35 protein-coding genes and 9 pseudogenes (1 of these 44 cut by a window edge) are annotated in these 57,671 nt (G+C 58.7%); 19 read left to right on the top strand and 25 right to left on the bottom strand.

All coding sequences use genetic code 11. The annotated features are described in order from the left end of the window. Positions 1–24: 24 nt before the first annotated feature. A complete protein-coding gene (locus ML401_RS35720; RefSeq protein WP_285813172.1) occupies positions 25–1,434 on the bottom strand; it encodes a DUF2130 domain-containing protein in 1,410 nt (469 codons plus the stop codon). Positions 1,435–2,406: 972 nt separating this feature from the next. Continuing rightward, positions 2,407–2,772 (bottom strand): hypothetical protein, encoded by a 366-nt coding sequence (locus tag ML401_RS35715; protein ID WP_285813171.1) that lies wholly within the window; start codon positions 2,770–2,772, stop codon positions 2,407–2,409. A 1,153-nt stretch (positions 2,773–3,925) separates the two neighbouring features. On the opposite strand from ML401_RS35715, the gene ML401_RS35710 reads away from it, so the two are divergent. The 3 genes from ML401_RS35710 to ML401_RS35700 all read left to right on the top strand — a co-directional run bounded on the left by ML401_RS35710 (position 3,926) and on the right by ML401_RS35700 (position 6,836). Further along, on the top strand, positions 3,926–4,162 hold the full coding sequence (locus tag ML401_RS35710; RefSeq protein ID WP_285813170.1) for a hypothetical protein: 237 nt from the start codon (positions 3,926–3,928) through the stop codon (positions 4,160–4,162). Between the two features lie 573 nt (positions 4,163–4,735). After that, positions 4,736–5,068: an ATP-binding protein gene (locus ML401_RS35705; protein ID WP_285813169.1), complete on the top strand. Its 333-nt coding sequence runs from the start codon at positions 4,736–4,738 to the stop codon at positions 5,066–5,068. A 4-nt stretch (positions 5,069–5,072) separates the two neighbouring features. Then, positions 5,073–6,836 (top strand): trehalose-6-phosphate synthase, encoded by a 1,764-nt coding sequence (locus tag ML401_RS35700; protein WP_285813168.1) that lies wholly within the window; start codon positions 5,073–5,075, stop codon positions 6,834–6,836. A 308-nt stretch (positions 6,837–7,144) separates the two neighbouring features. On the opposite strand, the gene ML401_RS35695 is transcribed toward ML401_RS35700, so the two are convergent. The 5 genes from ML401_RS35695 to sctV all read right to left on the bottom strand — a co-directional run bounded on the left by ML401_RS35695 (position 7,145) and on the right by sctV (position 12,096). Further along, a complete protein-coding gene (locus ML401_RS35695) occupies positions 7,145–8,092 on the bottom strand; it encodes a LysR substrate-binding domain-containing protein (protein WP_285813167.1) in 948 nt (315 codons plus the stop codon). A 137-nt stretch (positions 8,093–8,229) separates the two neighbouring features. Beyond that, positions 8,230–8,448 (bottom strand): EscF/YscF/HrpA family type III secretion system needle major subunit, encoded by a 219-nt coding sequence (locus tag ML401_RS35690; RefSeq protein ID WP_285813166.1) that lies wholly within the window; start codon positions 8,446–8,448, stop codon positions 8,230–8,232. Between the two features lies 1 nt (position 8,449). Continuing rightward, positions 8,450–8,689 (bottom strand): EscE/YscE/SsaE family type III secretion system needle protein co-chaperone, encoded by a 240-nt coding sequence (locus ML401_RS35685; RefSeq protein ID WP_376717438.1) that lies wholly within the window; start codon positions 8,687–8,689, stop codon positions 8,450–8,452. Continuing rightward, positions 8,682–10,010 carry an FHA domain-containing protein gene (locus ML401_RS35680; RefSeq protein WP_285813165.1) on the bottom strand — a complete coding sequence of 443 codons (1,329 nt, stop codon included), beginning with the start codon at positions 10,008–10,010 and terminating at the stop codon, positions 8,682–8,684. Before ML401_RS35680 ends, ML401_RS35685 begins: the two co-directional genes overlap by 8 nt. Beyond that, positions 9,997–12,096, bottom strand: a complete 2,100-nt coding sequence (sctV, locus tag ML401_RS35675; protein ID WP_285813164.1) for a type III secretion system export apparatus subunit SctV — start codon at positions 12,094–12,096, stop codon at positions 9,997–9,999. The genes ML401_RS35680 and sctV overlap by 14 nt, the downstream gene beginning before the upstream one ends. Positions 12,097–13,481: 1,385 nt before the next feature. Between sctV and ML401_RS35670 the strand changes: the two genes are divergently transcribed. The 3 genes and pseudogenes from ML401_RS35670 to ML401_RS35660 form a co-directional block, all read left to right on the top strand. Continuing rightward, complete coding sequence (locus tag ML401_RS35670; RefSeq protein WP_376717437.1) at positions 13,482–14,825, top strand: Ulp1 family isopeptidase; 1,344 nt, start codon at positions 13,482–13,484, stop codon at positions 14,823–14,825. 771 nt (positions 14,826–15,596) lie between these two features. Next, entirely contained in the window at positions 15,597–16,565 is a 969-nt protein-coding gene (locus tag ML401_RS35665) for a LysR family transcriptional regulator (protein ID WP_285813163.1), read from the top strand. A 574-nt stretch (positions 16,566–17,139) separates the two neighbouring features. Next, positions 17,140–17,792, top strand: a pseudogene (locus tag ML401_RS35660) (transposase); the annotation flags it as partial. Positions 17,793–17,932: 140 nt separating this feature from the next. Here the strand turns inward: ML401_RS35660 and ML401_RS35655 are convergent. The 5 genes from ML401_RS35655 to ML401_RS35635 form a co-directional block, all read right to left on the bottom strand. After that, complete coding sequence (locus tag ML401_RS35655; RefSeq protein ID WP_285813368.1) at positions 17,933–19,441, bottom strand: ISNCY family transposase; 1,509 nt, start codon at positions 19,439–19,441, stop codon at positions 17,933–17,935. 245 nt (positions 19,442–19,686) lie between these two features. Continuing rightward, positions 19,687–20,220: a hypothetical protein gene (locus ML401_RS35650; RefSeq protein ID WP_285813162.1), complete on the bottom strand. Its 534-nt coding sequence runs from the start codon at positions 20,218–20,220 to the stop codon at positions 19,687–19,689. Positions 20,221–20,976: 756 nt separating this feature from the next. Next, entirely contained in the window at positions 20,977–22,755 is a 1,779-nt protein-coding gene (locus ML401_RS35645; RefSeq protein ID WP_285813161.1) for a secretin N-terminal domain-containing protein, read from the bottom strand. Between the two features lie 682 nt (positions 22,756–23,437). Beyond that, positions 23,438–24,553, bottom strand: coding sequence for a hypothetical protein (locus ML401_RS35640; RefSeq protein WP_285813160.1), 1,116 nt, complete (start codon positions 24,551–24,553; stop codon positions 23,438–23,440). A 28-nt stretch (positions 24,554–24,581) separates the two neighbouring features. Beyond that, positions 24,582–25,634, bottom strand: coding sequence for a hypothetical protein (locus ML401_RS35635; protein ID WP_285813159.1), 1,053 nt, complete (start codon positions 25,632–25,634; stop codon positions 24,582–24,584). A 1,077-nt stretch (positions 25,635–26,711) separates the two neighbouring features. Between ML401_RS35635 and ML401_RS35630 the strand changes: the two genes are divergently transcribed. The 6 genes from ML401_RS35630 (at position 26,712) to ML401_RS35605 (ending at position 31,496) form a co-directional block, all read left to right on the top strand. Further along, positions 26,712–27,155: a hypothetical protein gene (locus ML401_RS35630; protein ID WP_285813158.1), complete on the top strand. Its 444-nt coding sequence runs from the start codon at positions 26,712–26,714 to the stop codon at positions 27,153–27,155. 1 nt (position 27,156) lies between these two features. Then, entirely contained in the window at positions 27,157–27,567 is a 411-nt protein-coding gene (locus ML401_RS35625) for a hypothetical protein (protein ID WP_285813157.1), read from the top strand. Then, complete coding sequence (sctJ, locus tag ML401_RS35620) at positions 27,564–28,325, top strand: type III secretion system inner membrane ring lipoprotein SctJ (protein WP_285813156.1); 762 nt, start codon at positions 27,564–27,566, stop codon at positions 28,323–28,325. The genes ML401_RS35625 and sctJ overlap by 4 nt, the downstream gene beginning before the upstream one ends. Before the next feature lie 707 nt (positions 28,326–29,032). Then, positions 29,033–29,659: a FliH/SctL family protein gene (locus ML401_RS35615; RefSeq protein WP_376717436.1), complete on the top strand. Its 627-nt coding sequence runs from the start codon at positions 29,033–29,035 to the stop codon at positions 29,657–29,659. Between the two features lie 62 nt (positions 29,660–29,721). Then, positions 29,722–31,011 (top strand): FliI/YscN family ATPase, encoded by a 1,290-nt coding sequence (locus ML401_RS35610; RefSeq protein WP_285813367.1) that lies wholly within the window; start codon positions 29,722–29,724, stop codon positions 31,009–31,011. Next, entirely contained in the window at positions 30,999–31,496 is a 498-nt protein-coding gene (locus ML401_RS35605) for a YscO family type III secretion system apparatus protein (protein WP_376717435.1), read from the top strand. Before ML401_RS35610 ends, ML401_RS35605 begins: the two co-directional genes overlap by 13 nt. Positions 31,497–32,072: 576 nt before the next feature. On the opposite strand, the gene ML401_RS35600 is transcribed toward ML401_RS35605, so the two are convergent. From ML401_RS35600 to ML401_RS35575, 6 genes and pseudogenes are all read right to left on the bottom strand, one after another. Continuing rightward, positions 32,073–33,137, bottom strand: a complete 1,065-nt coding sequence (locus ML401_RS35600) for an EscU/YscU/HrcU family type III secretion system export apparatus switch protein (protein WP_285813154.1) — start codon at positions 33,135–33,137, stop codon at positions 32,073–32,075. 6 nt (positions 33,138–33,143) lie between these two features. Further along, positions 33,144–33,929, bottom strand: a complete 786-nt coding sequence (sctT, locus tag ML401_RS35595) for a type III secretion system export apparatus subunit SctT (RefSeq protein WP_285813153.1) — start codon at positions 33,927–33,929, stop codon at positions 33,144–33,146. Positions 33,930–34,003: 74 nt separating this feature from the next. Then, positions 34,004–34,264, bottom strand: a complete 261-nt coding sequence (locus ML401_RS35590) for an EscS/YscS/HrcS family type III secretion system export apparatus protein (RefSeq protein WP_285813152.1) — start codon at positions 34,262–34,264, stop codon at positions 34,004–34,006. Further along, positions 34,261–34,923 carry a type III secretion system export apparatus subunit SctR gene (gene sctR, locus ML401_RS35585; RefSeq protein WP_285813151.1) on the bottom strand — a complete coding sequence of 221 codons (663 nt, stop codon included), beginning with the start codon at positions 34,921–34,923 and terminating at the stop codon, positions 34,261–34,263. The genes ML401_RS35590 and sctR overlap by 4 nt, the downstream gene beginning before the upstream one ends. Further along, positions 34,920–35,900, bottom strand: a complete 981-nt coding sequence (locus tag ML401_RS35580) for a FliM/FliN family flagellar motor switch protein (RefSeq protein ID WP_285813150.1) — start codon at positions 35,898–35,900, stop codon at positions 34,920–34,922. The genes sctR and ML401_RS35580 overlap by 4 nt, the downstream gene beginning before the upstream one ends. A gap of 1,055 nt (positions 35,901–36,955) precedes the next feature. After that, positions 36,956–37,151 (bottom strand): annotated as a pseudogene (locus ML401_RS35575) (DUF2130 domain-containing protein); the annotation flags it as partial. Between the two features lie 39 nt (positions 37,152–37,190). Here ML401_RS35575 and ML401_RS35570 point away from each other — a divergent pair. The 4 genes and pseudogenes from ML401_RS35570 to ML401_RS35555 all read left to right on the top strand — a co-directional run. Beyond that, positions 37,191–37,487 (top strand): hypothetical protein, encoded by a 297-nt coding sequence (locus ML401_RS35570; protein WP_285813149.1) that lies wholly within the window; start codon positions 37,191–37,193, stop codon positions 37,485–37,487. A gap of 103 nt (positions 37,488–37,590) precedes the next feature. Next, positions 37,591–38,681: pseudogene (locus tag ML401_RS35565) on the top strand (ISNCY family transposase). A 438-nt stretch (positions 38,682–39,119) separates the two neighbouring features. Beyond that, a complete protein-coding gene (locus ML401_RS35560) occupies positions 39,120–41,309 on the top strand; it encodes a hypothetical protein (protein ID WP_285813148.1) in 2,190 nt (729 codons plus the stop codon). Between the two features lie 172 nt (positions 41,310–41,481). Next, positions 41,482–41,771 (top strand): annotated as a pseudogene (locus tag ML401_RS35555) (IS30 family transposase); the annotation flags it as partial. Positions 41,772–42,047: 276 nt separating this feature from the next. Here the strand turns inward: ML401_RS35555 and ML401_RS35550 are convergent. After that, positions 42,048–42,698 (bottom strand): annotated as a pseudogene (locus ML401_RS35550) (ISNCY family transposase); the annotation flags it as partial. 142 nt (positions 42,699–42,840) lie between these two features. Next, a pseudogene (locus tag ML401_RS35545) lies at positions 42,841–44,352 on the bottom strand (ISNCY family transposase). A gap of 556 nt (positions 44,353–44,908) precedes the next feature. Here ML401_RS35545 and ML401_RS35540 point away from each other — a divergent pair. After that, positions 44,909–45,238, top strand: a pseudogene (locus tag ML401_RS35540) (hypothetical protein); the annotation flags it as partial. Positions 45,239–45,825: 587 nt separating this feature from the next. Continuing rightward, a pseudogene (locus ML401_RS35535) lies at positions 45,826–46,092 on the top strand (transposase); the annotation flags it as partial. Positions 46,093–46,520: 428 nt separating this feature from the next. Here the strand turns inward: ML401_RS35535 and ML401_RS35530 are convergent. The 5 genes and pseudogenes from ML401_RS35530 to ML401_RS35510 form a co-directional block, all read right to left on the bottom strand. Next, the gene (locus tag ML401_RS35530) at positions 46,521–46,724 is read right to left on the bottom strand and encodes a hypothetical protein (protein WP_285813147.1); all 204 of its coding nucleotides are present in this window, start codon (positions 46,722–46,724) and stop codon (positions 46,521–46,523) included. 297 nt (positions 46,725–47,021) lie between these two features. Then, positions 47,022–47,351: pseudogene (locus ML401_RS35525) on the bottom strand (XRE family transcriptional regulator). A 547-nt stretch (positions 47,352–47,898) separates the two neighbouring features. Then, positions 47,899–48,303 carry a hypothetical protein gene (locus ML401_RS35520; protein WP_285813146.1) on the bottom strand — a complete coding sequence of 135 codons (405 nt, stop codon included), beginning with the start codon at positions 48,301–48,303 and terminating at the stop codon, positions 47,899–47,901. 346 nt (positions 48,304–48,649) lie between these two features. Next, positions 48,650–48,952 (bottom strand): dienelactone hydrolase family protein, encoded by a 303-nt coding sequence (locus ML401_RS35515; protein ID WP_376717434.1) that lies wholly within the window; start codon positions 48,950–48,952, stop codon positions 48,650–48,652. 812 nt (positions 48,953–49,764) lie between these two features. After that, positions 49,765–49,971 (bottom strand): cold-shock protein, encoded by a 207-nt coding sequence (locus tag ML401_RS35510; RefSeq protein WP_285813366.1) that lies wholly within the window; start codon positions 49,969–49,971, stop codon positions 49,765–49,767. Between the two features lie 1,351 nt (positions 49,972–51,322). On the opposite strand from ML401_RS35510, the gene ML401_RS35505 reads away from it, so the two are divergent. Further along, positions 51,323–57,671, top strand: partial view of a shikimate kinase gene (locus ML401_RS35505; protein ID WP_285813145.1) — the 5' portion only. The gene runs 983 nt beyond the window's last position; the window shows 6,349 of its 7,332 coding nt (coding positions 1–6,349); its start codon is at positions 51,323–51,325; the stop codon falls past the right edge of the window.

The following is a 57,671-nucleotide window of genomic DNA, read 5'->3' as shown; positions in this document are numbered from 1 at the left end:
CGCAAACTCAATACTTCGACCGCCTCACTCCGCGGCTTCGGCAGGCGCGCTCTTAAGCTCCGCAAATTTCGCAGCCATTGTCGGATTGCCCCGAGTTAGCTTCTTGATCGTCACGTCCTGTGCCTTGTCATTGGCAAGACGCAGGTTGCGATCCGCACCGATCAAGGCATCCTTCGTCCTCTGCAGATGATCGATCGACTTGTCGATCTCGGCGAGAGCCGTCTGGAAGTGCCGGGAAGCAAGATCATAGTTCTTTGAGAATGCGGTCTTGAACGATTCGAGCTGGTTCTCAAACTGGGTTATGTCGACATTCTGCGCTTTCACGAGCGCGAGCTCGGTCTTGTACTTCAGCGAATTGATTGCCGCGTTCCTTAGGAGCGTAATCATCGGCAGGAAGAACTGCGGCCGGATGACATACATTTTCGGGTAGCGGTGGAAGACGTCGACGATGCCGGCATTGTAAAGCTCATTATCCGGTTCAAGCAATGAGACCAAGATAGCGTACTCGCAGCCCTTCTCGATGCGATCCCGGTCAAGTTCTTTGAGGAAGTCTTCGTTTTTGCTTTTCGTGGCGGTCTTTTCGCTCTCGTTCTTCATCTCGAACATGATCGAGATGATTTCAGTGCCGGCCTCGTCCGAGTCGCGGAAAATGTAATCGCCCTTGCTGCCGGTCCGCGCGTCGCTGTCCTTCTCGAAATAAGCGCGCGGAAAGGCCATCGACCGGAACCGGTTAAACTCGGTCTCGCAGTGCTGCTCAAGGGTCTCGCCGACCATCTTGGTCGAAAGGCGGGCTTTCATGTCCCTGAGACGCTCGATGGCGTCATCGCGATCTTTGATCTGGGTTTCGTACTTATCCTTGAGCGACTGCTCGGAGAGCTGCTTTTCGAGCTGTACTCGACTGATGCCGTTTTTCAGCTCATCACGCTCTTTTTCGAGGGCACCTACCGCTTCAGTCACGGCGAGCTTCTTCTCAAGCTCGACTGCCTGAAGCTTCGCCTTCAGATCCTGGATCTCCTTCTCCTTGGCAGTAGCAATCTTGTGCTGCTCGCTCGCCAGGAGCGCGTCAGCAAGCTCCGAGGCTGCCTTCTTTTCGCGCTCGGACTCAGCAAGCGCGTTCGCGAGCCTGTCCCGCTCCTTTTCGACGGCGCTGAGCGCTTCAGCAACCGCGAGCTTCTGGGCAACGCCGCTCCCTTCAAGCTTGGACTTCATCTCCTGGATTTCAGCGTCCTTAGCAGCCGTGGTCTTCTGCAGATCGCTGCTTACCTGGGCCTTGGCCAATTCAACGGCGCTCCGCTTGTCGCGCTCGGCCAGCTCCAGCCGTTCGTGGAGCTGCTGAGCGAAATCCGCGTCACGGACTTGCTTCAGGATATCCGCGTAACCGGATTCATCGACCTTGAAGGCCTTGTCACAGTGGGGACAGATGATCTCGTGCATGGTTCCTGGCTGGATCGTGGCGGCTGCTGTTATCATTGAGAAGAGACGGGCCGGCAGAATCGAACATATGAGAACAAAGTTAGAACGAGCGAACTTGGAGCGTCAAGTCAAGCGCAGCGGGTTTTGGGCACTTTGCTTGGGCAATCCCCCACTTTCATGAACGCCATACGTCGACCCCAACACGACATTCGCTTTGATGACCCCCCAGTGCTCATGTCAATCAGAGCGTCCATTCCGAATCCCTTCCGGCAGGGTGATGAATGGATTGATCCCGACTGTGTTCACGTTGCTGCTTTGCGCCGCGATAAGCACACCTCCTCGGCGAGCGCATCCAGATCGACCTTCGCCTGGCGGCGCGAGCATCCACGATAGGATAGCCGACAAGGAGTGCTCCGGGATTCGTTGGTCATGTAGTTGGCGAGGTCTCGACGAAGGGGGATCTAGGCCATTGTAGTGCCTACTGTTTCATCCAACCTGCACCCTGAGGTCCATGCCACGCCGCGCATAAGGGCGTGGCATGGACCTCTAATCCTGCTCCTCCTCGGAGACTTAACGATCCGACTGGTTAGAGCCTGGTCGGGCCACGAACGCCACAGGCCTGTGCAGATCTCATAGCCCCATGGCTCCATTAGCTCGAAATCGGCCGAGCCAAAGCCTGGGCTCCAGGCAAGTGAGCTCGCCACCACGAATCGTGTAAGCCATGGTTCCGTTCAGAGAACTAAAAGCCCCGAATTTTCAACCAGCTTCGGATAGATGCGCACACGACGACGGCCGTGGTCCGTTTCAACCAGCTCGCCCCTGTAAGGCACGCCGTGAATGTTGAAGTAGGTTCGGTGCTCGGCGTCTGGCATGAGATCCTGGCCCTCTAGTGCGCGGGCCAGGAAAGGCGGAAGCCATCGTTCGTGATGCTGCCATCCTCCGGGGCTGAGATACCCAAGATCCACTTCGTGACGACGGTGTGGCCCGGCTTCACTAACCTGCCGAGGACTGTGAACTGATTGGATGGCCCAACTTCGTCCATTTGCCTGGCGCGAGCTTGATGGATGAGACGAACGTCCCTGTTCCTCTCGGTCCCAACGTGGCCGCGTAGCGCTCACTGTTGATCGCAAACTGGCTTGGCCCGAACTGATTCGGCAGCAGATTGATGTTGCCTAGCACGTCGATCAAAACGTCTGAGGCTGCTTGAGACCCGTGCTGCCAGCCCTCGCCAACAATGGCTCCGATATCGCGGAGTTCCTGAGAAGCCGGTGGTCCGGCGAACGCAGGCGCGGGTGCAGAGTGCGCGTGGTCGCGCAATTCGTAGGGGGTCGACGGATTCAAACCAAACAGAGGCTCCAAGCCGCTGTCGATGCTTGACGACGGACGCCCCACGGATGATGCTGACGCTGGTTCTTGCATCTGCTGGCTAACCCAATCCCAGTAGCTGCCTGCGACCCTCCACGGCGGCAAACCTCCTGGGCTCGGGAGGGCTGGACTAGCATGGAGCTCGAACGGGAGATCCGGCTGCACGGTCGAGTGCGGCGCTGGCAGCGGCGGTGCGGGCCCGTGGATCTACTCGCTGAGCCAATCCAAATCCCCCGCGCTCGGGGTGGCTGGCGTTGCCGGCAATTCCTGCGACGGCTCTCGCTGCTGCCTACCCTGTGGGGCGGCTGGCAGCTCGTTGCCCGGAAAAGGCAATCCCAGCGCTCTGTTTGCCTCGAGGACTTGCTGGTCCTCAGTGTTGATTCTGCTCTCACGGGTTTGCTGCTGGAACCCCGCTACATCTTGGGCCAGCCTATCGGTGAAGAAGCGACCAGAGATCGGCTCCCTTCCGTGTTTTTGCAGCCACACTCAGCCTATAAAGGCGGTGAGCCTGACGACCGATGGCCTGCGACGCAATCCTGCCGGCTTCCGCTGCCCACATCTTGATGAGAGTTGCGTCCACGGGGAAAGGATTCAGCTCCGGCACGACGCCCCTCCCGGCCTGGACATCTCGAAGCTTTTTCAGCGCCCTTCATGTGGCCGGCGCGCATTTTTGTCGGTGCATACTTCGCCGCATCGTCGTCAAGCTCATCCTCGGGGGTCAACCCGATTTTGGCTCCATCTCGACCGAGCTGATATAGCCAATGGCCGAGTGTCCGCGGTGTTCGTTGTACAAGAACGTTTGAGAACGCCCACAGGACCGTTCTTCGCGAGGTTCTTTATCGGCATCATCCATGGTTTGGGCGCCGAGTTTGCGTTCATGGAGCCGTCGACAAGGCTGATGATGTTGTTTTTCGCTGCACCTTGGACGGATCGCAAGGAGATCGTTGGCTGGAAGTGCCAGCATGGATGTTCGACCGGACGGCATGCCCTGACGCCGAACTTTTGACAGCTCAGCCGTTTGTCAGCATCGATGCGCTTGCGGCGCTTTCTGCGCTTCTCGATCTCGCGTTGAAGGATCGAACGCCATCAGCTGCCCTGCTTTCTGGCGCATCCAGAGGCTCCCACGGTCAGAATCGGGGAGCGACTCATGTCACGCCAGACGGCAATGCCAGGGAGCGGACACCGACGCAATCAACAACCGCGGCCGCAGCAGATGGATCTGTTCGGGAGAGGCCTGTCGAGCGGCGCCATCGGTGCGCCCACATGGTCGAAGCTTCCGGCGGAAGCGCAGGCGGCCCTTACGAGTCTGATGACGCAGTTGATCCTCGACCATGCTGCGACGACAGCGACGCCGCGCGCGAAGGAAGTCGGTCATGATCTCTGACAAGGTCAGGCCTCATCATCTTGAGCGCAAGGCGATACGTGCGTCTGCGCGGCGAGCGCGTGGCATCGGATCTGCGCGGCACGCTGCCGCATCGCCCGACTACAATTTCCGAGCATATGCCGAGCTCGCATCGCCGCTATCGTGACTGGACCCATGAGCGTATTCGTTCCGAAGCCGCCAAAGTCGGCCCGGACGCCGACACCCTGATCGACGTCATCTTGCGGTCGCGCCCGCATCCGGAACAGGCTTCCGCTCCGCCATCGGCATTCTCGGGCTGGTCAAGCGCTATGGCCATGAGCGCGTCGACGCCGCCTGCGCCCGTGCTCTTCTGCTCAACGCCCGTTCGTACAAATCGCTCGCGGCCATCCTCAAGAACGGCACTGACAGAATCGCTCCGCCCGCCGGGGAGGCGCCCATCCTCTTCCACGCCAACATCCGTGGCCGCAGTTACTACAATTGATCAGGAGAGATCAGCATGCTCATTCACTCGACCATCGATCGCTTGCGCGCCCTCGGCCTCGTCGCCATGGCGATACCCTCGCCGAACTGCAGAACAATCCCGAGGCGGCCGGGATGCCGCACGCCGATTGGCTCGGCCTCCTCGTCGATCGCGAGGCCACCGCTCGCGACAACCGCCGCCTCACGCGCCGCTTGACCAGTGCCAAGCTGCGTCAAGTCGCCGCCATCGAGAACGTCGACTATCGCACCGCTCGCGGTCTTGACCGCTCCCTCTTCCAAACCCTGGCCACCTGCCAATGGATCCGTGATGCCAAGGCACGAAGTCGATTGCATGAGCTTGCGCCGCGGAGGCGGCCTATGTGTCTCCCCTGGCCGAGAACATCTGATATAAGAATGGTATGGTTGACAGCACCAGGCGCTATGCCGCTGGCAATGATTGAGAAGTAAGTAAATGATAGACCGAGTGACTTCAATAAGAGCTCAAGCCCATGTATTCGCCGAGGACGCAAACACGCCGCTGGACGAGTGGCAGAGGGCCCTTTGCGACGTAGAGCGGCAGCCGCGCTGGCGATTTGAGCGGGCAGCGCGTAACGCAAATGGAGGACGGACCGCTCACATCGAAGGTGGGCGCGCCGAACGGCACGCCAAAGGTGTGGGACAGCGGCCAAGTGCAGAGTTTCTGATTGTATCGAACCGCGTTTCAAGCTTCGATCCCACAATGCCAAAGACTGGCGGCCTTGCAGCGGCTCTTGAGCCCATCGTCGAGCGCTCGGGCGCGTTGTGGTTGGGATCCTCCGGTAACCTCGTTGATGGCCCTGAGCACGTTGCGGATCTCGAGAGGCATGGTGAAGGTTTCGTCGCAAGAGTGGATCTACCGGAAACCCACTATGCGGGATTCTACCAAGGGTTTGCGAATTCCATGCTTTGGCCGGCCTTTCACTCATTGGGCGAATGGATGAGTCCAACGACTGAAGCGGACTATCAGAGCTATTGTCAGATCAATGTTTCGATGGCGAACGTCATATCGCAACTCGAGAAGCGCGATGCAATTTGGGTTCACGATTATCATTTTCTGCCTCTTGGCAATGAGTTGCGTAGGCTCAACGTCGAGCAGCCGATCGGGTTCTTCCTGCACACACCGTGGCCCGAGCCGGCGATCATGGAGCGCGTCCCGCATGCAAATGAATTGATGGACATGATGCTGGCCTACGATCTCGTTGGCTTCCAGACGAGTCGTGATCTGGACAACTTTCTTGCCTGTCTTCGGGAGCATCTTGGTTTGCACAGCAAGAGCGGCGCTGTGATCTCGGACCGCGGTTTGACGAGATGTCTGAAGTTCCCAATTGGTATCGACCACAAGCTATTCGCAAAATATGCGATTGATGCACTGACGGAATACAAAGACAACATCGTCTCTACAAAGCAAAAACTTGAAGGAGCGAAGCTCGCCGTTGGGGTCGATCGGCTCGACTATACCAAGGGCATCGACAACAGAATCAGGGCATTCGATCACCTGTTGACGGACAAGCCGCGCAGCATCTCGTTGCTGCAAATCGCGACTCCATCGCGCTCGAACGTTCCAATGTACAGCAAATATCAACATGACGTCGACTGCGCCGTTGATGAGGTCAACCGCAAGCATGGGGGCGATGACGGCTGGAATCCAATCCACTATCAAAAGGACCACTTGCCTCAGGCGCAGCTTGCCGCCTTCTACCGTACCGCAGATGTTGCCGCGATCACGCCCCTGCGCGATGGGATGAACCTGGTAGCGAAGGAATATGTGGCTGCGCAAGATCCAGACGACCCCGGCGTCCTGGTTCTCTCGAAGTTTGCGGGAGCTGCAGAGGACTTCAGCAACGAGGCGCTGCTCGTCGACCCAGCAAGCCCAAAAAGCATATCCGATGCGGTTTTAAGAGCATCAGAAATGCCCGCCGCCGAGCGCCGCGAGAGGTGGACAGCCATGATGAACAAACTGGAGTCATACACGATCCATGACTGGGCCGGGGACTTCATCCGTGAGCTGAGCATTAGCAGGCAAACAATTCCGGCGGATCTGTTCCAGCACCTCGGGTTTGGCTGGCTGAACGAAGCGCAAATGCCACTGGGCAACACACTCCGAGAGCTATACGGCGCAGTAAAGAATGTGCTGGACGAATATTGGGTGCTGCCATCCACAGATGGCGGTGCCCAGAGCGGGGACCCCGCGGAATGAATGTGGGAGCGCAAGAATATCGCGATCGCCGGCAGCTTTGGCACGTCGAATGCTGATATGAGAAGAATTGGCGTGAGACTGAGCAATTCCGGACGAAGATCACCACTGGCGGTCTCTTCGGGATTGCGGAGGCGACGGCAGCCATAGCCCGGCGCCGGAGGGCACTGGATCGATTTCGTTCGGCGGTTCTGCGGCGAGGCCTCATAATTCGAAAGCTTTCCATGCTGGCCAGCGCGACGAGGTGATCTAAACACCCGACAGGAACGAGCACTGATCTTGGAGCCGTTCCACGCGGCGCCTGTCTGAGCTCATGCCGGTCCGATGCCTATTCCCCGCGAAATGGGCCCTGTGCGAAGCACATCCTGTACCTTGGCGGCCAATACGGTGCTCACTGCCTGAGCGGTGGAGTTGAGCGGAACATCGCCAGACGAGATTAAGCATGCGGTCACGTAGATTGGCGGGGTTATGGCGATCGGCCGCAGGTCCTCATTACCAGGAATATCGGATAGGACCCCGTTGGGAACGATCGCACTGGCAAGACCAGCCTTAACAAGCCCCAGCGCATTGTGAAGCGTATCCATTTCTGCGATGCAGTTTGGAATTAGGCCGACATTCTCGAAGGCCCGGTCCAATGCGCTGCGACTCGCATGTGAGCGGACTGGCAGCACAAGAGGACTCTCTGCCAGGCTCTCGAGCGAAACATGGTCCGCTGCATCGCCTCTGCCGGGAGGTGAAACCAGGCATAGCGACTGATGAAAGAGGGGCTGCCGGGCAAAACCTTCGACAGGCATATCTTCAAACATGATACAGATGTCGATCGCCCTTGATGCAATGAGGGGGCTTATGCGTAGAAAGTCGCCGGAGACGACGTGGAGATGCACTGTCGGAAGCAGCGCGCGGCAGGCCGCCATAAAAACGGAGGTCCAAGGTACCGCAATCTCCGACGATATCCCGAGCCTTACGGCGCCCTCGGGCACTCTCGCAGCAGAACGCACGATACCCGGAAGCTGTTCCACCTCCTTGATGATCGCGAGAGCCTGTCGGTAGAACGCTTCTCCCTCCGGCGTCGGCCGAACGCCCCGGGCGCTGCGATGCAGCAGCTTCATCTCAAGCTCAGTTTCCAAAGCCGTCATTTGCTGGCTGAGAGCCGGTTGTGCAACGCGAATTGCAGCCGCAGCGCCCGAGAAGCTTCCCGCGTTTACGATGCTCAAGAAATAGCGCAAGTGCCGCAATTGCAAGAAACTAGACGACATCATCCTGCTCGCACTGGTGCATGACTAGGGTACCTGCTGCCTGCAAGTGCGGCATCACGGGCACGTATCGAGGTCGTCTGGTGTCTAGCAGATCAGCGCTGAACGCCCGCCTTGAGGGACAAGCGAGGCAATGCCGCGAGCTATGCGATGTTTCTGATGACAGCATTGAGTGCTTCGTGCATGACCTTGATGAGGGTCGAGTTCAGGTTCAAGAGAGCGGTGTGTTGGCTAAGTGAGAGTTGAAGCCGTATCAGATCACCCGTGTCGGTCGGATTGATTGATGCCATGCGGCTTCTCATATCGCGATCGGACTCCGAAACGGCGCCGCTCAAAGAACTGCTAATTGCGTCAAAGTTCATCCTAAGCCTCCCGTCGTCGATATTCTGACCAGATCGCTGCAACGACCGCGGCTGCGGCATCTATTGCAATGATCAGGGCGTTTAGTTCTTGGAAACGCTCCCTTGAGACGCCCCCGTCGAGGTCTCGCTTGAGAGATCGTCGCCAAGTCCGAAGGTCGTTCTCTATGTCCGCTCTGAAAGTCCCATTCAGGTCATTTAGCAACTGCCGCTGCAAGTCGAGCGTTGCGAAAGGTTCACTCATCGGCATCCTCCGTGATCCACTCTGGCTTACTGGAATACAAAAGCCGCACTTCAGACTCTCCGACGCGCACCAAGAGGCCTTCACGATCAATCGCGGAAATGGTACCGAGGCGATGTATAGTATCGCCTACGGTCAGTTGCGCCCCATTCCGATCGACAATGTAAGGCGAGCGGCCGAGATGAACGCCTCGCGCAGTTGGCGCTGCCATCGGGACGCAATGGGAGTCCAGCCCAATGTGAGGGGCAAACGTGTCCTGGAATCGTCCTGCGACGCGCAGCCATTCTTGATATGCCGTTGGTGTAAGTGTTCCCCCAACGACGACGACGTTGGACTTCAGCGTGATGCTGATTTCGCTGCGAAGCGCCTCCGATGCGGCTGTCCTGATGAAAGCACTTGCGCGCTCTGGCGTTGTGACCTCATCGTCTATTTTGTGGGCAGCCGGGACATCTTGTCGCAGAGCCCGCAAAGCCCTCTCCATCTCGGCATCGCTTCGGGCGTAGCCCCTTAAGGAGATATGGCCGGTGCCATTTGCACTTACTTCAACCTTGACGTCATACGCGCGCAGGACGGTGGCTGCGAGATCAGTCAGCTCCTGATCAGACAAGTGAGTGTCTGTCGGCCTCAGCGGGTCCACGGAAGTCATCGAGTGGTCTGATGGTGTGGATGTGTTCTGCTTGGCAGTCTCTCCAGAATAACGCCCCTCTACGATTCGCGGCGTTGAGTGCGTGGCGCTCACGCCGTTTGTACCAGCAATACCAGCATGGGGCTTCGTGACGACTGTAGACTGCGTAGCGTCCGAAGAGATGAAACGAGTAAGTCGCTCGCGCTGGCTCCAGAACGCGAAGGCGCCGAGCAAGGCACATACTGCTGCAACCACGCTTATCGGTTGTGGGATTGATCGCATTATTCGCTTGGCATCCATACCCACACGCCGCGCAGCAGCATAGTTCAAGTCCGTTTCGGGTCCGCACTGCGGCCCAGCAGCAGCGTCGGATTGTCCAAAGCTAGTCGCGGCCGGAGCCACGCAAAAGATGGTCCGCCCGACGCTGATTGGAGTGGAGGGGTGAACCATCGTCGGCTTGTTAGGAGGACACGGCTCTCCGCCGACGAGTACACCGGGTGCGAGGGCGGTGATGTCGACGCGCTCGGCTCCAATGGACAGACGAAGATGTGAGCCAATGAGCCCGGGATCGGCGAATGCGATGTCGTCGTGATCATCTCGACCAATGATCCAGGTGCCCTCGGCCAGCAATGTTTCTGCGCCGACGTTGGGCCCCGACAACACGCGTAGCGCCCAATTGGGCTGGCTATGTCGCTCCATTGGTGTCCTCATCTGAGAGTGTGATCCAGGCCAACGTCTTGACGGCGAGTTCCGGGATCAGCTCTTTAAAAGAGAGAACCGGCAGCTCGTTTAGCTCAGTCTCCAGAAACTTGCGAAGGTAAGGGCGCAATTCGGGCGGGGCGAGAAGCACTGGCCCTTCTAGTGCGCTGACGCCGGCCATTGCTTGCCGAATCCGGTCGATGATCCGGTCCTTGGTCCTTGTGTCGATGCCAAGATAGCTGTCGTCCGTGGTGTGACGAATAGCATTCTGTGCCAGTTCCTCCAGCTCCGGAGTGAGAATAAACGCGGGCAGCCGCAGGGTGCCGACGCAATACTGGAGACAAATCTGCCGCTTTAGCGCACATCGCACGTGCTCTGTCAGGAGCAGCGGATCGTTGACGTTGTGACCAGGCTGAGTCATCGCATTCAGTATCGCGCGCATGTTCCGCAGTGAAACGCGTTCCGAAATGAGGCGCTGGAACACCTCTGCTATTATGTGCAAGCGAACCGTGTGCAACGCTTCTTTGACCAGTTCAGGCGAGTGCGACTGTACCCGGCTCAGGATTGAGCTTGTCTCTTGGATCCCGATGAACTCTTGGGCGTGCCGGCGCAGCAGCTGAACCAGATGGTAAGCGGGGACTTGTGCCGGCTCCAGGAACGGAATACGCGCGGCTCGTAGGGCGTCAACATGCGCGACGCTAACCCACGCGGTGGCAACGTGGGGCAAAAACGGCCTGTCAGCGACATGTGGAATCCCCATTGTATCGAGGCGGGCGGGAGCTGTGCGCGCCAAAACATGCTGCTGCAGCAGATAGCCGTCGCCGTAGAAGACCTCATTGATACGGATGATGTATGAGTCTGGGTTGGCGCTATCAATCTCTCGCAGCGCTATGTCTGGGAACTGGATACCTAGTTCGAGCGACAGCTTATCGCGGACGTCCGCAAGCGCCTTGCTGAGGTCATTCGGCGCAAGGCTCGACAAGATACCGCGCCCGATGTCGATCATCAAAGGGACGACCAGGTTGATCTCGGCGTCGGCAGCCCCATAGCGTCTCGAGCCCAGCCGAGCGATATTGTTTTGCGTATTGATTGGATCGCGTCGTGCGCCGTCAGACGAGAGCATCCCACGGCGCAGCAGCCACCCTCCGCCCCCAATCGCGCCAGCTAGGATCAGGAAGATTATCGTTGGAAAGCCGGGCACAAACCCCAACAGCACAAGGATGAACGAACCGGCAATCATGGCGTTGGGTTCTGCGCTGACATCGTCACTGATGGCATCGGCGAGGTTGGTCGAAGTGTCCTCGCGAGCGACCCTTGTCACGAGAACGCCAGCCGTGATTGCTGTGAAGATAGCTGGAATCTGCCCGACAAGGCCATCTCCCACCGTCAGGATAGCGTAGAGCTCGAGTGCCTCATGCCATCCCATTCCCCTTTGAAGGGAACCGATGGCGACGCCTCCTATGATGTTTACGACGATAGAGATCAGACCTGCGACAGCATCCCCCTTAACGAATCTCATAGCGCCATCCATAGCGCCGAAAAGTCGGCTCTCGCGCTCGATCGCGGAACGGCGCCTACGCGCCTCGGGGAGGTCGATGCCCCCCGTACGTAAGTCGCTATCGACGCTCATTTGCCTTCCCGGGATCATATCCAGAGTGAAGCGCGCAGAAACCTCGGCGACACGCTCACAGCCGTTGGTGATGACGACATACTGCACAATTGTGATGATCAGGAACGTGACCGCCCCGACGACGAGATTGCCCGCTATCACGAGGTCACCGAAGGTCTTTACGACCTCGCCGGCATCCGCGTGTAGCAGTATTGTGCGCGTGGCTGCGATGCCGAGTGACAATCGAAAGAGTGTGGTGAGCAAAAGTACCGACGGGAACGAAGTGAATCCCAGGGGTGACTTGATGTATACCGCCACTATGAGCAGGAGCGCCGAAACGCCGAGATTGAATGCCTGCATGACATCCATGAGAACGGGCGGAAGGGGAACAATTATCATGAACACGATCGCAACCAGCAACGCGACCAAAGCGATGTCGTTGCGGCCAGCGATCAGGAATTTCGTAATAGTCATCATAGCCGTCTCGCCTGCCCGACCGGACTTATGGCAGTTATCCCGAGGCTGGATCCCCGTGGCCGACAACCCGTTTGCGTCTTGCGCATTGCCCGACCGAAGCATGGTCAGGCCTCAAGCAGCCATTCTTAAGAGACTTCGCCCCCTGGGGGTGGGCCTGCGGGGTCGGAGTCGATCTACTTCTTACAGACCGCTATCCAACGTTCCTTAGTCTTGCACGGAGAGCGCTTCGATCAGTGAGAGGGAAGCTACGCTGCATGTCGTGAATGGCTCATACAGCCGATAGAGCGTCCGAATTAAACGGCGCCCGGGCGCGTCTCGTTCATGCGCCACCTACGAATAGCTGCCTCAAACAAATCAAAGCCGATGCGACCCCGATTCTAGACCTGGAGCAGCGTTGCTCTTCTGATCCGCTTTTCATCAGCCGTTTTCTCGTTTCGGACTCAGTGTCCGACAAGACAAGCACTATTGGTTGCGCACCCATTCCCCGGGGCTTCGGCGCACTGTATCGGCGCCATGCCCAACTAGCTTTCGGAAACATTACGCCCACTCCATCTACAGTCTTGTATGTCTTCATTGATCGCGGCGGTCCGCGAAGGACCGCGCGGAGGTAGAATGAGCGAACTATGCCAGTGGCGCGCTCGCCTCTTGACTGCGCGAACACCGATGCGGGTTCTTTCATGTCGAACGAGTGGCTGGTGTGCGACATGGGATGTCATGGGTGTTTGCTGGTCGCGGTATCTACTCACTTACGTGCGCTGATATATCGCCATCCAATCAACGCGAAAAATGCAAAAGTGATATCCCGCCGTGCGCAGAGTGGATACCGGCCGGCGCGGCCAACCTTGGTTGCTTTGTTGGCAGGTTGGTGAACTTGCGATTGTGCAATCCCATAATCTGCCCCGGCGGAAGATTCTACAGTGAGGGCGAAACGTTCTCGACTGGCCGGCTGACGTGTCAGCGACGAGCGTATGTCCGCTGGACTGAATCAGCAAGTTCTTGCGGCGGCTGCACATGAATTGCTGACTGGAGGTGAAGAAGGGGTGAGGTGAAAGTCGGTCGATGCCGGCGGCGATAATGCCTGGAGGCAGGTGCTCGCGTGCGCAGCCGCGGTGTTCAACTCTCCCGAGTGAACGATCCGAGCCTCTCGCGCGCTAGCGCGATGCGTCAATTCTAACCATGCTGATACGTCGTTTTTGCTACCGGCGCGATTATTGCAGACGTCGAGATAAATGTGCTCGGTCGTGAGCATTTATCATGAGTCTGGCGGCACGGTTGGCCGTACCGCCGAGCATTGTGGCCCCGTTCACGGCCGTCCGCATCAGCTTGCGGGTGAATAGACTGCCGGATTAATCGTGCCGTTTTCGTCAACCCGCGAGGGAGGGACAATGAGACCAGCCAAGTGCGACTCCTTCGGGGCCGCGGATCTAGTCCGAGATGAGTCGGTGTCGCGAGAGCCGCAGCAGGCGGTGGACTTGGCAACGCTAAGTCCGGGAAAGCGGCCGGAGCAACACTGCACCGGAGACAATAGCCGCCGTCCGACAGTGCATGTGCGTGGTTCCGAACTTCCGCGTGGCACTCCCGAACGTCCAATGTCGACAATGCCGGTATCGGACCAGTTCGGGATTGCCCATGATCCTGTGGAGAGTCCCCCGGCTCCTGTCGCCAATCTTACCAGTGTACCCCAGGACAGTTTGCGCGGCCCCATTGCCGATAGCGTGGGCCAAAGGGCATTCACCGAGATCGGTCCAGCTTCTAGCAGCCGACCTGCGTTGCTTCGGCGGGCGGTGTCCGCGGCTAAGTCGACTGTCGAGGCAGCTATGAGTGCGATCACAACGACTGTGACATTGCGGCGTGTAACGGAGCAGGGCCCGCTCGGCGCCGAACATCATCCGGTAAGCGGCCGCCGACATCGGGCCGGGCGTCTTGCTAGCATACCAAAGAACCCTTGGACTGTAGGTGAGCGCGCCTTAGCCTTCATCGAAACCAGAGATGCTCCCCAGAGCAGCGAAAGCGGGCCATCACTGCAAGTGAAGGACGGCAACCTCTCACTCCAGGTTGGGAGCGAGCCGGCGCGTGGCAAGAAGCTGTGGCTGGACGATCGACACATCCTAGCGGACCAAACTATTATGCTGCAGGAGCTTTGGAGGGTCCACCCGGATGTCGCGGCGCGCACACGGCTAGTTGATCCGATTATGGCACACTACAGTCTGCGGCTAGGTACTGATTGTGTTGCGCGGAGTGCATTCGAGCGCATTGTGCATGATGCAACTGATGGCGATACGGCGGACTTTTTATTCCTGCCCGTGAACGATGCCGACAATGTCGGTCGTCGGGAGAGCCATTGGTCACTGTTGGTGGTGGACCGTCGCGACCGGTCAATGCCGAGTGCCTATCATTACGACTCGCTATCGAGACACAATCAGGAGCAAGCTGTAGCTTTAGCGCGACGCTTGGGTGTGCCCGGGGGGCGCATTTATTCACCTAAAATGGCTCAGCAGTCGAATAATTTCGATTGTGGTGTCTATTTGGTGGACGCCACAAGAGCACTACTTAATGGGATCGTTCAAGGAAATGCACCCGCGACGGTCGATCTTAGCACCCTGATCGCCGATCGGAATCATCTCCAGCAGCGCTTGCATGGCGTGGGAGTCCATCTGCCGAGCGCCCCTACGCGAGGCGTCACAGTAGACGTATGGGGTCATTGGGCTTTATTCAGTGGGCCTTGGTAGAAGGTTCCGCCGAAGACGCACGCACAATGCGCGGAGAAGACGAATCGCCCAGAAAGCCCGGTCGTGGATAGGTCTCAGGACCGCTAGGGCTAGGAGTGGCAGGCCAGCAAGCGTGGTTTGTGGGTGGGAGGACAACGACCAGCGGGCGCAATGATCCAACTGGTAGACGTCGATGATGTCGTTTGGACACGTTGAGCCCTGTAGGACACAACGCCGCAGCAATAATCTGCCGCGAGGTGAGCTTTCAGATGCACCGGGCGCCGATCCGCAGAGCGTGCTGAGGACCGAGTGCTAGCACGTATGCCTGTAGCCAATTTCTTTAAATGTTCGGCAGACGTCGTGTGTTGCGGGTGCGGAAGGCAGAGGCTTCGGCGAAAGCGAATAGTAGCCCGAGCTGTGCGCTTGCCGTTTGTCATTAACTGCGCCGAAAACAGCGTCTCTAGCGACTGAAGCAGCCATCAGCGGTACCACGCTGGATCGTAGTCCACGGTGCTGATCGACACACCAGTGTAGGATATAGAGCTATACCGCAACGCTCTAGCCGGGAGCGCCCGGCCGTCCGGAGCTTCTTCGCGACATTGCTGGTGTAGCGCTTGCACATCGTTCTCGCAGAGAGAGAGTAGTCTGGGCGCCGGCTTTGCAGGCCAACCTGTTGTCTGCCATCACCTGCTTTTCGCGCGAGCGCGGGTGGCATCATGCGCAGGACGATGATAAGCCCTCGGAGCAGCGATAGAGTTCGGGGGAATATTCCTCAACTACCCAGAATGGTTGATGTCCCTCCAAACGACGGGGCCGATGCTTTCCTGTGAGACGATGGTGCTGCAAAAACACTTACGCGAACTCTCGAGAATCAACCTGAATCTCCTAACCAATTTGGCGGCGCTCCTTGAGCACCGCAATGTCACGTACGCGGCGAGCAGTATCGGCATCAGTCAGCCAGCAATGAGCCGGGCTTTGGCCCAACTCCGTAGGGTCTTCAATGATGACCTGCTAGTGCGGGGCGCCAATGGCCTCGTTCGTACGGCGAAAGGCGAGGACTTGGCTAAGCTGTTGCCTGGAACATTAAAGGTTATCCATGAACTCTTATCTGTTGACCGTTTGGTGTCGATAGAACGCCGCGTGGAGACAAGAATGATACTGCCAGATCACCAGTCGCTAGTCTTGCTGCCGCCTCTCTTGAGGCGCGTGCGCGAGGAGGCGCCAGATCTCGACTTGTTTACTGATCCGCTTCCTCAGTGTGCGCTGGATCAATTAGAGCATGGGCAGACAGATCTGGCTATCGGACAGATTGGGGAAGCTCCGCGAGGATATTATCGACGCAGGCTGTACACTGACCGTTTTGCTTGCTTACTGCGCAGTGACCACCCCGCTTTGGCATGGGAATGGACATTTGAGAGCTTTTCGAGCCTGCGCCATGTTGCCGTCGGCTCGGACTGCATGGACGGATTCGGCCGGGTGCACGATGAGGTGGCCAGGTTAGATCTCGGCTCCAGGCCCATTCTTGTATCAAATTTGCTAACTGCGGGACTGACAGCCGTGCAGGCCGATTGTGCGCTCATTGTGCCGCGCCGGGCCGCAGTAAGGCTGGCTCACATGTTTCCGCTGTCAGTGAAAGAAGTTCCTGCGGAGTTGGCCTCGTATGAAGTGTTTCTGATATGGCACGAGCGCAGCAATCGCGACCCGAGGCACAAGTGGCTGCGCGAGACGATCGCGGCGGTCGCATCGGACGACCGCAGCTGAAGACCCCCTATGGAATCGTTGCGGGATTGTGCGAGCTTGAACCGGAGCTGCTGTGGGGCGCCACCGGTCTCATCGGAAGTGTTTTGCGTGAACTTTATTAGGTGGGTTTGCGGCTCTTCAAGTGATGGGTGGGCCGGGCTGCCATTATAACGTAAGGCTTGGCATGTGTTCGACCAGCTTCCAATCGACGCACCAGGCGGTTGCAATAGTAATTCGTGCGCTCGTGCCCCCGCGCTTAGCGCCACACGGATAAGCGAGCGCTCACGATCTTTGGCAGAATTCTGCTTGTGTTTTTGCCTGCGCTTGAGCATACGCAAAATGGGAGGCGGCATCCGCCGGAAGCGATGATCACCAGGGCGGAACGATGGGGCTGAGTCTTTTGAGAGCAGTTCTGTGCGTCAAGCAAAATTGATCATGGGGTGCGGCCGAGCCATCCCCTCGGAGCCGCCTTAGCTCGCTTGCCCAAGTAGCTGGCCGCCTCTGCGACTCGCCCGGTTGCGCCGAGAGCGCGAATCCGTAATTGTCGTGGCGCCCGCAGCTCCCGTCATGGTCATGTATCTGGCAGGAGGTGCGAATGCGACGGGTGATTGGCATTGACGTCCACCGAACTTTCGGCGAGGTGGTTTTTTGGGAGGATGGCAGGCTCCGATATACGGGCCGCATCGATATGACGCGGGCTGCGCTGGAGGGATTTGGCAAGACCCTGCTGCCCAGCGATGAGGTAGTGGTCGAAGCGACCGCCAACGGCATGGCGGTGTCGCGAGTTCTGGCGCCGTTCGTGGCACAGTGATTATCGCCAATCCGCTGCAGGTAAAGGCGATCGCCCAGGCTCACGTTAAGACCGACAAGATCGATGCCGGCACGCTCGCCAGTCTGCAGGCGGCCGGGTACCTGCCGCAGATCTGGACGCCTGATGCGGAGACCGAACGCAAGCGTCGGCTGGTGGCGCGGCGCTACCAGGTCGTGCGGCGTCGCACGCGGCTCAAGAACGAGGTGCATTCGATCCTGCACGCCCACCTGATCCCGAAGTGCCCGCATGCCGATCTTTTCAACGCCCGCGGCCGAGCTTGGTTGGCCGCCCAACAGCTGCCGGACGATGAGCGCGCGGCCATCGATCGGCACGTCCGTGAGCTTGACCGGCTGGCCGAAGACCTAGCTCTGCTCGATCGCGAGATCGCGCAGGACGCCATCGACGATCTCGCGGTCAACAGATTGATGACGATCACCGTATTGCCTCACCTATCGATGCTCCCGAGTGCGATCGGTTGCCTCATTTATTTTGCTCCCGGCTTGGGTTGAGGAGGAGGCCGGGTGCGGAGATGGCCGGGTTTCGGAGCGCCCGGCCTCCTCCGCTGGCGTCTGCCACATCATTGGGTTGTTGTGACCTCATGCCCCAGCAGCGTTTCCTCCGTAGGAACGAACAACAACGCGTTCGCTTGCTCGCTGCGCCAGGATTTAAGCCTACGCTGAAGCGTTCGAAGAAGCTTGTTCGGATAGGCTCCAGGATATTCCGCCTGCAACCGGGAGAGCAGTTCGCTACCAGTCCGCCAAGGCTCGGCTTCAAACCATTTTCGCAAATCTAGCGTTGCCCGGATGAGCGGGTCGGGACGCCGCCGGCCTCTTTTCGCTTTCACGATTGGCCGATCCGTCGGTCGCATAGCTCCGTCTTTCCAGGCGGTTCGTAGGCTTGCCAGGAAGAGATCGATCGATTGCGATGCCGCAGCAGGATGGGCGATTGGCTGCGTATCAGCGAGCGCCGCGAGGCGTTCCTGCGCGCCGCGGATGTCGCGCAACAACGCGACCGGGTCGAGAGCGGCATAGATTTCTTGGAGATGGTGACGAATCGCATCGGGCGTGCGGGCGTCGGCGGCCAAGCGCTGGTGTGGCGTTGCCGGTGCGCTGTATGTCTTACGCACACGAGCACCGTCGCGCTGCTTGGCCATCAGTTTGAATGAGGGTTGGAAGAAGTTCACGAACAGCCGCGCCGATCGATAGAGTTCAGCCAGCAGCTTGGCCGCTTCCAGGCCCTCGAACCGACGATAGCCGACCATCCTGCGCACGACGGCACCGTTCTTCTGCTCGACGAACGCCTGGTCGTTCTTCCGGTAGGGCCGGCAACGCGTGAAGACGATGTTGGCCGCATCGCAGTAGGCTTTCAGCGTCTCATTCATGAACACCGTATTATTGTCCGTATCGAGGCCGACCAGCGCAAAAGGCAATTGTTTGCGCAATTCCGTCAACACCGTGCTCAACAGTGTTTGTTCGCGCACGATCAGAGGAGCGCACTCCGTCCAGCCGGTAGCAATGTCGGTGAGCACGAGGGTCTGGATGACGCTGCCGCGCGCCGATGGACCGCTATGCGCTACAAGGTCAGCCTCGACGAACCCCGGCGCCGGATCGTTCCAATCTGCCGACGTCCGATTTGGAATACTGCGACGCAACGAGTGCGTCGCATGCCGTCGGCGCTTGCGACCTAATCCTTCTCGGACCCGTGCCAATGCGCGGTCGATCGTCGCAGCACTCATTGCCAAAAGTTTGTCCCGGATCTCGGGAACAAGGTCGAGGTGGCCGTGCCGTTCCATCGCAAGCGCAGGCATTAACGCCTTCAGCCGCTTCCCGCAGATCCGGTCTGACGCCTCCCAAAGGAGCACGAGCGCGTTGTGTTCTGCCTCATTATAGACCCGGCGTCGCGCCCGCCGGCCTGGACCTGCGTCTTCCTGACCTCGAAGAAGCCGCATCGCATGCTTGCGATGTAATCCGGTGATGTCGACGAACTCGTCCAATATCCGCGACTTCTTCGCGCGATCCGACGTCTGATAGCGCGCGCCTGCCGCCGCCGTCAGTTCCTTCCGCGTCGCCATGGTTAGCCGCCCCACCTTCACCCCCGCTCGTTCCCGATCCAAGGGAGCAATTTACGTGAGGCAACGGCTTAGCATCCGACAACAATTAAGGTGAGGCAATGCGGGTACCGGCGGCGATAAACCCCCGTTTGGACTTGCCTGTTGTGCACGTGCCAGGCCAATCAAACCGCCGCAGGCGTCTTCCACTGCTGGTGCTGTGCACTGATTGGGTGAAAGGAGAGAGCGGTCAGCGAGTCGTTGTCCAGCGCCGCTAGCGGTCGTTAGCGCATGTTGGCAATGATCGATTCCTTTACCTTGTCATCCTTCGAGATGAGGTTGGACATCTGTAGAGCGACTTGATTGAGCTTATCCAAGAGCCCTTGCAAAAAAATGATTGCGAGATGTCCTTCGCTGTTTGCGCCGTCGACCGCGGCCTTCAGATTGTTGATTGCGGCGTCGAATTGCGACTGTCCGGCGCGTCTGTTGGGGTTCATGTCGAACGCGATATTATGCGACCGTAGCCACTCGTCAACATTCTGTTTCCGGCCCTGTGTATCGGTGAACTCGCCAAGCCACGCATCGTGTTTGTCATCGGCAGGCCTGTTGGCGCGCAGGACAGCCAACGCGCTGTTCATCTCCGTCAGAAGCTCGTTCCTGCTTTGCATGCCGGCGTACTCCGCCCGGATCTCGGTTTCGTAAATTTTGTGTCGGTCGTTCAGGACCTCCGTCATGATTTCGATTAAGGGCGCCTCGGCCGCCGTGACATCGGCTAAACCGTACAGCGAGGTGTGCACCGACTGCTGAGACACGATCATCTGAGCAACATCCATTTTACGAGCGTGAGTTGTTGATGACGCCTGCTCTCTGTCGAGGAGAGTGTGAGGACGCTCTCCTCACGGCGCATTGCTCGATTGTGTAAACTAGTCGGTTCTTCGTTTTCACCTTGCCCTGAGGTGGTCTGAAGTCGAATGCGAGTTGGGTCGTCGAACTTCGAGGGCTCTTTCCTTTCGCGCTCGAGCGGTTGATCCATTGTGCGCAACGCTCCCATGTGGTGGTCACCTCTAGTGTCTGGCGGATCGGCCCCATTGCGGAGCGCAGTGGGCCATTGAGCATGCAGCGGAGAACAACCGAAGCGTCGGTGTCAATGAACGGAAGATCAGCCGGCTCTTCTCAATCGGCGTATTTGCAGTGCACAGCAAATAGGGTTGCGATACAGAGTTAGCTGTTTCTGTTATTAAACAGCCCTTCCTCCACGGCTTTGTGCGTCCAGTGAACGTCCTTGATTGAAACGCGCTGAGAGCCATCGCGCCGGCGCGGTTGCAACCGATCCGTCTTTGTTCATTCACAGAGCGCGTTCAACGCTGAGCGGCCGGAGACCCGGGCAAGAGTTTTGCCGAAAACGCTGGCAGGCCTTGGCGCCCATCGAGGGAGGGCTGCCCGGTGACTGGGGCGAACGCACAAACAGTTACTGCGGAGGCGCGCGCTTATCATCGGGATTGACCAGCCAGCTCATTCACTTTATCGACGTCCCCTTTTGTAAGACTTAACCTGTGCTTAGCACAGGCCTTCAGTCATCTGCCTTCGCGCCGGGCTGGAGCTGGTGCGGGCTTCAGCTTGAGGGAGAGGTTGTGGACCGTCTCGCGAACTTCGTTCGTGAGAGCTTGTGCGTCTGATTCACTTTCCACGACACGGACGTTGAGTAACGCCAAAAGCGTGGTTCGATCGTTGATCGTTTTGGTTGAATGGAACAGTGCTCCCAGAACAGGAATGTCCATAAGCCCTGGAATCCCGGAGTCGGCCCGATTGGTGTAGTCCTGAACCGCGCTTGCTAGCACAATCGTATTCCCGCTATGCGTCGATATCGTACTGTCCAGATAACGTTCGGAAAGGATAGGGCTCTGGACGTTGGTGAGGGTGTTTCTGTTTGCCGTGCTGATGTCATCAACAAGCTTGAGCGAGACGTTGCCGCCGACACCGATTGTTGGCGTGACAGTCAAGGAATGACCCGTATTTTGTGAGGTCACACTGCTGATAATCGGCGCACTCGGACTCTTTAACGATCGTGACGTTTGGGAAAGAACCGGAACCTTGTCGCCCAGGTGTAGGTTCGCGGATCTGTTGTTCTCAACAAGAACTGATTGGCTGGACACGCCCTTGACGTTCGCGTTGGCTTGTAGCGCCCGTAGGACGTCATCGAGGGATGTAGGAAACACATAGCCCGAACCATCGGCTTGAACAGCGCCCAATGAAGATAGAAACCGCCCCATGTCGAACTCGGAGTAATCGTGCAGGTCGACCTCGAGGCGAACCATTTGGACATGAACCTGCCGAACCTTGAGATCGAGGCGGCGAAGCACCTCGTCGATTCTTTTCATATCGCGCGCTGTGGCGGAGATTAAGAGCGCGTTTTGAGTAGGATCTGGCTGGATACGTATTGAAGTCGCCGACCCCCGGTTCACCGAAGAAGCAGGGGTGCCGGGGTTGCCTGAACCTTCACCTGGAGAAATTGCAGTATCGCCATTGCCTCCGCCATTCTGCGACTCAACATTGAAGGATTTCGCAAGTAACTCCGCCACTTCAATGGCATTGCGGAATTTCAGCGGGCGCACATGGACGATGGCCGTCTCGGACTGTTTGTCCAGTTTTGCGATTGTCTGGCGGACTTGCTCGAGTATTCGGTTGTCGCTTGCCACGACTATTATGACGCTCTGTCCGTCGATCGCCGAAAATTGAACGCGAGCCCCACTCCGGCCGCTCTCGGGAAATATCACCTTGAGCTGACGTTCGACCGCTGAAGGCTGCGCTTCCGATAGCTTATACATCTTGAATATCTTACCCTGCATGGAATCGGAGTCTAACAGGCGAACGAGTTCGCGCGCGGAGCTCACGCCGGCAGGCGGTCCACTGATAACGATCCTTCCGTCACCCGGTGCACGCGTCAAATTGACCCCATCCGCAAGGCGGCTGGATCGGAGGCCGTCTATGACAGCGGCGGGATCGGCATTGTGGATTTGGACCACCTGAAAATCGTCTCTGCCCCCAGACGCAAGGTCGGCTAGACGCCCTACTCTCACCGCGCCGCCAACCGCCATCAGTCCGTACCCCTGCTTGACCAATGCATCGTCGAGAAGCCGCGGAAGCTCGCTCAAGAAGACCTTGTTTGGGGTCTGTAGCGTCATCCTACCGCCTACAGCAGCATCGATGGAGACTGGCAGCTTTAGGATCACCTTCACAACCTGAGTCACCACGTGCGTAATGTCGGTGTCGACGAAATCGAGTTTTACCTGCCGGGCACCGGACACCACGGGCAGCGTCCGCTCCACAGGAGCAGGCTGGGGCGATGTCTGCATCAGCTCTTCAAAGGCAGGCGCTTGCGCCTTTGGCGCATCATTGGAGGGCGCCGACCCACGCCGCGTTTCATTCGGGGCGCCCAGGAGGACATCACGTTCGGAAAGTGACGCTGTGTTAGCGCATCCAGCGAATAGCAAGCAGATGAACATCGGTAGTGGCGATAGCAACATTGGACGGGAACGCTGTTGCGCACGGGGCACGTACATTTCGAACGCTTCCATAGCTGTAAAACGTGCTCTCGTTCCGAGAGCTAAAGGCGGCCCCTGACGGCGGGATCTCATCATTGTTTTGGAGATCGTGCCGGTCGCTTCCCGTTCTCATATGACCGCAAGTCGACCCGAGAACGCGTAAACGAGGGGCGATTGGCACATAGGCCTCGTGTGGGGCGCCCAGGCCGAATATCGAGCGTCAGTGTCATCGCTTTAAGTCGCGCTGGGAGACGCGTCGTCCTCCTTGAGACATGTCTCGCGCCTGGTGCAGAGCAGGTGGAGAAAGGCGAGCATGATGTTCGCAGATCGGACTACCAATCTGCGTATCGGCACGCCTGTCGGAACAGGTACATGATTCATGGACTGATCAACTTGGATGAGGCAGCAGAGGAGGCTTACATTGGGGCCCGTGCCAGCTAGCAGACTCGCGGGGTTTGCACGCAGGACAGTAATCGCTTGATACAGCGAGCATCTAGCGCATGTCGATGATCCTTGTTCTAGCGTCGTTATCAAGGTGAACCATTTCGCCCAGTCTATTTAACACATCCTGGCTGACTGCATCATGAGAGTTCACGCTATCTCTTTCGTCTTCCGCACGGGCTTTCGCCTTGACGCTATCGGCTTCATGCCTTTCTTTGTCTTCCTGATAGTGGGTCGCTCCCATGGTCAGACCCGCGCCGGGAATCTTGGCGCCGTCACTCGCGATACCGCTTAGACCGCTCCATTTCATGAGTTGAGTTTGCGCTTCCGTTTGGGCGCGCGTAGCGCGGGCAAACATTTCGGCGTCTATGACATCGGGTCGCGGTGTCGTCTCACTGCGGCGGCGGGGCGTTCCACCTTCAGGTGCTTCGATGCTGTGCATTTGTTCATCCGAGGCATCAGCTCGCGCTCTCGTCCCACCGCAGAGGTGGGACGTTTCGGTTTCGGGTGCTTCGATAGGTTGCGTGTGCGCATCCATGAATTCGGTTGTGGTCCCACCGAGGCGGTGGGACGTTCCAATTTCGGCTGGTTCGATGGGCTGCATTTGCCGCGCGCTATCGTGTGGTATGTCCAGCGCCGAATCAGGAGCCGGAAGGCCGCTGGTCCTCGTTTTAAATGCATCGTTGAACCTTGACTGACTTTGTCTCGCGCCGTTCAGGCTTAGACCGGCGCCAGCCATTGCGCCGACCGAGGTGACCATGACGCCAAATAATTGGCATAGGCCTGAATTGCGAAGGGCCTTGGCCCCGGCCCGTAGGGCGGTGACGTCCGTGTTGACTGCCGCCCAGAGGCTGTGGCGAGCGGCGTTGCGGAATGTTTTGTTAAGGCGGACAATGAGGGCGGCTATTGCTGAGCTGTTGGTATCCGAAGCCAATTGCGGTACATTAGGTTCGGGCTCAAAACGCGTCTTCTTGATGGAAGAACCTAAATGCGAGGAAGAGTTAGTGCGATAACGTGCCTCAGCACCCTGCTCGGCTCCGATTGTACCCCTCAGCGCGCACTCGTTATCGTCGGTCACAGATTGCGTGCTCAACGTGAATTGACGGTCCGTCGCAGGCTCCAGCCCGTATATGTCGGCCCCACTTGCGCGTTTGATAGTCACCATCATGCATCCATATCTTCTTAGCCGAGGGGTGCTAGTTTGCGTTCGAGTTGCGGATGAGGCGTTCGTTCAACGCGTAATGACTCTCAATGGCGTCAGCCGCCCTGTGAGTGAGCATCGCTTTATGTTTGAGCAGCTGCTCAACGAACTCCAGTCCATCGGTTTGCAGACGGGTCAGTTCCGTAACGCGGGCCCGATCCATTAGCATTTGGGACCGCGCGTCACTGGCCTGCTTCTGCTGAACCCCCGCTGCAACTGCGGCAGAGCTCGATGCCAGCGATGACACGCCTGCGCCTACGTTAGCGAAGGTCTGAACGAACTGTCTCACATTCAGGATGTTTGCAATGGCCAGCGTCGGGATATTTGATGCGGCAGTCGCTGCACCCGAAAAGGAGGCGCCAATGATCGCGACTGATACAGTCAGTTGAATAGCGAGAGTGATGATCACCGCCAACTTGTTCGCCTTGTCTTCGCCCATTGCATTATCTTTCATGAGCCTTTGTGCGATGGCCTGAGTCATCTTGTCGACAACGCCCGTCTCCGAGAGGACTGCCATTCCGACCGACACTGCGGCCGCTACCCCAGCTAGCGCTCCGCCCGTGATAACAGCGGCAGCAACCGCCAGGCCAACGGCCAGCCATCCGAAGATCTTCATTATGCGAGATCTCTTTTTTGACTTCTGCACGTATGTTGCGGCTTCTTGAATGTTGCGCGAGATCAGCCGGTGCAATTGGTTTTGCTCCACGCCCAAGAGCCGGACATCCTCAATTCCGATTGCGGCCAATTGGTCAGCAAAGCGTGCATTGACCGTGAGGATATCAGTCATTAGGCCAACTTCATCAACGCCGCGCAGGGCTGGCAAGCTATGCGTTGTTGTTCCCATAAGTGCGTCTGCATGTGCCGGTAGTGTGCCAGTTGCCAACTTGCCTGCGCTGGAAAGCGCGGCGTGAGTACCGTCAAGCGCCTGCTCGCGCCACAGTCCGGTTTCAGAGCTGAGTGAGGCTGCGCGGTTGATACTAGTCATTTCTGAGGCCCCGTTAATCTGGAATGGATTGTGACGACCGTCCGCAATGCGAATGCGGGTCATTGGCCGCCACCGTGGTGTGCACACGCGTCGTGGAACGATGGTGATGCATTTGCGGCCGTTGTGACCACACGCGGTGCGCCGCGGGCTGGTATGATCGGAGCGCACGCGTTTACGGCGCCCGCGAAATCTTGGCAGGATCAAGTGTGTGGTAGTGGACCGTATTGTCCTATTCCTGCCATTTGGAGCAGCGCACCCCGTCAGGGTGAAGCCGTTGAGACGATGCTGAGGTGGCGCGGTCGACGCATTGCGGGCACTCTTGCTGACAGCGATGCGGGTGCTAGCCTCTCGGATGGGTGCTCGCGGCCGGTACGAGTGCAGGTCGAAATAACGGTCGACAAGTAGGTGTCCGCAGTTGGTGTATTTGGTGCTGCGCTTCAACATCTCGACATTTTTTCTCGCGGCAAGCAAGTTGCGCCAATGTGCCGGTTGATGACGCGCTGCCTGGGCTAAGTCCATCGGGCGGGCTTCGTAGTGTATCGCGGCTGGACGTGACCGGTCGGGGGCATGTCGGCGGATCCTGGTCTGCCGTCGGGTATCGTGGCGCCGTCCGAGGAGCCATCATGTGATCGAACAAAGAACGAGAGCGTACCGCCTCAGCGAAGCGTTCGCGACGATCTACGACGAGAGCGTCTGTAAAGGAAATATTCGTTCGTGATAGTGATATAGAGTGTTCCGATGGCACAACGGATCTTGGCGGCAGCTAAGCAGCGATCCGCAAGCGCAGCTGGTTGATCTACGATACAATGATCGAACGTAGTCGACGTTGCGTGACGTTGGTGGTTACCATTCCATTGCGTTTCGAACCGAGCGAGCCGCGGATCGCCTTTTGGTAGTGGCGCCGGGGCGTTCGGGCCGGGTCCCCGGTCATTCGCAGGTGGTATGACGTCATCTCCCACTCGCGGTTGCGGCACGCGTGCAAGCGAGCTAGGTCCCTAGCGCCTGTATTTGTCTGCCGTCATATGCTGTTCGGTGACGCCGTATCCGAGACGGATGGCAATGTGACAACGACGGGTGTGCACGCACCGAACGCTCGGTGACGGCGGATCGGTATTTGAAATGACAAGAGGACATTAGTTGATGAGGCCGGATGACAGCGTCAAAGAGAGGTTTGAAAACCGCTCGTATTTCCCTTCGGCACAAGCGAACAAGATCCGGGTGCAGCTTTTGCGACATCTGACCGGTGCCGCTTTGTTGGCCTGCAGTGCTAACGATCTTGTGCGTGCACGGCAGATTGTGAAAGGCCTTCGCATAGTTGCACCGGACGGCCGGCAGGGAATCATTGCCGAAGTCATCACTGAGCTGACCGCTGATAACATCGAGGCGGCCCTTCGATGCGTGGGGCCACTTGCCGCCGCCAACGACCCTTATGGTATGATCTTTCAGGCGCTAGCCTTAGGTCTTGCTGGGCGTGTGAGGGAGTGTGAACAAGTGCTTAGCCGTACTTCGCATGGCGATCCAGCAATTGACGAGCTTCGTAGAGAGATGAGTAGCATTACCCAAAAGGCCAATTCGGGACGATAGCATGACAATCGGCACGAGCAGAATCGTTGCTACCGGAGACACGCTGAAGGAAGACGTGTCGGTTGCGTCAAAGGTGTCGAGTGATGCGGCCGAGGCCTTTCGCATTGCGTTGGATGGACCGGCGGTTGGGGCACAGAGCAGCGGCCTTCCACCAACGTCTGTGACGGACAAGAGGCGGGTTAATGATGTTGCCACCGTATCTGGTGGCCACTTGATGGGACTAGAGAGGTTGGAAAGCGCAATGGGGAGTATGACCACGATTGCGCAGAGGGCAGAGTCTGCGAAACTCGGCACAACTGAGTTGTTCGACTTGCAGCTCTCGCTGTCAGTCGCAACCGTGCGGTACGAAATGGCGACCAAAGTGGTAGGAAAGGTCGCACAAACGCTCGATGCGTTCCTGATGAGCCAATGAACGACGGTCAGCGAGTGTGGCGGCAGGCCGTCATTGGTGCTGCCATGTGTCTCATGATGTTGATCCTTGCGGGCTGCGCAGCAAAGGTCGAGCTCTATCGCGACCTTTCGCCGCATGAGGCCAATGAAATGCTTGCCTTGCTCATGCGGAGCGGCATCGACGCAGAGCGGATGGCAGATCGCAACGGTACCGCGTCGCTGATCCTTGCAGCTCGGGACTTCCCGCGTGCCATGAGTGTCCTGGATAACGCCGGATTACCCCGGGAGCATTTTACCGATCTAGGCACTCTCTTCAAAAAAGAAGGGATGATCTCATCACCGACAGACGAGCAGGTAAGGTTTCTGTATGGCGTCACTCAGGAGTTGTCGCAGACACTGTCTCGCTTGGATGGCGTGCTTAGCGCACGGGTCCATGCCGTTCTACCTGAATATGGAGTTGGCGAACGCATGGCGGCTGCTCCTGCTAAAGCTGCGGTTCTTATTCGTCAAAAGCCGGGTGCCGGCATCGATCAGCAGCAGGCAAAGATCAAGGACCTTGTCGCGCACAGTCTTAAGGGGGTGTCTTACGAGAACGTGGCCGTTATGGTCGTCGACGCGAGCGAGGAGCTCGCTGAGGTATCATCGTCTGCGAATGTTACCGAAGGAAACGGCCTGACTAGCCTCACGATCGGGCTTGCCGGGGTAACAGCGGTATCTCTGCTTGGCAGCGCAGCGCTCGTGCTTCATGTTCGGCGCGGGCGATCAAGGCGCATATCGTGAAACAGTCGGGCGTCACTGAAAGGTCCGGCTATGGTTAGGCAATCGGTCGCAGCGGGCTCGCATGTTTGGCTTGAGACACCTTGGGCGGGCGCGATGATGCGCTGCATCGCCGATCCTGCTGCCAGTCTCGATGAGGCGGCTCTCGCGGATGACTGGCAGGTCTGGAGTCTTTTGAGGCAGGCTCAAGCGGACCCATTCGCCCGCCTAAAACTTGGAAAATGGTTGCTTAGCGGACAACAGCAGGACGTACCTGCCATTATTGCGGCGAGCGACATGCCACGAATCCGGCTCGCATTTCTCCCCACGCGAGATGCAGTGTGCCTTGTGCACTTCGCTGCAGCTTGGCTCGGCATGCCCGGTCTCGTTTCGCTTCTGCGCACGAAGGATATTGTGAATGTTCGAACCACTCTTGGAGAAGACGCCTACGCGTTCGCATTTGACGCTACCCTGCAGCCCCGCCCATCCTCCAAACTGGTACTTGCAGTCGGCGCTTCGGACCAGCCGAGTGAACCGGCCGCATTGCTACGCTGCGGAGCGGCATTGTTCGGCCTCGCAATGGGTCCAATTCCAGAAGGACTACAGGCCCGATTGCGGCTACGCAATCCGGGGGCAGTCTGGCTGCCTGCTGCGGAGTCCTGCTGTGCGGCCGATGCTGGCCAGGACGCCTTTCAAGCAATACTGCGCATAATACGCATGAGGTTGCCCACATGGTCACATTGGTTCAACTGACGTCGGGAGCGGTCAGCATTGCTGGACGAGGGCGCGTCTTACCTGCTGCTACCATGCAGCGGCTCATGACCGCAGAGCAGGTGCTTGCTCAGGCACGGCGCGAGGCGGAGGAGCTTGTCAGTGAGGCTCGCGGGGCGGCCAGCATGATTCAGAAAGAAGCCAGGGAAGCCGGAGGTCAGGCAGCTCAGGCGATAATCCAGGAACGTTTGATAGTGCTGGCCATGGAACATCAGCGACTCATGCACGAAAGTAGGGATCAAATCATCGAGATGGGACTGCAGATCGCCCGCCGGATCATTGGCTCGGTGGATCCTGCGGAGGCGACATTACGCATCGCTTGGCGCGGCTTGCAATACGTGAGAGACCGCTCGACCATCCGGCTGCGGGTAGCACCGTCAGTCGCGCAAGAGGTTCGCCAGCGCCTGGGCGAAATTGCTTTGAAAGCCCCATCGCCCAACATGATGGAGGTGGTCGCTGACTCCCGCATTGAAGATGCCGGATGCATTCTCGAGACCGACGCTGGACGGATCGACGCGACCATTGAGAGCCAGCTAGCTGCGATTGAAGCAGTATTGCGCGAGCCCGCAGAAAGCGCGAAGCCGTGAGGTCTGGCAGCTCCAGAGGTGCTACGGCCTGCGAGCTTGATGGCTTCTTTAAATCTGCCAGCATCAAGATTGATCGGGCGGAAACCCTGCATTTCCGGGGCCGGGTTGTTGAGATTGCCGGGACAATTATACGTGCGAAGGTACCTGGGGTGCGAGTGGGTGATCTCTGTGAGTTGGTGAAATTCGAAAGCGGTCATAGGATTCCCGCCGAGATCGTGGGTGTTGAGAATGATATTGCTATTCTGACACCTCTTGGGCAAATGCAGGGCCTGTCTACCCTGACGGAGGTCATTCCAAAGGGAGAGCCTCTTCTGGTGCCTGTGGGGGAAACGTTGCTCGGCCGGATTGTTGATGGCTTAGGCCGGCCTCTCGACGAATCGACTCTTGGTCCGCTGATTGCGGAAGCGCATGTGCCTGCTCATAACAACGCATTGGGGGCCTTGAAACGGCGGGTGGTTTCTCAGCCATTTCCGGTCGGTGTACGCGCAATTGACGGGCTCTTGACCTGTGGTGAAGGCCAACGCATCGGTATTTTTGCTGCTGCAGGCGCCGGCAAGAGTACTCTGCTCTCGATGTTGGTGCGGGGCGCCGCTGTTGACGTCAATGTCATCGCGTTAATCGGCGAACGTGGCCGAGAGGTGCAAGAGTTTGTACAAGACATTCAAAGCCAAGGGCGCGGGTCGAGATCGATCTTTGTGGTAGCTACCTCTGACCGTCCGGCCATGGAGCGTGCGAAGGCGGCCTATGTGGCCACAGCTCTCGCCGAATGGTTTCGGGACAAAAGCCAACGTGTCTTGCTCGTTATGGACTCGCTGACGCGCTTCGCGCGGGCGCAGAGGGAGATTGGGCTGGCGGCGGGCGAATTCCCCGCCCGTCGTGGTTTCCCCCCATCGGTTTTTGCAAACCTGCCGCAGCTGTTGGAGCGCCCCGGTAATAGCGATCGTGGCTCCATAACGGCGTTTTATACCGTACTCGTCGAGGGCGATGACATGACTGAACCCGTTGCGGACGAAGCGCTCTCCATTTTGGACGGTCACATTGTTCTGTCGCGGTCATTGGCAATGTCTAATCATTATCCCCCTATCGACATTTTGACGAGTACCAGCCGCATCATGAGCAGAGTGGTCTCCCCTCAACATCAGGAGATGGCGCGAACAATGCGGGTGCTATTGGCCAATTATCAGGAGCTTGAAGTTCTGATCCAAGTTGGCGACTACAAGAAGGGAGCAGATCCGGACGCTGACGAGGCGGTCGCCAAAATCGACGGCATACGAAGGTTCCTTCGACAGTCAACTCGTGAGCAAATCAGCTTCGAAGCCATGCTTAGCGAGCTTCAAACGTGTCTAAGCTAGTTTCGAAAACCGTCCTCCGCCTTCTGGACTTGAGAAGGGTACGGCGTGATCGCGCCGAGTCTATCTTACGAGAGCGGCAATCAGCGCTCGAAGATGCTATCGCGGGCGCCGAAGCCGCTCGGAGAACTCTGCGACAATGGCAGGAAGATCGTTCTCACTTAGAGAACTTGTTTCGGCATTGTTTGATCGGACAATGGGTCCTGCCCACCGAGCTTGCACGACTGAGGGCGGCTATCAGCTTCCTGCATAGCCGTGAACGACTGTTGGAGGAGCAGAGTTGTAGCGCCCTGGCCGAGGTCGACGACGCCAAAACGACGCGCCAAGAGGCTCACCAGCTTTGGCGTGAAGCATACAGGCGGTTCGATAAGTGTGAGCGCCTGCTAAGCGCGTTGGATGATGGCGTTCAGAGCGAAGATGAGGAGATGGCGGAGGTCGGCCTATATCATGCTGCGCAATCGAAATTACGTCGCAGCCGTCGCGCGTAGTCGGTCCCGGTGTAGTGCCGGATCGGAGCTTTGGATCACTGCGTGTTCGTGTTTGGTACCAGGCGGCAAGTGGGACCACCATGGGTCGATGGAGCGGATAGTCTTTGCCGTTTACGGCTCTCGGAAGGTCAGGGCCATCTGCGGTTCGGCGACGCGTGCGGCTGAGCGTTTGTTGGTCGACGTTCATCCCTCAAAACGGGTTGGCGATCGCGCTATTTGCGCGGCGGTAGCAGCAGGAAGGGCGAGCCCGGCGCTTTCGGACTGCCCCTGGTGCAGATCGAAGAAAGTCGTCAGTAGGTATCGGATCAATCGGTCCTGATTCATCCGAACCGTCAGAAAAACACGGCTCGAATGGGCCTTCGGAGCGGTTGTTGGCAAGTCCGAGCTTGAGCTGCGGCGTCAGAAAACGCCGTCCTGCCGCCGCTTGCGCCTCGGACCAAGGTATGACCTGCTAGGCGCACAAAAACTCGCTGGTTAGTCGTGTGCGTATGCTTCCTGCCTTCGACAAATCGTAACACTCTTAACCCGCTTTTAGTTGGACTCCGGGGCCTTCCCTGCCCTCAACAAATAAGGAGGCTAGCGGTCAGGTTGTTTGTCGGTACCCGCGGCGAACCGCCTGAGGGTCCGCAAGACAGCGGCGACATCTTCAATCAGATGTACGGGAATGTAGTGATTGACCATGCCGTCCTCCAGCAGCGCGCGCGCCAGGGACTTATTCTCCATGACTGGTACTCCGGCGGCGATTGCCGCATCGATCATTCGGCGCGCAAGAACATTAGTCCCGATCGCTTCGATCAGGGGCAGCTGAGTGGTCTGCCGGTCGTAGTAGATCGCGACTGCAATATGTGATGGATTGGAAACCACAACTGTAGCTGCGCGTGCTTTGGCCAACTCATCGGCCTTCAGCCATTCCCGGCGAATGCTCCCGCGTTTCTGCCTGATCGACGGGTCTCCCTCATCTTCCTTCAAGTGGCGCTTTACATCTGCAACCGACATCTTAGACTTGCGTCGAAAAAGCCAGCGTTGCAGCACTAAATCCGCAATAGCCACGATGATCCAGGTCACGCTCGCCCAGCCCGCAACTTGAAGTAAGAGGCCCGCCGTCATGTAGCGCAGGCACGATATGCCGCAGAGGGGGGTCCACACGAGCGCACCAGCGTCTCGTGCGATCACAATAACTAGAACAAGACCGAGGCCGACGACTTTTACGAGTGACTTTGCGAGTTCAACAAAGCTGGATAACGAGAAGAGCCGCCGTATGTTATCTTTGGGCATTAGGTTCTTGAATGACGCTCCCATCGCCTTAGCTGACAATACCGCCCCTCCTTGTATGAAGTGGGCACACAGGCCGATGATCAGGAGAACGCCGACAACGCTGATGCTAACGCTCAGTATTTCACGGAAATAGAAGTGAAGTAGGTGTGGCGCGGCTGCGCCAAAGTTTTCTCCCAGGAATGATGGAGCGAGCAAGATGGCGGCCTTCAGGCGGTCAATGAGACTTGACATAGATGCGTAGGACAGGATGAAGGCACCGACCACCGTCGCAGCCGACACAATCTCTTGGCTCCTGGGAACTTGCCCGATTTTACGAAGCTCGCGCAATCTCTGCTGGGTTGGCTCCTCGGTACGTCGATCTGACATGGCGCATCACTTGGTGAGGCGAGTGACAAACGCGATGGGTGATGGCGCGTGATTGGCCGCGTCGGACAAAACGATCGTGAGCGAAAACATCAGCAACAGAAGGCCGACGATGCTTTTGACTGACATGGCGGCGTAGAAGACTTGTAGCTGCGGCGCGAATCGTCCGATCAATGCCAAGCCAAACTCGCTAAGAAACATGGCCACGATGGCTGGACCAGAGATCAGCAAGGTCAGCCGCATGATGTCGTCTGCGAGCGTCAAGGCGTCGCTGATGAAGCGTGGACCGAAGCTAGGTTGAAAGCTCCACAACGGCCACATCAGGTAAGAGTGATAGAGGGCTGCCAAGAGGTCGGATAACCCGCCCGTGATGATTAGCCAGGCGGTATAAAGTGTGCTCATAAAAATTCCGATCGGCGAGGTCTGATGGCCCGTTGTGGGATTTACTTGAGCCTGTAGCGAGGCGCCCCGCTGCTCGTCCACGAAAGAGCCGGCGGCTTCCATGGCCCATATAGCGGCAGAAACCGGCACTCCGAGCGCGTAGCCAAGTAGAAGTTCCTTGCAACTGAGGCCCAGCATCCGAAGTGCACTGACTTCGAGGCCAGTCGGCTTTGCGCCAGCGACATGGGCCATAACGGGCAAGGCCAGTGCAATGGTTACGCCGCCGCGTGCAAGGTGTGGCATCATATGTCGCCCGAATATCGGGACGACCAGAAACATGCCTATGAGGCGGGCGGTTGCGATCGCAAGAACTCCAACCAGACGAGGCAGATCCAGGAGGTCCAGTGGCGGCATGAGACCAAGTGACAGTTAAGGGATCCAATTGGCGTCCGGAAGGAAACCAGAAGGGCTGCCTGCGGCTCTCATGCCTACATCGCACCGATGCGGTCGAACATCTGCATGGTATAGCTACCAAGCTGTTCGAACCAATCCGCGGTCGCCAGCAGCACAAAGCTCACACATACCAGCTTCACGGCGAACGAAGGCGTCTGGTCGTGCACTTGCGTCACGGCCTGAAGTACCCCGACAATGAGCCCGCTCATTGTAGAGGCGAGGACGGCTGGCGTGGACAAGATGAGGGTGAGCGTGAGCGCGTCGAAGGCGGAGCTGGTGAGAACTGCGGAGTTCATGGTGTGGAGGACGCGTATGAGAGGGCCACTCCGTGGATAAGCCGTTGCCACCCATCGACAGCAACAAACAAGAAAAGCTTGAAAGGTAACGATATCGGCATCGGTGACACCATTGCCATACCCATCGCCAGGAGAATGTTCGAAACAATTAGATCGACGGCGATGAAGGGAAGATACAGCAAGAAGCCGATCTTGAAGGCGCTTTCCAGCTCTGAGGTTATGAAAGCGGGAATCAAGATAAGAAGATCCTTGTCGGTTACCGTTGCCGAATTATCCGTGCCCCACAGTTCGCGGGTCATGTTCACGAAGAACTGGCGATTGTTCTGGGAGGCGTGCTTCGTCAGGAAGTCGCGTACGGGATTCGCAGCCGCGGTAATCGTTTCGCCAAGAGTTTGGATAGTGTCGAAGGCGATCGGTTTGTCTTGCATCGCGTTATACGTGCTCAGGGCCACAGGCTGCATGATGTAGACCGTTAGTAAGATAGCTATCGCGTTGAGAGCCATGTTCGGCGGAATGTTTGGCGTGCCGAGAGCATTGCGGACGAGGCCGAGGACGACAGCGAGCTTGACGTAAGAAGTGAGGCCGACTGCAAGAAAGGGGATGACTGCGACCGCGCCCATCAGAACGATCAGCGAAGTCGGTTCGGGCCAGGTGCTCATTGGGCCGCCCGCGTTAAGCGCACGTCCAGTAAGCGTACGCCCGTCCGCTCAGCGATTCGCACGAGTTCGCCTGTGGCGACCAGTTGCCCGTTCACCCGTAAGCTCACGTTGCACGTTGCATCAAAGCCGAGATCCACGATCTGTCCTATAGCGAGTTCGCGAAGCTGGCCGAGCGGCATGGCTATGCGTCCGGCATCGACAACAACAGTGACTTCAACGTTGTCAAATGAATCGGATGGCGTGTCTGGCTGGTCCATCGAATGATCCGCGGCTGAAAGTAAGGTAAGTCGGCAGCTCGTCAGTGCGCCACGAAAGCTGCATCTGTCCGAGAGGTACACTAGAACGATCAGACCCCCAGTTTCCGTAAACGGGGAGTCATCGAGAAGGATGGTATCGCCCTCGGCGAGTTGCTGCATTTCGTCGAAGGTCAGGTTGATCCGAGCGATGCGCAAATCGAGAGTCAATGGCAGATCATCGAGCAGTGCACGATGCACGGGCATGGTGGAACAGCAGCGGGCGATCAACTGTAGTCCGCCGGCGTCACATTCGACGAGGCCAAGGTGATCGTGAGGGTGGTTGAGGCGAACGACCACAAACGCAAAAGAAAGTGGGGCCACGTGGTCAGAACACCAGAAGGGCCGCTGACCGCACCATTGTTCGACTTGGGCCGCAATTTCCTGCAGGAAGATGTCGAACAATATCAGTCGTAGGTCGTCGGCCGGAGGGAGCGCGTCGATTTCAGGCCAGTGTTGTTTGGCGGCTTGGGGAAGCAGCGTTGAGTCAAGTGCGAGGCGAAAAGAGCAGCCTCGCAAGGTCATGAGCACGCTCGTCTTGCCGAGCGTATGGGACGGCAGGACTGAGCTGAGCATGTGGGCTTTGACATCGATTCCGCTAAAGGAGAAGGGTGCGGGAAGGCGGACCGCAATGCGCGCGATTGCGTCAACGTCCGCTGGTTGATAGCAGGGAAGATCGATCATGTGTTCTTCTCGGGTGTGCGTCTCGGCGCTGACCCGTCAAGGCCCGGCTTTGGTGTTGCTTCTACTGACGCCCCGGACGGCCAACCAGAGCTGCTATGATATGCAGCCGACTCTGGTCGACGCACGCGATAGCGCGCCAGAGTGACAGGGACTCTCGCGCAATCCATTAGGGTTTGACGGAAAGATACCCGATGTCACCCCGGTGAATGAAAGACACTCAAAAAGCGCTTTCTCAACATAATCGTCGGAGGGTCTAACGCATTCAGAGTCTCACTAGGGATGAGGAGTTGGATGCCGCTCGTAAAAGGCCAAGCGCCCTCACCGATCGAAATCTCAGTCCCTCATTGGGCTTAATGCGACCAAGAGGCAAATAGTCTATCGATATCAGGCTAGCTGTCGGTGTTATGGAGCATATGAGCTTCGAAACGTCTAGAGCGAGTTGGGTCAAATTGAATCGTAGGGATTCCCAAAGGGAGAGAACCGTGATTCATCCTTGAGGCTGGGAGGAGGCCGGCAGGGATGGCGCATGGAGAGGCTCTTCGCATTCGGGTGATCAAGGTCGTCGTTGAGGATGGCTTTTGCGGAACGAGGCGGCCCGTCAGGATCGCGAGCGCGATCCGCTGGGTGAAGGCGTTCGAGGAAACACAGCGCACGGCGGCTTTGCCGACGGGCGCAGACCGGCGCTCTGTGCTGAAGCCGCATCGGGACTGGCTCCTCGAACTTCGGCGTAAGCAGAACCATCTGACGCTCGATGCGATCCCGAGCGACTGCTTCGCAGGCACGGCATCGAAGCCGACAAGTCGATGCTGTCGCGCTTCTTTGCCGGTGAGGGCGTCAGCTTCGAAAGCCCCGTGCGCGCCAGCGAACAGGATCCCCTCGACGTCGTTGAGCGCCAGCAAGCGTGGCGGTGCGCGCAAAGCAGCCTTGGCGGTTGGCTCATCTTCCTCGACGAGACCTGGACGACGACGGCGAATGAGGCGTCGTCGCCTGGGCCGATGTCGGCACACGTGCCTTGAGCCATGCGCCGCACGGACATTGGAAGACGACGACGTTCCTTGCGCGAGCGCGTTCGCCAGCGTGTCGCGCTCTTTTTGCACGGTGCTGAGCGCCTCGGTGACGGCGAGCTTCTGAGAAACCTCACTCGCCTCCAGCTTGGACTTCAACGCCAAGATTTCGGCATCTTTAGCTCCCGCGATCTTCTGCATATCGCCGTTGACCTGGGGGCTTGGCCAATTCGATGGCGCTCTGCTTTGCTTATCCGTTGAGTGTCATTTTCCGAGGGAGGGTATTATGCGCGAAAGGCTGATCCCGATCATCACGGTTGCCGTTCTTCTTGCCGGGATCTCATCTTCCGCAAGATCTGAAGACTACGCGTCATCCGGCCGAGCCCTCCCCGCTTCATCGTCGGAAGCCAACAGCGAAGCCGCGCGGAACGCCCGCGATCTGATCGGGCCGATAGCGCAGTGGCTCGCGTCCAACTACGAGCTTCCTTCGATCACCGAGGCTCCCGACGTTCGGTTTGCACCCAAAACCAAGCTGGCGCGGATGCGCGCGATGGACAGTGCCCAGTTCCAGGGTGTCGGGTGACATGGAAAAATGACCCCGCATTGCCTCACCTTAATTGTTACCGGATGTTGAGCCGTTGCCTCACCTAAGTTGCTCTCTTGGACTGAGCGAACGGGGGGCCTAGATGGGATGGATAAGCATGGCGACGCGGAAGGAGCTGACGGCGGCGGCAAGAACGCGCTATCGGACCTCGGATCGCGCGAAGAAGGCGCGGATATTGGACGAGTTCGTCGGCATCACGGGATTCCATCGCAAGCATGCGATGCGGCTTCTTCGAGGTCAGGACGACGCACGCCCGAGCCGGCAGGCGCGACGCCGGGTCTATAATGAGGCAGAATACAACGCGCTCGTACTCCTTTGGGAGGCGTCAGATCGGATTTGCGGGAAGCGGCTGAAGGCGTTAATGCCTGCGCTGATTGAGGCGATGGAACGGCACGGCCACCTCGGCCTTGCCCCGAGACCCGCGACAAACGTTTGGCAATGAGCGCTGCGACGATCGACCGCGCGTTGGCACAGGTCCGAGAAGGATTAGGGTGCAAGCGCCGGCGGCTCGCGACGCACTCGTTGCGTCGCAGTATTCCAATACGGTCGTCGGCAGATTGGAACGATCCGGCGCCGGGGTTCGTCGAGGCTGACCTTGTAGCGCATAGCGGTCCATCGGCGCGCGGCAGCTTCATCCAGACCCTCGTGCTCACCGACATTGCTACCGGCTGGACGGAGTGCGCTCCTCTGATCGTGCGCGAACAAACGCTGTTGAGTATGGTGTTGACGGAGTTGCGCAAACAATTGCCCTTTGCGCTGATCGGCCTCGATACGGACAATGACACCTGTTCATGAATGAGACACTGAAAGCCTACTGCGATAGGGCCAACATTGTCTTCACGCGTTGCCGGCCCTACCGGAAGAACGACCAGGCGTTCGTCGAGCAGAAGAACGGACGACCAATCGTGAAAGCGAAAAGAGGCCGGCGCCGTCCCGACCCGCTCATCGGGGCAACGCTAGATTTGCGAAAACGGTTTGAAGCCGAGCCCTGGCGGACTGGTAGCGAACTGCTCTCCCGGTTGCGGGTGGAATATCCTGGAGCCTATCCGAACAAGCTTCTTCGAACGCTTCAACGTCGGCTTAAATCCTGGCGCAGCGAGCAAGCGAACGCGTTATTGTTCGTTCCCTGCGGAGAAAGCGCTCCAGGGGCATGAGGTAACAACAACCCCATGATGTGCCAGATGCCAGCGGAGGAGGCCGGGCGCTCCGAAACCGCGGCCATCTCCGCACCCGGCCTCCTCCTCAGCCCAAGCCGGGAGCAAAATAAATGAGGCAACCGATCGCACTCGGGAGCATCGATATGTGAGGCAATATCTCACCCTGATCGCCGCCGCGCTCTGGGATCAGAACCACTAGCACTCTTCTTGCAGTGTTGAGCAGTACACGTCCTCCGGTATGCCCGAATGTGTTACGATGCCGCGCTCGTCGCTGTTCAGATGGTTAGTAAGGTGCCTCTCAAGCGGCACCAGAGCCCACGCCGACCAAGTGCCGGCGAGCTGCCGCTCGTAGCCGCGAATGATAGCAGGACGAAGTTGCCTGCCGGGCGTGCGACACAAAGGCGGATCGCATGTCGCCTGCGATAGGCGCTTAGGAGCGCAGGTCACCTCGGTGGTGGCCGACAGAACTCAAATTCAGGCCATTGAGGAAACGGAATTCGAGATGAGAGGCATTGACGGACTTCGCGGATCGGCCCGTGACATTGCAACAGAGACGGTAACATCCGCATCGAGCGGTTCGCAAGCCGAACGTCGAACTGCTGAGGCCGGATGCCATCAGTCATTGGAATCGGCTTTCCAGGCGATGCGTGTGGGGCCGTCCGGCATAGCTCGGCCAGCTGGGGGCCAGTCGGGAGCGGCCAGTTTCGGCCGCCGCGACCGTTTGTCGGATCGCGAGATCAATACGGCACAGCAACGCATACGGAACCTGCGCAACGATTTTGCGGAGAGGGGCAAGACCGCCGGCCTCCCCCAGGACCCCAGCTACACAGAGTACGTCGAGGCAGGCCTCAAAGTGCTGGACTACTGGGCAGACCTGCCATCGGCATCGGCCTCCGTGGTCCTGCCTAACAGAAAGGTAATCGAACTCCGCAATTCGGTGCTCCAACTGCTAAGCCAATCAACCAAAGAGATACTCGCCCACGTCGTCAATGATTTGGATCCCCCCAGCCGCGATGCGGTACGTGCGCTTGACAACACACTCCATTCTACCCTGACCCTAGACGATGAAATCAAAGCAAGGTCCAATGCGGCGAAGACCGTGATTCCGAGAGTCGACGCATGGGCCAAGGTGTTACGCAATGCGGAGCGAATGTACGACATTCTCGCCAGCACTGCGAATCTTGACAATGCTCCGGCTAGAACGCGTGTCGAGGCATCGCAGCGGACCATTGCGGGCGACGCACTGTACTACAAATTCATGCAGCTCGCTTCGCGGATCGTCTTTGCCGAGGCTACGATTTGTCCGCGTACGATCCATCCACGTGTGGCGGAAATTCTTCAGCTCGACGATGGTCGATTGCGACTGCTATCGAATTTCAGGGAGGATCTCTTTCCGGCCTTTCGATCGGTCATGCAACCTGTGACCGGCACTAAAGGGAAGCCGCTCGATCGGAACCACCGCAACGTCCTAGAGGGAGTCATGGAGCGACTTTCCGAATTTGCGTTTGTGATGGGCAAGCTGGTTGACCCGGAAGAAGCTGCCGATGGGCACTCGGAACTCCTACGCAATATGATGGAGGACGCGTGGGTAACGGCCAATCATGTCATGCGCGTTCTGGCACTCCAGCCGGAACTAGTTGAAATGGCTGAGGACAAGCAGAGGCGCAGAAAGGCGAAAGGCAAGCGTTCGCCGGACCCAAGCGCCTCAGGTGCGCCGGCCTCCCGCGTGCAGTCGCAGGCCGGTGCGTCAGAACCTGACCCGGAAGCCGAGGTTATCGCGTTGTCCGAGCTGGGCACCAAGAGGCTTGTGAATGCCGCGGAGGCGAACGCGGCAATGTCCTCAAGCGCGAAAGAAAACTTGAAGCGGGGGTCTGCTTCACCATCTCAGGCCGAATTGACGCAGCTGCTTGAGCGATTGAACGAACTCTCGTCGTTCGATCTGGCAGGGCAACAAAGGCGCGTCTCGGAAGCTCGTCGTATGAAGCCTGAGGACGCAGATCACATCACAAGCGACGTCTTGAAGCGGCTGCAGGCAAAGGTGACCGAAATGGATGCCTGTATGAGTGCGTTGAACGAGCTTCGGCGATGGAGCCTATTCGCGCTTCCGCAAGCAGAGATGCATGACAAAATACGCAGGCTGGAAGTTAAGCGCGCCGAAGTGAACGGGCAGGCGACCGCCGTCGCCCAGCTAAAGAACACGATTGAGATTGAGTGCATGAAGACCTACGCCTTTCCATCGCAGAATTATCTGCAACGCCTGCAGGACGAGGGCCAGTTATCCTATGTGGGTCTGCCGAGGGCGTTGAAGGAAGAACCTGGAACGTTGTTTGAGTTCCGGGTGCAGCCCAAGGCTCTGCAAAATCGCCTGATGCCGCGCCCCATGTGGGTACATGTCCATACGAACCGGACTATACATGCGCGGGAGCTAGTAAGACTAAAAGATGCTGACTTCGCCGCTTGCCACGTTAAATCTGACGAACAGCGTGGCTACAATCGGCAGTGGCAGAACGCCCAGGCAGCACTTGGCCGAGAGAATGTTGAAGTCTATCGTGGCAAGCTCACTTCCGGATTTTGTCAATTCTTGCTGGACAAGGCGGCTACTGACGAACGCCGAAGGCATGAGAGCCCTACCCGCGCTGCGTAGGGGGTTCATCCTGCCGAGGTCTGTAGACGGCAACCAGGCCAGGAGCGGCATCTCAAGCCAACGGTGCGCTCCAACCAGCTTTCCCGCCAGCGCCGCCATCAATGGATCGTGGCGCAGCGTCTCATGGGCGTTGAGGTCCTCGTAACCGAGCTCGATGGCGAAGATCCGCTGCCCCGGCCCCTCCGTTCGGTGGAACGGCCGCCGGCATAGCCAGCGAAAGGATCGGCGATGGGCCAAGGCATGGAGCCCTGAGCAGATTGCCCGACGCTTGCTGATCGACTTCCCGGACGACAAGACGATGCGCATCAGCCACGAAGCCATCTATCAGGCTCTCTTCGTTCAGGGCCGCGGTGTACTGCGCAGCGAGCGACGGCCTGCATACGAACCGGGCGCGTGTTGCGCGTGCCCAGGGGGCGCGTACGCAGGCGGGGCAAGGGCTTTGTCTCGCCGGAGATCATGATTTATAGCGCGACAATCAGGATGAGAGCGCGTATTGCCTCACGTATCGATGCTCCCGGGCGCGATCGGTTGCCTCATTTATTTTGCTCCTGGCTTGGGTTGAGGAGGAGGCCGGGTGCGGAGATGGCCGGGGTTTCGGAGCGCCCGGCCTCCTCCGCTGGCAGCCGCTACATCATTGCGTTCTCGTGACCTCTGACCTTGGTGGCATTTTCTCCGTAGGAGCGAACAGCAGCGCATTCGCTTGCTCGCGGCGCCAGGATCTAAGCCGCCGTTGAAGCGTTCGAAGAAGTTTACGAACAGCCGCGCTGATCGATAGAGTTCGGCCAGCAGCTCGGCCGCTTCCAGGCCTTCGAACCGACGATAGCCAACCATCCTGCGCACGACCGCGCCGTTCTTCTGCTCGACGAACGCCTGGTCATTCTTCCGGTAGGGACGGCAACGCGTGAAGACGATGTTGGCTGCCTCACAGTAGGCTTTCAGCGTCTCGTTCATGAACACGGTATCATTGTCGGTATCGAGGCCGAGCAGCGCAAAAGGCAAATGTTTGCGCAGTTCCGTCAGTACCGTGCTCAACAGCGTCTGTTCGCGCACGATCAGAGGAGCGCACTCTGTCCAGCCGGTAGCAATGTCTGTGAGCACGAGGGTCTGGATGAAGCTGCCGCGCGCAGATGGACCGCTATGCGCTACAAGGTCAGCCTCGACGAACCCCGGCGCCGGATCGTTCCAATCTGCCGACGTCCGTATTGGAACACTGCGACGCAGAGAATGCGCTGTGTGCCGCCGGCGCTTGCGACCCAATTTTCCTCGGATCGGCCCCAATACGCGGTCAATCGTCGCAGCGCTCATCGCCAAAAGCTTGGTGCGGATCTCGGGGGCAAGGCCGAGATGGCCATGCCGTTCCATCGCCTCTATTAGCGCAGGCATTAACGCCGTATTGCCTCACCTATCGATGCTCCCGAGTGCGATCGGTTGCCTCATTTATTTTGCTCCCGGCTTGGGTTGAGGAGGAGGCCGGGTGCGGAGATGGCCGGGGTTTCGGAGCGCCCGGCCTCCTCCGCTGGCGTCTGCCACATCATTGGGTTGTTGTGACCTCATGCCCCAGCAGCGTTTCCTCCGTAGGAACGAACAACAACGCGTTCGCTTGCTCGCTGCGCCAGGATTTAAGCCTACGCTGAAGCGTTCGAAGAAGCTTGTTCGGATAGGCTCCAGGATATTCCGCCTGCAACCGGGAGAGCAGTTCGCTACCAGTCCGCCAAGGCTCGGCTTCAAACCATTTTCGCAAATCTAGCGTTGCCCGGATGAGCGGGTCGGGACGCCGCCGGCCTCTTTTCGCTTTCACGATTGGCCGATCCGTCGGTCGCATAGCTCCGTCTTTCCAGGCGGTTCGTAGGCTTGCCAGGAAGAGATCGATCGATTGCGATGCCGCAGCAGGATGGGCGATTGGCTGCGTATCAGCGAGCGCCGCGAGGCGTTCCTGCGCGCCGCGGATGTCGCGCAACAACGCGACCGGGTCGAGAGCGGCATAGATTTCTTGGAGATGGTGACGAATCGCATCGGGCGTGCGGCGTCGGCGGCCAAGCGCTGGTGTGGCGTTGCCGGTGCGCTGTATGTCTTACGCACACGAGCACCGTCGCGCTGCTTGGCCATCAGTTTGAATGAGGGTTGGAAGAAGTTCACGAACAGCCGCGCCGATCGATAGAGTTCAGCCAGCAGCTTGGCCGCTTCCAGGCCCTCGAACCGACGATAGCCGACCATCCTGCGCACGACGGCACCGTTCTTCTGCTCGACGAACGCCTGGTCGTTCTTCCGGTAGGGCCGGCAACGCGTGAAGACAATGTTGGCCCTATCGCAGTAGGCTTTCAGTGTCTCATTCATGAACAGGTGTCATTGTCCGTATCGAGGCCGATCAGCGCAAAGGGCAATTGTTTGCGCAACTCCGTCAACACCATACTCAACAGCGTTTGTTCGCGCACGATCAGAGGAGCGCACTCCGTCCAGCCGGTAGCAATGTCGGTGAGCACGAGGGTCTGGATGAAGCTGCCGCGCGCCGATGGACCGCTATGCGCTACAAGGTCAGCCTCGACGAACCCCGGCGCCGGATCGTTCCAATCTGCCGACGACCGTATTGGAATACTGCGACGCAACGAGTGCGTCGCGAGCCGCCGGCGCTTGCACCCTAATCCTTCTCGGACCTGTGCCAACGCGCGGTCGATCGTCGCAGCGCTCATTGCCAAACGTTTGTCGCGGGTCTCGGGGCAAGGCCGAGGTGGCCGTGCCGTTCCATCGCCTCAATCAGCGCAGGCATTAACGCCTTCAGCCGCTTCCCGCAAATCCGATCTGACGCCTCCCAAAGGAGTACGAGCGCGTTGTATTCTGCCTCATTATAGACCCGGCGTCGCGCCTGCCGGCTCGGGCGTGCGTCGTCCTGACCTCGAAGAAGCCGCATCGCATGCTTGCGATGGAATCCGGTGATGCCGACGAACTCGTCCAATATCCGCGCCTTCTTCGCGCGATCCGAGGTCCGATAGCGCGTTCTTGCCGCCGCCGTCAGTTCCTTCCGCGTCGCCATGGTTAGCCGCCCCACCTTCGCCCCCGCTCGTTCCCGATCCAAGGGAGCAATTTACGTGAGGCAACGGCTTAGCATCCGACAACAATTAAGGTGAGGCAATGCGGAGTCTCACCCTGATCGCCGCCGCGCAGAGCGGCCCAGTCCGGAAAGATGGTGTCGCGGTCCGAGACCGCCCGCCCGCTGCTCACCCCCCCGCCCGCGAGATGATGCAGCGCCCGCCATCAGATGAAATCGTCATAATGTCAGGGCTCCTTCCGACCCGCGCTAAGAAGGCACATACGACAACCGACGTTTTCAGGAGCGCATCCTCGCACCGCCAGCGCTGCCCAAGCCTAACGGCAGCCGGCCGGACGACTCGAGTTCACGGCTGCTGCCGCCGCACCCAATGGCACCCCCGGCGTGCGCCGACGGCAAGGCCGACGTGAAGGATCCGAAGACAACCGAGCTCAGGCGGCAGCCGGAACTGGATCGTGACACCTTGGAGAAGAAGGAACCACTCGACCTGAGCGTGCCGACGAGCTCGATGACGATGCCCCGCGGATCAGATGCATGAACGACATGATGCAGGGCCTCGCCGGACACCGACGAACGGCGTGAGGCGGCAATCGCCAAGCGCCTCGACCAAATAGACCAACCGCGCCTTGAGCGGGAATTCGGGATTTTGATCGAGACCGCCGCTCCCTTCATCTGCTTTTGGCTCACGACAACGCCGCCGCTCCCCGAACGGGCAGCGAACGCCGCAAGAGCACGGGCCGGAGCGCGTTACGGTAACTTGGTCGCCGCGTTGAGCCGCCGACTCAATCACGGCCCGAAACTGGGGCAGGAAAGCCGGCCCAACTCTGCAGGAAACCTGCGTGATACCACGCCAAAGATCAGCCAATATGTAGTAAAGGGTCGCTAGAAGATAGCCCCTATCACGGCATACGTATCCTCTCGGGTTCCCCTTAGGAAGAGGGATTCGCCGAAAATTGCCGTGATCCGCCGACCACACACGACCGGACATCGGCAAACTCGCAAACCCGACAAGGCACGAGACATCTGGGTTCATTTCTCATGACGCTCGACGGGGGCGCCCGCCGCGATCGACCATCAATGCCGAACGCTTCTATCAAAGGCATGGCTTTAGAAGCACAGCAGGGGCTACTTCTCTCACGGTTCCGGTGGGGAGCCTATCGAGATCGTGCATCTGGAATTGTGCGACAGTCCTGCTGCGGTTAAGTAATCTAGGAGGTCGCTCAGCTGGGCCGATCAGAGCCAGCTTTTGCGGGGCTGAAGCGGAGACCGACCGGGATTACTGGTCCGCACAACTTCAGTACTTGGTCGTCCGTGAAGAACTGCCCAAGTCATTGGAGCGAGAGTCTGTTTTTTAGGCTGAGAGCGGTTTTGAGATTGCAGGCTTTTGTGGCGTGATGTGCCGGAAGCCTGCAATTTGGAATTCCTTTCGCCTCCAGCCGTGATTTCGCTGCCGTGGAGAGACAGAGGACAACTGTGCGACCGAAAAAGTCGGAGACGACAGGCGAAGACGATCTGTTCCGCGTCAGGCTTGACCAGATCATTAATCCGAAGCACGAGCTGGTGGAGCTTGCGGGACGGATCGAGTGGGCCTGGATCGACCGGCACATCGCAGCGCTGCGCAGCGAGAATGCCGACCCAGCGCCGAGACGCGCTTCATGATCGGATTGTTGCTGCTCAAGTCCATCTACCGCCTGTCCGACGAGGCGGTATGCGAACGAGTGGGTGGAGAACCCCTACTTCTAGTTTTTCACCGGGCACCAACTAGGCTGTTCAGACCGGTTTGAAAGCGTCCGCAACCGTCCGCACAATTCAGAAGTCCTTGAAAAATTGGCATTTTCGCGTACCTCGGTGTTCGTCACGTTTGTTCTCATCCGATCCCAGCCGTCCGGTTGTTGGTATCGTGCTGGTATTGGGAGAAGAAACGTCCACGTCGAGTTTCGCCATTCCGTTCAAAGGAAGTGAGCAAATGGGCTGCAAGAACGATGGCGCGTGCATCAACCACAAGCAGATCAGGACCGACGTCGACTGCCGTGCCGCCCGACCGAATTCGACAAGGGTGCGTGGAGCCCGGCCAAGATTTCCAACGTGACCGGCGGTGCTCTCTATCTCTTCGTCACGCCGGACAAGAGCGGGCCAAGCAGTGCTGCCTCCAAGCACTGGCGGATGGGCTACCGCTTCGACAGCGTCACGTGCATGCGCTTGAGCTCGCGGTGCACCGCCGCCCAGTCGGGCACGGCGATGCGGCGACGACCCTGCCGGTTACCGTTGCCGGTCTTAGCGAACAGGCGGGCCTCCAGGGCCGCGTCCGTGAGTTCGTCGGGCAACGGCCAGCTCAGGCCTGCGGCCTCGAGTCGCCGGATGGTCAGCCGCACTGTCGAGGGCGCCCATCCGCCGAGCAATCTCGCGGCTCGGCAGCCCAGCCGCCTTCATCCTGATCACATCGCGCACACGGCGCATCGCAAGCCTCTCCGTCGGCATCCAGGGTCCACCTTCGCAAAGCCGAAAGGGGGACCTAAGGGAGCCAGAAGAGGCCTCGTCACCCGGGCGACATCATCCCGGAACGGTGGGCGTGAAGATCGAAAATTGGCGAGGCCCGCTTTGCGTGAAGCGCAGTTCACTTACTGGCGTCAGACCCTCACCAAGCGCTGCTCAGGCGTAGTATTCAGTCATCAGAAGCCCACGCCATTGAAATCGACATCGTCCGGTTCGTCCTTCCGCGCCTCGACGTCTTGTCTCTCCTGCCGGCGCAGCCTCGCAGCGTACGATCGGCCACGCTGGGGTAAACTCTGCTAGGAGAGCGCCAAGCCCAGATCGTCTTTCCGAATGTCGACCCGGTCGGCCAGTTTCTCGACGAGGCCAAGGGAGACGAGCACGTCCGCGAGCGTCCCATGGCAACTCCCGGATCGCCTCTTTCCACGCGCGATAGTGCTAGCCGAAGTACCCTCGCGCGCGGCTAGGTCGGCAACGGCGATGCGACGACTCAAACGTGCTGCTCGCAAGTGATGACCAAGACGCTGGAGCGCAGTGACTCATGATCTATTCATATCTGACGCATAACGGTAACTTATCGAACATATCCGAATACTCTATGCATTTGCCCTCTTCGCTTCGGCCGCGACGCAGTCGAGCGCCAAGTGGTGGCGACCGCCGCGCAGGGAACTGGATCGAAACCCGAAACAGGTCCTGATGCCGCGGCGGCTGGGATCCGGCCGGGGATGACATCCGCCCGACATCCGCCCGCGGTTCAGTCCAACGGCGCAATGAGCATCAATCAAGGAGGCGCACACAACGGCTGAAGTCAACCACAGGTGTTGGCGGACCCAGATAGCTCGCAGGAGCAGCATACCGGCCGGCGCCAATCTGCATGTGATGCCGCTTGCCCGTCCGCCACCCAGGGGAATCTGCACAAGCGGCGATGCTCGTCGCGCGCCGTCCGGCTGCCGCTGTCGGATGCTCGGGAAGCCTGTACCGCTTCAGTCTAAGTCGATCTCGATCCAGGTTCCAATCGGAATCGCACGGCCGCCGACGAACCTAAGGGCGGCTCACTCAGGACGCCGCGGCCCGAGCCCGCTCGCGGGCGGCGCGGCGTCGTTCCCGCCGCTGGCGTCGGCGCTTTGCTCGATCGCCCAAGAGCGGCAGCGGCGGTGCGGGCGCGCAGGGCTTGTCGTCAGCGGATCGGACAACGGTATCCTCAAGGGTAGGGCGCGCCTCCATGAATTCCAGCACGGCCCGCCCTTTCTCAGTGATCTTCCAACCGCCCTGCTCACGCACGACCAGCCCCTGCGAGAAGATGTCCAAGTCCGGTACCCTGGCGCCAAGCCGTTTGGTCCGCTCTGACCAATCGCGACCGCTGGTCGCCAGAAAAGCCATATCGCGCTTTAGATCGTCCATCACGGCAAAGCCGTCCGGATAGCTCACCAGGATCTTCAGCACTGTGACCTGGAAATTCACCTGAAGCTCCCGCCCCGCTCAGCGCCGGAAAACCACAGGCAACAGGGTTGTATCGGCAGTCTCAAACAATGGCGCCCCCTTCCAGAAACCTCCAAACTATCGCGGTTCGTCAAACGAAGCATTCATGAATGTTAAGCCTCGTCAAGACGGTATACCTACCTTGCCCGATACTACATCATTTCCCGCCGTGATCGGATGCACACCAGAGCTCGCGGCCGCTAGCCTGCGCTGGGGTGTCGAGCGAACGACGAGCCATTTTCCCCTATCCATGCTTGGCCGCCCAGGTCCTTTCAAGAAATTCGAACAGTCGTCGTTCGAAGTCGCGAGTGACTTCGGCATTGTAGCGTTAGGTTCGGTTGCGCCCATGCGAATCTATTCTCGATGCGCCATTCAGATGCGTGCAATCCCACCAATGCGTAGCCTTCGGGTAAATGTACCACTCGGCCGGTGCGCCGGCGTCTTTTGCCAGCTGAAGCTTCGAGACGCACTCGGCGGCAGGCGTCTCGATGTCCTCGCCGCCCATCAATATCAAAACCGGATGATCAATACGATTACGAACGATTTCGAAGGGAGGGCCATATGGCGAGTTGATCGTGAAGCATCCGGGATAGAATGCGACGCTAGCGGCAAAACCCTCGCCACCCGGCAAAACGCCCCGCAGATCAACGCCACCATGGCTCCCCAGGAAAACCCCACATGCGCAATGCGCTTCCTGTCGACAAATGGAAGGCTTCGAAGATGATGCATTGCATCGCGGATGCCCCGAGGGAAGTTGACGCCCTTTTTAGACTCTAGACACACGGAATCGACGGCGCGCGGGCCAAGAGAATCGACCAGCAGCACGACTTAGCCGTGCCGAAACACCAACTTCTGCCCAGCTTCCCATCGAGCGGTTCGGCTCCCCTTTGTCGTGTGGAAATTGCACATTGATGATGCAAGACGATCGCCGGGAACGGCCCTGGTCCGTCAGGCTTTAGCAACACCATGCGCGAACCATCGGCAGAACGCGCCAGTTCCCCCGGAAACGTGAGGTCGTTGCATGTGTAGCAATGGCGAGCAGGTCTAGCGCCCTAACCGGCGATGACATCAGAAAGGACGCAGCCGAAAGCGCCCCCAACCACGATCTCATCCAGCTGCATAACCGAGCCATATGCGGCCTCCCTTCAGCTTTGCAGCCGATGATGAAACTGGAGTCCTGCCGAGACAAGAGATTTCGGGCCCGGGACCCCACGGCTTGCGCAAAACGGATCGCTAATTGTGAATGCCTGATTGCGAGCGTGCGGCATAAGCCATCACTTCTGATGAGCGCTCGTGCCTCAACCAGCCCAAGAGAAAGGCCCCACCACGACTGAAACCGTGGAAGGGCCGGCAATCCATATGCAAAAGACAATTCAGGTGACGAGCCGCAGCATTCGGGTCACTCCAGTCCGCGAGCGCGTCTCTACACAACCCGCACCCGCGTCAGCCTATCCGAAGGTTTTCCGCCGCCTGCTTGCCGCTGCGGCTCGTGACCAATTCATAGCTGACCTTCGCCCCTTCAACGAGCGATGCATAGCCGGCTTTCTCGACCGCCGAGATATGTACGAAAACATCATTGCCCCCACCCTCAGGTGCAATGAACCCATAGCCTTTGGTCGGGTTGAACCATTTGACAGTTCCTAACGCCACGTCATTCTCCAAAAAGAAAAACACCCTCCAAATCTATTTCAATCGACGCGGAGTCTGCAAGTCACGTCAAACTGCTCTTTGACGAAGCCCAGCGAAGTCTTCAAAAGTCCGACTTTTGTGATAATAGCTGCAGTGTTCGACATTTTGAATTGTCGTGCGGCCCTCGGCAACTCTATGTCCACTGAGGCTAACGAGTTACAACGTGCGTAGGCGCTAGGCTTGTACCATCTCCTAGCACCAAGCCGCTTTCCCAACACCTTGAAACGTATTTCTTATGAAGAGCCCAAAAACCAAGGCGTTTCCAGAACACCTGCGTTAACGTAGACTCTCGCTCAATCCCAAATACCCCCTCCCCGCATCTTCCTAGCTCGCCCGGAGCAACGGCTTGCCCAGTCCGTAGTCTGTTCGCTCCAGGCACGCTGCTCGACCGCCTTGAGTTTTGCTAACTCAATAACTTCATCGACCAGCACGGCCTAGGATCCCACTGCGGCCAGAAGAGCAGCATTGCATTGCGTGCGCATTTTTGCGATCGCTTTTGCATTGGCCGGCCGCGAACAGGGCGGCCGTAAACTCTATCGCCCGCCTGCATACAGCGAGGGCCTTGCGAAATTCATCCGTTCGCTTCTCAATTGCGCAGCTTTCTCGGGCAAAATCGACTGTACCTCCTCAAGGGCTTGGAGAACTGCGCTCGATCTTTCTTGAGCCGTTGCCAATAACTGAGAGCGTGCGCGCCGTCCCTCTCTGACGGGATTAACAACGTTGCCTTACCGCCAAGCCGGGCTTTCCAACTACGTCGATGTTTTCAGATGTGGCGACGCCCCCAACGGGCCGGAGCGGCTTCGGGGCATACCCGCGCGCTGCGGGTAATCATTTGTACGTTCGGTCCGGCGGGCTGGTAATGCAATGCAACTACGCCGATCAATCCCCAGTTGCGCTCGTCAGCTTTACGTCAGATGCAGCCGATATGTTCGGCGCCAGAGCGCACAGTAAAAATAGTGGCTCGCAGTGAGGCGCTTCACGTTGTTGACGCAGCGAAGGAATTCCGCTCGGGGTGTCGAAACAAAGCCGTTGAGGCTGCCGCGGGGGGCCCTCCGTGCTAGGGCGGTAACCGGCGCATACTTTGCATGGGAGATTGATTTTGACGAGAGCTGACTGGAGAACGAACGCATCCGGCGGATCAGACACGCATTGGTCCAGCGCTGTCTCAGATCGTGGCGGCGGAAGCGATGGCTCGACGTTCGGTTCTGTCCTGCAGGGTTTGCGCTCCGAGAATCCAGAGCTCGCGGCGGACTCGTCGCAAAGAACACCTTCGGCCAGCAATGCCCAGCGCCCCACGTCAGCCAATCCTAGCATGAATACGCATGTCGATGAGCCCGGTTTGCGGTATTTGGCGGATCACGGCGCGCCAAATTGGGAAGAGGGTTCGTCGCGTTCCGGTGTCGACAACCGCCGTGCCGATCGGTCCGTGAGTTCACGACAAGCCGACCTGGATCCCGAGCCAAAAAGGAGGCGCATGGATGCCCCGCAGGGCACGCGGGATCCGATATCGGAACGACAATCTAACGCCGCTCTGCACGCGATCTATTTCGCTCGCGGCATTGTTGGATTCTCTCGTGCAGTGGTGGAGCACGACAAGCGGCTGCAGCAGGCGGGCGAGAGGAACCATGCGGCCTTCATGCAAAAGGCTGCCGCCCAGTTCAGAAGCCAGTTTGTTACCCACTTCGAGGACGATATCCGCCACGGGAGATCCTGGGGCTACGCCACTGCATGCAACGCTGTAAGTCGCCCGGCCGGCGGTCAGGAAGGCATCGAAGCTTGCAAGGCGGTCGCAGCTCGCGTGGCGCAGCTCCCTAGTGCGTCATTGCGCGAACTTAAGGCCGATGCTCTTGCGCTGTTCGCGACATCGTTCGGTCGGCATCAGCAGTCGAGCACATGCCGCAATGGAACCGTCCGAATCGCCGAATTTTGTCGCGATGACGCCAAAGTACTTCGCGCAGCGGAAAGTCACAATCTGGCGCTGCTGGTGAACGGTTTCAGCAAGTGGACGCAGGAGGCGGCCACTCGTGAGGGCACGGAAGCTATCGCCCGCGTGGTCCGTCGTGCCGGCCGCAGCTGCGAGCTCTCTGATTTTGATCAGAAACATTTGGCGATGCTTGTGAACGGCTTCAGCAAATGGCCGGAGGCGCCCGACTGTCGCGACGGCATGTTTGCGATCGCGTCTGAGGTTCTTCGCCGCGCCGCGCGCCGTGTGTTTCGGCTTTCCGATTTTGCAGCGCAGACACTTGCGAATCTGGTGAACGGCTTCAGCAAGTGGCCGGACGAGGCGGCCTCTCGCGAGGCCACGTTGGTGATCGCTAATGATGTCGTTCGCCGCGATCGTCATGCTCGGCTTTCTGAATTCAATCACCAGAACCTGGCTAACCTGGCGAACGGCTTCAGCAAGTGGCGGGACGCGCCGGAGTTTCGGGATGCAACGTTTGCGATCGCGGGTGAGGTCCTTCGCCGCGACGGGCTCTTCCATTTTAAGCCACAGGAACTGGCGACTCTGGTGAACGGTTTCACCAAGTGGTCGGACGGCCGGCCCTCGCGCGACGCGACGTTTGTGATCGCGGGTGAGATCCTTCGCCGCGGCGCCCGGCATTTTGAGAACCAGCACTTGGCAATGCTTGTGAACGGCTTCAGCAAATGGCCGGACGCGCGGGACTGTCGTAACGCTACGCTTGCAATCGCTGGTGAGATCCTTCGCCGCGACCGGTATGCCCTGCTCTCTGAACTCACTCACCAGCAAGTGGCCAACCTGGTGAACGGCTTTAGTAAGTGGCCGAACGAGGCGGACTCGCGCGACGCAACTTTTGCGATCGCGGATGAGGTCCTTCGCCGCGATCGTCATGTCCGGCTCTCTGAATTCACCCACCAGGAACTGGCTAACCTGGTGAACGGGCTCAGCAAGTGGTCTGATTCGCCGGACGGTCGCAACGCCACGTTTGCGATCGCGGATGAGGTCCTTCGCCGCGACGAGCTCTTCCATTTTAACCCTCAGGAACTGGCTAACCTGGTGAACGGTTTCACCAAGTGGCCGGACGGCCGGGCCTCGCGCGACGCGACGTTTGCAATCGCGGGTGAGCTCCTTCGCCGTGCCGCACTCTCCGAGTTTTCCTCCCAACATCTCGCCAATCTAGTGAACGGTTTCAGCAAGTGGCCCGACGCGCAGGACTGTCGCGAGGCCACGTTTGCGATCGCGCATGAGGTCGTTCGCCGCGACGCACGGCTCTCTCGTTTTAATCCGCAGGAGTTGGCAAACCTGGTGAACGGCTTCAGCAAACGGCCGCACGCGCAGGACTGTCGCGAGGCCACGTCTGCGATCGCGCGTGAGGTCGTTCGCCGCGCCGCGCCCGGTGAGTTCGGACTCTCTGGCTTCAATCATCCGGACTTTGCCAACCTGGTGAACGGCTTCAGCAAATGGCCGCACGAGCCGGACTGTCGCGACGCCACGTTTGAGATCGCGCGTGAGGTCCTTGGTCGCGGCACCCGGCATTTTACTCCCCGGCACTTGGCAAGCCTGGTGAACGGTTTCAGCAAATGGCCGGACGCTCCGGACGCTCGCGACGCCACAGGTGCGATTGCGCATGAGGTCTTTCACCGCGCCGAACTCTCCGATTTTGCCCCGCAGGCACTGGCAAACTTGGTGAACGGCTTCAGCAAATGGCCGGACGCTCGGGACGCTCGCGACGCCACATGTGCGATTGCGCATGAAGTCATTCACCGCGCCGACTCCGATTTTACCCCGCAGGCATTGGCAAACTTGGTGAACGGCTTCAGCAAATGGCCGGATGCGCTGAAGTGTCGCGAGGCCACGTTTGCGATCGCCGGTGAGGTCCTTCGCCGCGGCGTCCGGTTCTCCGATTTTACTGAGCAGGGACTGGCGAACCTGGTAAACGGCTTCAGCAAGTGGCCGGAGGGTGAGGATTGTCGCAAGGCCACGTTGGCAATCGCCGAGGAAGCTCGTCAGCATCAGCTCTCGAACTTCGCTCCGCAGGCGGTGGCGAACCTCATGAACGGATTCAGCAAGTGGCCTGAGGAGGCGATGTGCTGGCAGTTCACCATGGACATCGCGCGCTCATTGGGGACTGGAGCACAACGATTTGGTGTGTTTACCACGCCTCAGCTGAGTATGCTCGCCAACGCTCTGTCCCGAACGATCATGAGGGCGGAGGAGAGCGGGGAGATTACGGAGGCCGCTCTGCCGAAGGATCGGTTGCACAAGCTCGCCCACTACCTGCACTATGATAATGATCGCCTGTTGAAGGCTAACGTTCTGGACATCGCGACCATTTTCAAGGCGCTCGGTAAGGCTCAGCTGGTTGATGATTTCGGCCTGCTCGCGTCGGCGGGCTTGAACCGGCTCTCTGAATTGCGTCAAGCTCCTGATTTTACGACCCAGAATCTGGAGACCATGGGTAATCTGAGTGCTGCTCTGCTGCCGCTCGCGCGCAGCCCACAGAAGCCGCTGCGCTGGCACCGCAGGCAGGCCCTCAATGTGCTCAACGAGCTTCAGCCCTTGCTCGAGCAGAAGATCAAGGCGCATCTGAACGCGAGCGATGCCGAACGGAGCCTTGGGCCGCTTGCGAGCCGCCGCCCCGCTTTATCGATCTATCAGACGCTCAAGGCTCGTGCGGCGCTAGAGAAGTTGTTCAGGTCACCCTACGTCGAGGGCAACGGAGCAATTTTACGGACCAGGCAGAAAGAGCTGCAGCTTGGCACGAGAGAGGTCCTAATTGGGGCTCGCGACCTGATTCAAGGCGATCTGTCCAGCATGAGCTGGAATCTGATTGCGCAGATCGAGGCGGATAATCCAGTGGATGCGCTGGACCTATTCATGGAGCAGGATGCGGCGGCGATCCAGGCCCAACATCCTGCGTCGGTATTCGACGTGCATCAGGTATTGCTAGCCATGGACCACGCCCCGAGGCCTCCGCAGGGTGAGGCGGGACTGATGCAGTTGCCGGTCGTAGACATAAATGGGCGGCCGTTGGCCACGGAGCCGGAGACCCGGTATTCGATCTTCCATCGACTAACTTCGGGGGTCCTGCCCGTCGTCGCGATACAACTGCCCGCAGCCCCGAGCGCCTTCATGCTGGCGCGTACGGTAAATGTAAACGGTATCGCATACCGAATGGACCTGTTCGGCGGGAGCAAGTTAAAGCCGCCGCGAATGACCGTGTCTCAGATTGCCGCCCGTGCTCCAGGCGAGCAAAGAAAGGCTTCCGGGGGAAAGCTGCTGGCGATTCCCTATGCCGAAACCGCACAGGGCACTGCATTCGAGCAGCTGTCGCGCGCTTGGGCCCCTTTCAAAGAGGCCTATTACTACACTCAGCGCAGGGGTTTTGCGGCGCCTCCGGCGATCAAAGGTCTATCACCCCACGACTTCGTGCTGGAAGGCGCCTTCAAGCTGGCGCTGCTGCCGGACCGTCCTGCCAACGAGGAGCATCTCTTCCGGCTGAGGGGGCCGGACGGACCCATTGCATTGCGACCGCATGACGGCTGCGGCTTCATCCGGGCTTCGCTGGCTAAGCTTATGCCAGCTGTTCGCCGGGCGGTCGAGCGGGAAGGTCCTGACCGGCTGCTTGCCTTTGGTGAGGGAAGCAGAGCATCCTTACCAACGTCGGCCTTGCAACATTATCCGCGCAGCGAGGAAGTAGCGGATGAGGCCCGGCAGAAGGCGATGAGCTGGCTTGAGAGTCGGGTGAAGCAAGAGCTGACGTCGGAGGAGCTGTTTCGCACCATAACAGCGGCGAACATCAATGGTCCGGGAGCCATCGCTATCCCATCGGCTGATGGCTGCCTCCATGTGCCAAGGCTCAAGAGCGAAACATTGAGCGCTGCTGGCGTGCTGATCGGGCGATCGCCTTACGATAAGCCCAACCTGCGCCCGTTCGCCCCCGACCGGGTCAGGTCGGCCGTTGATGGGGACCCGACTGCGGCGTTTCTCGATCAGTGCGTGACCATACAATACAGCTTCAACGTCGCCCAGAAATCGGGGGAGGAGTTGACAGCCGACGATCCGACTTTCTTTGCCAAAGGGCTTCTGATCGTGGTGCCCGACGAAATATGGCCGGCCGACTTCGCCGACCGTGGGTTGGTGATGTCCGCCGAAGACGTCAAGTGCCATTCGAGCTGGATAAAGAGCAAGGACCGCGTAACGGAAGACACGCCGGTCGACTGCGTAGGAATCCTTCAGGCAACCGAGGTGTTTGCCCCAGGCTCGATAGTCGCGGTGCCACCTAATGAACAGAAGAAGCTGGACGGTGACTTCGACGGGGATAGTCTCATCATTATCGGCGACCGGCCGCAGCTTTACGAGCACGTTAGGCAATTCGACCAAGACGAGCAAGCTCGTGGAAGTCGCTCCCTCAAGCCGCCAAAATCGCATACCCCGGCGATTGAGGAGGGCCGCTACAATTTCGGTCGCGCGAGCCAGATTCTCGCCGCCACGCGGAATGTGCTAGAAACTTATACCGGCCTGCAGCGAGGTTTTCTAGCTCAATCACATGAAGCCCAGCAGTGGTTTGCCGAACGTGCCATATTCGGCACGTACGAAGGCATCCACCGAGAGCTCAAGCGAGACATCCGCGGCCTGTTGGAACAAGATCAGGTCAGTGCTCGCAACGTCCGGGAAAAGCTCGAGAAGGCGCGGCACGATATCGAGCTGGCACACCATCCGGTCGCGCTCGAGACAGCCGAGTTGCTCCTTACCGAGCTCGAGGCGTGGGCGGCAAGTCTGGACGAGCAAGTGCCGCCCGAACTACTCCTGCCCGAAACAGCCGCCTCAGCGAGTGTGAAACAGCTCGCTTTGAGCCAAGAGCTCTGCGAGCTATTTCCGCAACTAGCCGAGACCTATCCGGCAACGACTCACCCACGGGACCGTGTCCAGGTTCTGGTGGACCGCTACCCTGCGCGCATCGACCCGCGACCGGATGGTTACGCTCCGCACGACGTCGTGCAAAGTGCAAAGAATCTGCTAAGCATCGGCATCAAGGTTGGAACTGACGCCTATAAATCCGAAACTGGCGCTTACACCTTTATGGTTAAGAGCAGCCACCTTCAGCGCCTGCTGCAACAGACACCCGGCTTGAAATCGGCTCCTTACACCAAGAGCATAGCGGCTACCCTCAACCAAGGCCGTTTTGATGTCGATGCGACTTTGGAGGATCTCAAGGACAATCCGACGCTCGCGGCTTCGGTCATGCAAGCCTCGATCAAGCTTGCTGCCGAGCTGGGCATTCTGCGCAAACCCTCGGCTCCAACGCTTGCTGCTGAGGATGTCGCCACGACAATCACATTGACTCGCGAGGAGGCGGCACAGCGCGCCCGAATGGAGGTTTCCCGCGCTCAAGCTCAAGAGAAGGACATCACCCGGGCGGTAATCTCGGTTGCCGAAGGCCTTAGGACATCCGGCATCGAGGTGAAGATGCCCCATTTGACTAAGCGTCTGAGATCGGAAAACTCGCTGACAGACGAACTCACTGGAATACAGGCTAGCTCTGAGGCCGGCGCGCAGCTGTTCAACAACGCTGTACGCCACGTCTTCGAATTCTCTGATAGGGATTTTACACGTGCCTTCAAGAAAGCCATTCTAGCGTTCGACGAGAGCGGCTACAGCGAGGTCAGCACGACCAACTGGTTCAGAACGAGATCCCGGA

Source organism: Bradyrhizobium sp. 62B, assembly GCF_030272265.2.
GTDB lineage: Bacteria > Pseudomonadota > Alphaproteobacteria > Rhizobiales > Xanthobacteraceae > Bradyrhizobium.
This window is presented reverse-complemented; position numbering and strand designations above follow the sequence as displayed.

What these genes read in the sequence shown, in the direction of transcription:
- ML401_RS35720 (WP_285813172.1), bottom strand. Translation starts at nt 1,434, where the DNA reads ATGCACGAGATCATCTGTCCCCACTGTGACAAGGCCTTCAAGGTCGAT.
- ML401_RS35710 (WP_285813170.1), top strand. Translation starts at nt 3,926, where the DNA reads ATGTCACGCCAGACGGCAATGCCAGGGAGCGGACACCGACGCAATCAA.
- ML401_RS35705 (WP_285813169.1), top strand. Translation starts at nt 4,736, where the DNA reads ATGCCGCACGCCGATTGGCTCGGCCTCCTCGTCGATCGCGAGGCCACC.
- ML401_RS35700 (WP_285813168.1), top strand. Translation starts at nt 5,073, where the DNA reads ATGATAGACCGAGTGACTTCAATAAGAGCTCAAGCCCATGTATTCGCC.
- ML401_RS35695 (WP_285813167.1), bottom strand. Translation starts at nt 8,092, where the DNA reads ATGATGTCGTCTAGTTTCTTGCAATTGCGGCACTTGCGCTATTTCTTG.
- ML401_RS35690 (WP_285813166.1), bottom strand. Translation starts at nt 8,448, where the DNA reads ATGAACTTTGACGCAATTAGCAGTTCTTTGAGCGGCGCCGTTTCGGAG.
- ML401_RS35685 (WP_376717438.1), bottom strand. Translation starts at nt 8,689, where the DNA reads ATGAGTGAACCTTTCGCAACGCTCGACTTGCAGCGGCAGTTGCTAAAT.
- ML401_RS35680 (WP_285813165.1), bottom strand. Translation starts at nt 10,010, where the DNA reads ATGGAGCGACATAGCCAGCCCAATTGGGCGCTACGCGTGTTGTCGGGG.
- sctV (WP_285813164.1), bottom strand. Translation starts at nt 12,096, where the DNA reads ATGATGACTATTACGAAATTCCTGATCGCTGGCCGCAACGACATCGCT.
- ML401_RS35670 (WP_376717437.1), top strand. Translation starts at nt 13,482, where the DNA reads ATGAGACCAGCCAAGTGCGACTCCTTCGGGGCCGCGGATCTAGTCCGA.
- ML401_RS35665 (WP_285813163.1), top strand. Translation starts at nt 15,597, where the DNA reads ATGTCCCTCCAAACGACGGGGCCGATGCTTTCCTGTGAGACGATGGTG.
- ML401_RS35650 (WP_285813162.1), bottom strand. Translation starts at nt 20,220, where the DNA reads ATGATCGTGTCTCAGCAGTCGGTGCACACCTCGCTGTACGGTTTAGCC.
- ML401_RS35645 (WP_285813161.1), bottom strand. Translation starts at nt 22,755, where the DNA reads ATGCAGACATCGCCCCAGCCTGCTCCTGTGGAGCGGACGCTGCCCGTG.
- ML401_RS35640 (WP_285813160.1), bottom strand. Translation starts at nt 24,553, where the DNA reads ATGATGGTGACTATCAAACGCGCAAGTGGGGCCGACATATACGGGCTG.
- ML401_RS35635 (WP_285813159.1), bottom strand. Translation starts at nt 25,634, where the DNA reads ATGACCCGCATTCGCATTGCGGACGGTCGTCACAATCCATTCCAGATT.
- ML401_RS35630 (WP_285813158.1), top strand. Translation starts at nt 26,712, where the DNA reads ATGAGGCCGGATGACAGCGTCAAAGAGAGGTTTGAAAACCGCTCGTAT.
- ML401_RS35625 (WP_285813157.1), top strand. Translation starts at nt 27,157, where the DNA reads ATGACAATCGGCACGAGCAGAATCGTTGCTACCGGAGACACGCTGAAG.
- sctJ (WP_285813156.1), top strand. Translation starts at nt 27,564, where the DNA reads ATGAACGACGGTCAGCGAGTGTGGCGGCAGGCCGTCATTGGTGCTGCC.
- ML401_RS35615 (WP_376717436.1), top strand. Translation starts at nt 29,033, where the DNA reads ATGGTCACATTGGTTCAACTGACGTCGGGAGCGGTCAGCATTGCTGGA.
- ML401_RS35600 (WP_285813154.1), bottom strand. Translation starts at nt 33,137, where the DNA reads ATGTCAGATCGACGTACCGAGGAGCCAACCCAGCAGAGATTGCGCGAG.
- sctT (WP_285813153.1), bottom strand. Translation starts at nt 33,929, where the DNA reads ATGCCGCCACTGGACCTCCTGGATCTGCCTCGTCTGGTTGGAGTTCTT.
- ML401_RS35590 (WP_285813152.1), bottom strand. Translation starts at nt 34,264, where the DNA reads ATGAACTCCGCAGTTCTCACCAGCTCCGCCTTCGACGCGCTCACGCTC.
- sctR (WP_285813151.1), bottom strand. Translation starts at nt 34,923, where the DNA reads ATGAGCACCTGGCCCGAACCGACTTCGCTGATCGTTCTGATGGGCGCG.
- ML401_RS35580 (WP_285813150.1), bottom strand. Translation starts at nt 35,900, where the DNA reads ATGATCGATCTTCCCTGCTATCAACCAGCGGACGTTGACGCAATCGCG.
- ML401_RS35570 (WP_285813149.1), top strand. Translation starts at nt 37,191, where the DNA reads ATGCGCGAAAGGCTGATCCCGATCATCACGGTTGCCGTTCTTCTTGCC.